Source organism: Paenibacillus amylolyticus, from assembly GCF_051136285.1.
GTDB lineage: Bacteria > Bacillota > Bacilli > Paenibacillales > Paenibacillaceae > Paenibacillus > Paenibacillus amylolyticus_F.
In genome coordinates this window covers 2766785-2824455 of record NZ_CP194938.1, presented here as the reverse complement: position 1 = coordinate 2824455, position 57671 = coordinate 2766785, and the positions used below count along the sequence as shown (strand labels likewise).

General features: G+C 46.8%; 45 protein-coding genes (2 of these 45 running past the window's edge). 34 read left to right on the top strand and 11 right to left on the bottom strand.

Annotation, left to right across the window (positions count from 1 at the left end; all coding sequences use genetic code 11):
- The 14 genes from ACR8BL_RS12400 to ACR8BL_RS12335 form a co-directional block, all read left to right on the top strand.
- Nucleotides 1-681 carry the 3' portion of a response regulator transcription factor gene (locus ACR8BL_RS12400; protein WP_434752887.1) on the top strand. 18 nt of this gene lie to the left of the window's left edge, so only the last 681 of its 699 coding nucleotides appear in the window; the start codon falls outside the window, past its left edge; its stop codon occupies nt 679-681.
- On the top strand, nt 674-2023 hold the full coding sequence (locus ACR8BL_RS12395; RefSeq protein ID WP_434752886.1) for a histidine kinase dimerization/phospho-acceptor domain-containing protein: 1350 nt from the start codon (nt 674-676) through the stop codon (nt 2021-2023). The genes ACR8BL_RS12400 and ACR8BL_RS12395 overlap by 8 nt, the downstream gene beginning before the upstream one ends.
- Before the next feature lie 141 nt (nt 2024-2164).
- On the top strand, nt 2165-5626 hold the full coding sequence (locus ACR8BL_RS12390) for a HEAT repeat domain-containing protein (RefSeq protein WP_434756690.1): 3462 nt from the start codon (nt 2165-2167) through the stop codon (nt 5624-5626).
- Nucleotides 5627-5878: 252 nt separating this feature from the next.
- The gene (locus ACR8BL_RS12385; RefSeq protein ID WP_434752884.1) at nt 5879-6952 is read left to right on the top strand and encodes a glycosyltransferase; all 1074 of its coding nucleotides are present in this window, start codon (nt 5879-5881) and stop codon (nt 6950-6952) included.
- A 576-nt stretch (nt 6953-7528) separates the two neighbouring features.
- Nucleotides 7529-8887, top strand: coding sequence for a radical SAM protein (locus tag ACR8BL_RS12380; RefSeq protein ID WP_434752883.1), 1359 nt, complete (start codon nt 7529-7531; stop codon nt 8885-8887).
- Complete coding sequence (locus ACR8BL_RS12375) at nt 8859-9155, top strand: PqqD family protein (protein WP_434752882.1); 297 nt, start codon at nt 8859-8861, stop codon at nt 9153-9155. The genes ACR8BL_RS12380 and ACR8BL_RS12375 overlap by 29 nt, the downstream gene beginning before the upstream one ends.
- On the top strand, nt 9125-9889 hold the full coding sequence (locus ACR8BL_RS12370) for a S24/S26 family peptidase (RefSeq protein WP_434752881.1): 765 nt from the start codon (nt 9125-9127) through the stop codon (nt 9887-9889). Before ACR8BL_RS12375 ends, ACR8BL_RS12370 begins: the two co-directional genes overlap by 31 nt.
- Entirely contained in the window at nt 9877-10119 is a 243-nt protein-coding gene (locus tag ACR8BL_RS12365) for a 4Fe-4S dicluster domain-containing protein (protein ID WP_434752880.1), read from the top strand. The genes ACR8BL_RS12370 and ACR8BL_RS12365 overlap by 13 nt, the downstream gene beginning before the upstream one ends.
- A 90-nt stretch (nt 10120-10209) precedes the next feature.
- Nucleotides 10210-11499, top strand: a complete 1290-nt coding sequence (locus tag ACR8BL_RS12360) for a hypothetical protein (RefSeq protein WP_434752879.1) — start codon at nt 10210-10212, stop codon at nt 11497-11499.
- A complete protein-coding gene (locus ACR8BL_RS12355; protein WP_434752878.1) occupies nt 11496-13262 on the top strand; it encodes an ATP-binding cassette domain-containing protein in 1767 nt (588 codons plus the stop codon). Before ACR8BL_RS12360 ends, ACR8BL_RS12355 begins: the two co-directional genes overlap by 4 nt.
- Nucleotides 13262-14971, top strand: a complete 1710-nt coding sequence (locus ACR8BL_RS12350) for an ATP-binding cassette domain-containing protein (protein ID WP_434752877.1) — start codon at nt 13262-13264, stop codon at nt 14969-14971. Before ACR8BL_RS12355 ends, ACR8BL_RS12350 begins: the two co-directional genes overlap by 1 nt.
- 31 nt (nt 14972-15002) lie before the next feature.
- The gene (locus ACR8BL_RS12345) at nt 15003-16010 is read left to right on the top strand and encodes a glycosyltransferase (RefSeq protein WP_434752876.1); all 1008 of its coding nucleotides are present in this window, start codon (nt 15003-15005) and stop codon (nt 16008-16010) included.
- Nucleotides 16011-16099: 89 nt separating this feature from the next.
- Entirely contained in the window at nt 16100-17452 is a 1353-nt protein-coding gene (locus ACR8BL_RS12340) for a glycosyltransferase (RefSeq protein WP_434752875.1), read from the top strand.
- Nucleotides 17453-17543: 91 nt separating this feature from the next.
- A complete protein-coding gene (locus tag ACR8BL_RS12335) occupies nt 17544-18122 on the top strand; it encodes a DUF4256 domain-containing protein (RefSeq protein WP_434752874.1) in 579 nt (192 codons plus the stop codon).
- 101 nt (nt 18123-18223) lie between these two features.
- Here ACR8BL_RS12335 and ACR8BL_RS12330 read toward each other — a convergent pair whose 3' ends face one another.
- A complete protein-coding gene (locus ACR8BL_RS12330; RefSeq protein WP_434752873.1) occupies nt 18224-19075 on the bottom strand; it encodes a MerR family transcriptional regulator in 852 nt (283 codons plus the stop codon).
- Nucleotides 19076-19206: 131 nt separating this feature from the next.
- Between ACR8BL_RS12330 and ACR8BL_RS12325 the strand changes: the two genes are divergently transcribed.
- On the top strand, nt 19207-20943 hold the full coding sequence (locus tag ACR8BL_RS12325; RefSeq protein WP_434752872.1) for an ABC transporter ATP-binding protein: 1737 nt from the start codon (nt 19207-19209) through the stop codon (nt 20941-20943).
- Nucleotides 20936-22753 carry an ABC transporter ATP-binding protein gene (locus ACR8BL_RS12320; RefSeq protein WP_434752871.1) on the top strand — a complete coding sequence of 606 codons (1818 nt, stop codon included), beginning with the start codon at nt 20936-20938 and terminating at the stop codon, nt 22751-22753. Before ACR8BL_RS12325 ends, ACR8BL_RS12320 begins: the two co-directional genes overlap by 8 nt.
- Nucleotides 22754-22944: 191 nt before the next feature.
- Here the strand turns inward: ACR8BL_RS12320 and ACR8BL_RS12315 are convergent, their stop codons facing one another.
- Nucleotides 22945-24480: a carboxylesterase/lipase family protein gene (locus ACR8BL_RS12315; protein ID WP_434752870.1), complete on the bottom strand. Its 1536-nt coding sequence runs from the start codon at nt 24478-24480 to the stop codon at nt 22945-22947.
- Nucleotides 24481-24680: 200 nt separating this feature from the next.
- Here ACR8BL_RS12315 and ACR8BL_RS12310 point away from each other — a divergent pair, with 200 nt between their 5' ends.
- Nucleotides 24681-25496, top strand: coding sequence for an AraC family transcriptional regulator (locus ACR8BL_RS12310; RefSeq protein ID WP_434752869.1), 816 nt, complete (start codon nt 24681-24683; stop codon nt 25494-25496).
- A gap of 340 nt (nt 25497-25836) precedes the next feature.
- On the opposite strand, the gene ACR8BL_RS12305 is transcribed toward ACR8BL_RS12310, so the two are convergent.
- A complete protein-coding gene (locus tag ACR8BL_RS12305) occupies nt 25837-27006 on the bottom strand; it encodes a glycoside hydrolase family 27 protein (protein ID WP_434752868.1) in 1170 nt (389 codons plus the stop codon).
- Between the two features lie 274 nt (nt 27007-27280).
- Between ACR8BL_RS12305 and ACR8BL_RS12300 the strand changes: the two genes are divergently transcribed.
- Entirely contained in the window at nt 27281-28453 is a 1173-nt protein-coding gene (locus ACR8BL_RS12300; protein ID WP_434752867.1) for a DUF4317 domain-containing protein, read from the top strand.
- A gap of 100 nt (nt 28454-28553) precedes the next feature.
- Here the strand turns inward: ACR8BL_RS12300 and ACR8BL_RS12295 are convergent, their stop codons facing one another.
- Nucleotides 28554-29528 (bottom strand): helix-turn-helix domain-containing protein, encoded by a 975-nt coding sequence (locus ACR8BL_RS12295; RefSeq protein ID WP_434752866.1) that lies wholly within the window; start codon nt 29526-29528, stop codon nt 28554-28556.
- Nucleotides 29529-29705: 177 nt separating this feature from the next.
- Between ACR8BL_RS12295 and ACR8BL_RS12290 the strand changes: the two genes are divergently transcribed.
- The 9 genes from ACR8BL_RS12290 (at nt 29706) to ACR8BL_RS12250 (ending at nt 42972) form a co-directional block, all read left to right on the top strand.
- Nucleotides 29706-30725 (top strand): glycoside hydrolase family 88/105 protein, encoded by a 1020-nt coding sequence (locus ACR8BL_RS12290; protein ID WP_434752865.1) that lies wholly within the window; start codon nt 29706-29708, stop codon nt 30723-30725.
- A 16-nt stretch (nt 30726-30741) separates the two neighbouring features.
- Nucleotides 30742-32916: a 1,3-beta-galactosyl-N-acetylhexosamine phosphorylase gene (gene gnpA / locus ACR8BL_RS12285; RefSeq protein ID WP_434752864.1), complete on the top strand. Its 2175-nt coding sequence runs from the start codon at nt 30742-30744 to the stop codon at nt 32914-32916.
- Between the two features lie 207 nt (nt 32917-33123).
- Nucleotides 33124-33831 (top strand): DNA alkylation repair protein, encoded by a 708-nt coding sequence (locus ACR8BL_RS12280; protein WP_434752863.1) that lies wholly within the window; start codon nt 33124-33126, stop codon nt 33829-33831.
- An 82-nt stretch (nt 33832-33913) separates the two neighbouring features.
- Nucleotides 33914-35716, top strand: a complete 1803-nt coding sequence (locus ACR8BL_RS12275; RefSeq protein WP_434752862.1) for a histidine kinase — start codon at nt 33914-33916, stop codon at nt 35714-35716.
- Between the two features lie 11 nt (nt 35717-35727).
- On the top strand, nt 35728-37329 hold the full coding sequence (locus tag ACR8BL_RS12270) for a response regulator transcription factor (protein ID WP_434752861.1): 1602 nt from the start codon (nt 35728-35730) through the stop codon (nt 37327-37329).
- A gap of 152 nt (nt 37330-37481) precedes the next feature.
- Nucleotides 37482-39155, top strand: coding sequence for an extracellular solute-binding protein (locus ACR8BL_RS12265; protein WP_434752860.1), 1674 nt, complete (start codon nt 37482-37484; stop codon nt 39153-39155).
- A gap of 353 nt (nt 39156-39508) precedes the next feature.
- A complete protein-coding gene (locus tag ACR8BL_RS12260; RefSeq protein ID WP_434752859.1) occupies nt 39509-40483 on the top strand; it encodes an ABC transporter permease in 975 nt (324 codons plus the stop codon).
- A gap of 15 nt (nt 40484-40498) precedes the next feature.
- Complete coding sequence (locus ACR8BL_RS12255) at nt 40499-41398, top strand: carbohydrate ABC transporter permease (RefSeq protein WP_434752858.1); 900 nt, start codon at nt 40499-40501, stop codon at nt 41396-41398.
- Nucleotides 41395-42972, top strand: coding sequence for a glycoside hydrolase family 43 protein (locus ACR8BL_RS12250; protein ID WP_434752857.1), 1578 nt, complete (start codon nt 41395-41397; stop codon nt 42970-42972). The genes ACR8BL_RS12255 and ACR8BL_RS12250 overlap by 4 nt, the downstream gene beginning before the upstream one ends.
- A 108-nt stretch (nt 42973-43080) precedes the next feature.
- Here ACR8BL_RS12250 and ACR8BL_RS12245 read toward each other — a convergent pair whose 3' ends face one another.
- On the bottom strand, nt 43081-43800 hold the full coding sequence (locus ACR8BL_RS12245; RefSeq protein WP_434752856.1) for a suppressor of fused domain protein: 720 nt from the start codon (nt 43798-43800) through the stop codon (nt 43081-43083).
- Nucleotides 43801-43931: 131 nt separating this feature from the next.
- On the opposite strand from ACR8BL_RS12245, the gene ACR8BL_RS12240 reads away from it, so the two are divergent.
- The 3 genes from ACR8BL_RS12240 (at nt 43932) to ACR8BL_RS12230 (ending at nt 47334) form a co-directional block, all read left to right on the top strand.
- Nucleotides 43932-44261, top strand: coding sequence for an ArsR/SmtB family transcription factor (locus ACR8BL_RS12240; protein WP_434753107.1), 330 nt, complete (start codon nt 43932-43934; stop codon nt 44259-44261).
- A 178-nt stretch (nt 44262-44439) separates the two neighbouring features.
- Nucleotides 44440-46212 (top strand): SulP family inorganic anion transporter, encoded by a 1773-nt coding sequence (locus tag ACR8BL_RS12235; RefSeq protein WP_434752855.1) that lies wholly within the window; start codon nt 44440-44442, stop codon nt 46210-46212.
- Nucleotides 46213-46287: 75 nt separating this feature from the next.
- Complete coding sequence (locus ACR8BL_RS12230; RefSeq protein ID WP_434752854.1) at nt 46288-47334, top strand: phosphotransferase; 1047 nt, start codon at nt 46288-46290, stop codon at nt 47332-47334.
- A gap of 145 nt (nt 47335-47479) precedes the next feature.
- Here ACR8BL_RS12230 and ACR8BL_RS12225 read toward each other — a convergent pair whose 3' ends face one another.
- Both ACR8BL_RS12225 and ACR8BL_RS12220 read right to left on the bottom strand, forming a co-directional pair.
- Complete coding sequence (locus ACR8BL_RS12225) at nt 47480-48475, bottom strand: DUF4003 family protein (RefSeq protein WP_434752853.1); 996 nt, start codon at nt 48473-48475, stop codon at nt 47480-47482.
- A 27-nt stretch (nt 48476-48502) separates the two neighbouring features.
- On the bottom strand, nt 48503-48871 hold the full coding sequence (locus ACR8BL_RS12220; RefSeq protein ID WP_434752852.1) for a DUF6713 family protein: 369 nt from the start codon (nt 48869-48871) through the stop codon (nt 48503-48505).
- Nucleotides 48872-49105: 234 nt separating this feature from the next.
- Between ACR8BL_RS12220 and ACR8BL_RS12215 the strand changes: the two genes are divergently transcribed.
- Both ACR8BL_RS12215 and ACR8BL_RS12210 read left to right on the top strand, forming a co-directional pair.
- Nucleotides 49106-50482 carry an amino acid permease gene (locus tag ACR8BL_RS12215; protein ID WP_434752851.1) on the top strand — a complete coding sequence of 459 codons (1377 nt, stop codon included), beginning with the start codon at nt 49106-49108 and terminating at the stop codon, nt 50480-50482.
- A 239-nt stretch (nt 50483-50721) separates the two neighbouring features.
- Nucleotides 50722-51624: an SDR family oxidoreductase gene (locus ACR8BL_RS12210; RefSeq protein WP_434752850.1), complete on the top strand. Its 903-nt coding sequence runs from the start codon at nt 50722-50724 to the stop codon at nt 51622-51624.
- 124 nt (nt 51625-51748) lie between these two features.
- On the opposite strand, the gene ACR8BL_RS12205 is transcribed toward ACR8BL_RS12210, so the two are convergent.
- Complete coding sequence (locus tag ACR8BL_RS12205; RefSeq protein ID WP_434752849.1) at nt 51749-52510, bottom strand: GNAT family N-acetyltransferase; 762 nt, start codon at nt 52508-52510, stop codon at nt 51749-51751.
- A gap of 243 nt (nt 52511-52753) precedes the next feature.
- Here ACR8BL_RS12205 and ACR8BL_RS12200 point away from each other — a divergent pair, with 243 nt between their 5' ends.
- Nucleotides 52754-53413 (top strand): M48 family metallopeptidase, encoded by a 660-nt coding sequence (locus ACR8BL_RS12200; protein WP_434753106.1) that lies wholly within the window; start codon nt 52754-52756, stop codon nt 53411-53413.
- A 1-nt stretch (nt 53414) separates the two neighbouring features.
- Here the strand turns inward: ACR8BL_RS12200 and ACR8BL_RS12195 are convergent, their stop codons facing one another.
- Nucleotides 53415-54497 carry a saccharopine dehydrogenase gene (locus tag ACR8BL_RS12195; RefSeq protein ID WP_434752848.1) on the bottom strand — a complete coding sequence of 361 codons (1083 nt, stop codon included), beginning with the start codon at nt 54495-54497 and terminating at the stop codon, nt 53415-53417.
- 202 nt (nt 54498-54699) lie between these two features.
- On the opposite strand from ACR8BL_RS12195, the gene ACR8BL_RS12190 reads away from it, so the two are divergent.
- Nucleotides 54700-55071: an iron chaperone gene (locus tag ACR8BL_RS12190; RefSeq protein WP_434752847.1), complete on the top strand. Its 372-nt coding sequence runs from the start codon at nt 54700-54702 to the stop codon at nt 55069-55071.
- 80 nt (nt 55072-55151) lie between these two features.
- Here the strand turns inward: ACR8BL_RS12190 and ACR8BL_RS12185 are convergent, their stop codons facing one another.
- A complete protein-coding gene (locus tag ACR8BL_RS12185; protein ID WP_434758355.1) occupies nt 55152-57383 on the bottom strand; it encodes an S-layer homology domain-containing protein in 2232 nt (743 codons plus the stop codon).
- 194 nt (nt 57384-57577) lie between these two features.
- A protein-coding gene (locus ACR8BL_RS12180; protein WP_434752845.1) for a hypothetical protein crosses the window boundary here: on the bottom strand, nt 57578-57671 show its 3' portion. Its footprint extends 509 nt past the window's final position; 94 of the gene's 603 nt are visible here — the last part of the coding sequence; its start codon lies off the right edge, out of view; it ends in the stop codon at nt 57578-57580.

Below are 57671 nucleotides of genomic sequence, written 5' to 3'. Positions count from 1 at the left end.
ATTTTGATTGCAGATGACAACAGTGAGATTCGTGAAATCGTCAAGATTTTATTAGAGAGTGAAAATTATGAAGTCATTGAAGCCGTAGACGGCCAAGATGCGATTGATAAAGTAACGGAAGAGACCGATCTTATTATTCTGGATATGATGATGCCTAACAAATCGGGACTCAAGGCATGTCTGGAGATTCGTGAAAAAACAAGTGCACCAATTCTGTTCCTTACAGCGAAAACACAGGATTCGGATAAACAACTAGCCTTCTCGTCAGGGAGCGATGACTTTTTGTCCAAACCGTTCTCCTACACCGAACTCGTGTCAAGGGTCAAAGCATTGCTTCGCCGATATTATGTGTACCGGGGCAAGGAGAAAATTGAGGAGTCCGAGCACATTGTGGTGAAGGATCTGACCATTCATCAGGATTCTAAATCCGTCTATATAGGTGAGAAGGAAATTTCTCTAACCGACATTGAGTATCAAATTTTGATGCTGTTGGCATCGAAACGCAGAAAGGTGTTCTCCGCCGAAAATATCTATGAGAGCGTGTGGCAGCAGCCTTATTTTTATACATGTAATAACACCGTAATGGTTCATATTCGTAATCTGAGGAACAAGCTGGAAGATGACCCGCAGCAACCTAAATATGTGAAGACGGTTTGGGGGAAGGGGTACAAAATTGAATAAACTGCTCATCGGAAAAAAACTGAAGCTCAAGCTGGTGCTTGCGATTATTCTCTCGCTGTTCGTTGCTGTAGGTACATTCATCGTTTTACAGGTTGTTGGTGAAACGGCACTGGACAGTTATCTCAGCAAATCGACGTTTATCGAAAACAGGCAACGGGATGCATTGGAACGATTCCAGACCATGGTAAGCAGCGAGCACTTATCTACACAGGATCATCAAAGGCTCTCGAAATGGATTCGTGGGGAGCGGTACTTGGAGCTATTCATATTTGAACAGGATAAGTTGATTTATGCCTCCAACACGGATGTGGATTCTGCGATAAATAAAGAGCTGTTAACTCAATTTTTACCATCCAGAACACCGATCACAACGGTTCAGTTTGCGGATCAGACGGCACAGATTTATCTGGTCGGTTTCTATGAATATCAATACTATAACCTGCTTCTGATCTTGACGGTATTCATCGCTTTGATTGCGTTCATTCTTGCTTTCCTGCTCATCATTAATCAGAAAATATCGTATATTGGCAAGCTGGAGCGAGAGATTAAAATACTCGAAGGCGGCAATCTGGATTACAGGATTACGGTATCTGGTAAAGATGAGTTATCATCCTTGGCATCTAGTATTGATGAGATGAGGAAATCTTTTGTGGAACGGCTTGGCAGCGAGGAGAGAGTGAGGACTGCGAATCGAGAGTTGATTACGGCGATATCTCATGATTTACGCACACCGCTGACGATTCTGCTTGGATATATGGACATTATTGAACTGGGCAAGTACAAGACACCAGAGGATTTGCACCAGTATATTCATAATAGCCGGGAGAAAGCCTATCAGATCAAAATTTTATCGGACAAACTGTTTGAGTACTTCACAGTATCTTCTGCATCAGAGGAAGAAGAGGTGGAATTCGAAATCTATGATGGGCGGGAGTTAATGGATCAGTTGCTGGATGAGCAGCTCGCCGTAATGGAAGATTTCGATGTTCATATCCAGCCGAAACATGCGGAGCAACCTTTTTTGCTAGAGATGAATCTCGTATCGATTCGGCGAGTGTTTGATAATATTTTCTCCAATATAAAGAAATATGCGGATACATCTCATCCAGTTGATATCGAGTTATCCATCAGGCAGCAAACCTTGATCATGACCGCTCGGAACCGGATCAGACCTGTCGACAAAACGAAGGACAGCAACGAGATCGGACTGGTCAGCTGCCAGAAAATTATTGAACAGCATGATGGAACATTGAAGATATCTCAGCAAGAGGACACCTTTACCTTACAGATTGAATTGCCTATTATTCTCGGTAAAGAAGATCAGAAGCAGAAGCAGAAGTAGAAGTAGAAGTAGAAGTAGAAGTATATATACGGGGAAACGGGGAGTATGGGCAGTTTAGGCAGAATTAATACATGTTCACTTATTCGATGAAACTTCCAGGTGTTAGGAGGGGTTATATAAGAGAGTTATAGAAAAGGTCACATGGAAGATTGGCAAAAAGAGAAAAGTGTAAGTGGAAATGCAAGTGCAAGTGCAAGTGACAACATGAGGGGAGAGGGCTTCATGAAGAACAATCACACTCCACTGAGTAAAAATCGGGTTTTACAGGAACTGGACTCACTCGGTTATTCGAACCGAATGAAAGAAATTGCACGGCTGGGACGGAAACATCTGGCCGTGGCCCCGAAAGATTACGCTGCGCTGCTGATTGAGCTGTTGGACAACGGGACAGCCCACGAGGCACATCTGGCGTTAACCGGAGCTGGTGCGGTTCAGGACGCGCAAGCTGTTATACATGCATTACATCATCCCAAGGCCGGGGTTAGGGTACGAGCTGCCTCCATGTTGGCAGCGGTGGTCATTGATCCGGGATACGGCATTGAAACTGAGGTCGTTTCCATGTCACACCATTGCCGTCAGCAACTGTTGCGAAGCATTGTGAAGTATACCCGACAAGATTGGGCAGAACGGCTGCTGCCAATCGTATTGGAACGGTGGGGAGCTGATGAAGCTGTTTTACTGTTATCCATGTGTGGTGAAGCAACGGTTCGCACACGATTGCCGCAGCTTGGATATGCAATGAAAAATTGGCGAACCATAACAACCCGCTACCCGGATCTGGTCGCTATTTACTTAAAGGAAGCGTTGAATCAGGTGTCAGAGAGCGGAAAGTCCGGTGTGTGGTATGAGATGAGCACAGCGGTAGAGAAGCTGAGTGTGTTCAGACCGTCCGCTGTATTGGACTACGCGCTACAGTATGGGCCCAAAGAGTTGATTCATCCTGTGATTAAAAATCAACTGGGCATTCTGATTCAGACTAGCCCTGAGCAAGTATTTGAACTGCTGACGAGGCAAGAGACAAGGGCATATCTGCTGAACAACGGGGTACCGGCGGGAGTGTTGAAAAAAAGAAAGTATTTCAACACAGCGCAATGGACGGCACTGGTGACCATGCTTGCGGAAGCACCTTTTCAAGTGGCGAAGGTACTGGATACGCTTGCGCCTTCAAGCCGTGAAGCGTTATTTCATGCAGCTTACCCGAAGCAGGAACGAACGAATCGAACGTTCCCTATGGCTTTGCTTGATGTACTGCCACATCAATTGCGTGACAAGGAAGCGGCTCGTATGCTTACCCTGCGAGAAATCCGGGAAGACCGGGGCAGGACGTTTGAAATGACGGCGCGTCGCCTGATTGAACAAGTTAGAGGAACGCTGGAGCAGTCTGTTCAGGTATCGAATGCGGACGAACGTGCTACGGCGTATTCCCGGCTGATACAAAGCACGGCTCTGTCCCGTAGTGGGGTGGAGGAAACGTTACGCTTCCTGACAAGGGTGAAAAACGATCAGGACCCGGTACGTTTCATCGTCATGTCCGAATTATCAAGCTGTCCGGTAACGATGTTTAAGGAAGAGCATGTGCAGCATCTGACGATCCTGGTCGACAGTGTCATTGAGGCCAGAGATACTTCGCATGGAACCAGAACCGGAGTTGAGCAGTTGGCTTTTGCCGTTCTACGGGAGCATGCAAGTGAACCGGAACGTCCCTTGTTCCAATTTGCGCTTAGAACGCTCAAGCGAATGGCTATGCGAGATGGGCAGTTTATGTTGTTTTCCAGAGATTGGGACAGCTTGCCTCAAGCCGCGCTTGAAACCTTATTTGACGAGATCTATGCCATAGGTATAGAAGCGAACAAGCGGGAGAGTGACTACGTCGTTCTGCAGATGGCTAGTGCATTTGGCAAAGCGATTGATCGACTACCCAAACTCCACGACTTGCTGGAAGAGTTAGTCAAGGGTAAAAAGTCAGCGGCTCAAGCCGTCCGATACTGGTTGGCACCCTACAAGACCAGGGATAAGCGGGTTAGGGAACTGCTGGATCATGATCCGACTTTCATCTCATTCTATGAAGTGTTCGAGCATTTACATTTGAAACGTCAGGAGTGGCTTGATCCGTTTATCTCTGGCAAAGTCCTCAAAGGTAAACATTTAACGGGGAAAACGATCTATCTTGTTCCAGCTTATGAGGGCTTTTACCGCTGGCTGCCTCGTCAGCAGCAGGCGCTGGCTTCGCTACTTGAACGGGTGGCACAAGACAACAAGCGAAGCTTCTATGAACGCGCCAATGCGATGCGGAGTTTGGCGGGTATGCCGGATTATCGCTCGAATGAGCTGTTAGAGAATCTGACAAATGATCCGGAAGTACATATTGTTGAGGCTGCGCTGCATGCTTTTTCATTAACAGAGGAACCGGAAGACGCCCTCCCTGTGTTGTTGAATAATTTGGATGGAGATCGTGCGCGAGTGGCGATGTACTCCATTCCGAGGTGTGCACGCAGGGTTAACCCGATGCTGCTCACGTCCATACTCTCGGAACTGCTGGATCGGGAGAAGCTTAAGATTACGGTGAGGAAAGAAGCAGTTCGGCTGCTGGGAGCTTATAAAAGTAGTGAGAGCGTGAGCTTACTCGTCCGTGAATTCGAGAAGCCGAAGAGGCACAGGGATGTCATTATTGCCATTGGTCATGCGGCCAGACAATGTCTGGATGACGAGCGAAGCTGGGCGATGATGAGTGTTATGGCAACCTCTTCGGATCGGGACATAGCGCGCAGTTTGCTGAATCAACGACCGGATGAACTTCCGGTGGAAGCGCGACTGCGATATTTACAGTGGATTACCGAAATTGCGGGCCATGATGACCCGATTGTATCGATGGAAGCTTTTCATGCGATGTCACGCTGGGGACATGTGGGTGCAAAGGTCATTTCACAATGTGCTGGCAAAGCACTAATCGATCTGCAGGATGGTACGCGCTGGAAAGCCGCGATTCATACCTTGGTCACGGTTAGCAGAGACGGGAAAGTGAATGATGAGGTCGTGCAAGTCATCCGGCAGTTGGCTGAAACGGAAATGAAGGACAACTGGAACGCGGGTAGTGAACGAGATTTGCCGCATCGTCAACGTTTGCTGGAGTTGATTGATCAGCTTGTTTCGGTATCTCCATCGGTGAAAAGGCAGCTTGCACCGTTATATGCAGCAATCATCGAGGCGTTTCATCCTCATGAAACACTGAAGCTCATTACGATCCGTCTACACTTGGCTGCCATGGACTGGAGCCAGCCGGATCAGGTGCTACTCCGTTTGGACCCTGTTATTGATATCGCTAATGCACATCCGTATATATTGCAATCGGTTAATCGGCAGGTTACACAAACGGTGCTTGCCAGCAAAGGATATTGGAAACCAGAGCAACTGCTTCACACCACAGATACGTTGAATGTTCGGACGGATATGGCGTCTTCCTGGTTAGGGTTGTCGTTGCTAAAGATTGCTGGTGAGGAGTTACTATGGAATCAGGATTGTCGCAATCGCCTGAGAGCTTACCGGCAGCATGAGCATGAAGCCGTCCGGTGGCAGGCACTGGACACTTGGACAATCCTCGAATAACAATGTGCGTATCGCGGTACAGAGACAATCTCTGTACCGTTTTTTCTGTTATGAGAAAATATACTGTTGATACGGATGAGTGGCGGTCGAGTCCTCCACAGTTTTATAGATGGCTGCTTTTCATGCCCCAGTACACGGTTTAAAAATTCAATTTACTTTAAAGCGGAGAAGTGTTAGTATTTGGTGGAAAATGTTAGAAAACTGGCATGGATTTTGCTTCTAAATGATCTGCACTGAAGGAGGCATCATGTATTGAACATCGTATTTGTCGTGGATATTGTGCTCAGTGGCCGAGGTGGAATGGAAACAGCCCTTGCGTTAATCTATCATGAGCTCAAACAGAGGCATAATATCACTGTGATTTTAAGAGGGAAATCGAAAGATGATACCTGGGAAGAGAGGATCAATACGATCACTTTGTCTGCCAAAATAAATGATTTTATCCCGCGGCATATTCTCTTTAACATGTATTCTGCTGCTTTGGCGAACGTCTTTAAAGACCTCTCGGCAGATATCATCGTATCGACAGGTGCGATTGGTGTGAAAGCTTCAGCGATGGCAATGAAACGGTTAAATATGCAAGTGCCAGTGGTTAGCTGGCTTCACTTTAATTTGGCTTTTTACTATCAATTCTTCGAAGATTTACGGGCTGCAGATGGCCATCTCTCCATAAGCGAAGGAAATTTAAGAGATTTGCATTGTGTTTTTCCGGAAAAACAAAACAAGCTGGTCTATAATCCCGTGAAATTTGATAACATTCCATATGTGAACAGAGCACCTCATCCCGTATTTCTGGTTGTTGGAAGACTGGCCAAGGTGAAAAATGTGGATCAAATATTACGGGCTTTTTCTCCTTTGCAAAAGGAATGCTTTGAATTACACATCATTGGTGACGGTGATCAATATGAATCTTTAGTAGAACTGTCTCAACAATTGGGGCTACAAGATCACATTGTGTGGCATGGATGGCAGCAACAGCCGTGGGATATGGTGCACAGTGCCACTTCATTAGTGTTGGCATCGGAGACAGAACCGTTTGGGCTGGTTCTGATTGAAGCCCTCTCCAGGGGGATTCCGGTGATCTCAAGTAACTGTAAGTATGGACCAGGAGAGATTGTAAATGCCAGCAACGGCTGGCTGTATGAGCCTGAGAATCTGGGGCAATTGACGTCTATTTTGGGTAGCATTTTGCGAGGAGAAAGGCCGCTTCCTGCACCTGAAGTATGCAGAGAATCGGTGAGAAGTTATGCGGTTCAAAGCATCGCTGTACGTTTTGAACAGGCGCTCCAGGACATTGCAACACATCGAGCCGTGCAACAGGAATGAATCGTTCGCAAAATATTCAAAAAAACAGTTGACACAACAAAAAAATGGCAGTATTCTAGAAAAAAATTCAATAAAATGAAATTATATACATCGATTCGATGGAATATAAACATGTATTCTACAGCATACCCGATTTTGAAATCCAATGTGAATGAACTTGATATTCATGTTCACTTCCTAGAATGACCTCTTGATCTCCTCCTTTCTTTTTAAACTAGACTTGGATGTACAATCTTTGTGCTAGACAAGCCATTACCTCATGCTTTCAACGATTGATTAGTTTAGCCTTTTTTTCTCTCTCTCAGCTTTCTCTTTCAGTAATCTTTTTTCGCTTATAATGCAAGCGCTTACTTTACGTTGTTATATGAGAGGAGGTGAGAGTATATGACGAATTACAAAAAACCAACTTTCCGTAAATTGGAATCTGCGGCGATTGCTGTTGCAGCAGGCTGCGGTTGTGGCTGTGCATTTTCAGTGGGCGGCGGTTATGGAGGATCTTGCTAATCATTTATTGTTCATGAACACAAAAAGAGGCCTGTTTATCGGCCTCTTATCTTGATTACTGGAGGCTTGTTCATGCAAATAGACGAACGATTGCATATTCCGGATGTCGCAGTGTACTACGAGGATGGAAATTATGTCGTACATAACGTTCAACTCAATTGTTGGGTTGTGTACTCACCAAGCGAGTATGAAATTGCATCGGAATTGATATACGACGGAAAATCGGCAGCAGAATTGATTGATTCAGGCTTAGACCCTCAGCAGGTGAAGCAGATTGCACGAAAGATGTTGATGTATCGTGTGGCCTATCAAGGAGAAAGACCTGCCGAGTATCATATGCTGGATGTGATGCAGAAGCAGGGATTGGGTAAGGTTCCGCCTAGCGCTGTATATTTTGTAACTACCTACAAATGTAATCTGAACTGTATCTATTGTTACGCGGACAGCAGCCCGGAGCGCTCGATGAACGGGGATATGAATACTGAAGAGGCCAAAGACATGATCAGGCAGATCAAGGAACTAGGAAGCAGTACCATCGTGTTTACGGGCGGTGAGGCGTTTATCCGTAAGGATATTATGGAGCTCATGGCCTACAGTAAGGAGATCGGATTGCGAGTCAACGTAATCAGCAACGGAACGTTGATTAACAGTCGTGAAAAGGTCAACGAAATTGCCAAACTGGTAGATTTGTTTACGATCAGTATTGACTCACTGATTAAAGAGGAGCATGAGGCCAACCGCGGTGTAAATACGTGGGATCGGACGCGCAAAGCTATCGATCTGATTCTGGAAGCCGGAATTAAATTAAAAATTAACCAAACGGTGACCAAGCATAACCGGGATTCAGTGGATTCGATGCTGAAATTTGCCACGGAGCGCTCGGTACGCTTGAATATTGTACCTCTTGCGACACTCGGACGCGGGGATGACCACATGCAAGGGCTGAGCTTTGGCGAACGCCGCCGCATTGCGGATCGGATGCAGGATATCGAGATGGGAGATGCCCATGAAGACTGTCAAGCCTTGAACGTGAAGCAGTATGAACGAAGACGGCATTGCGGTCACGGTACGAGTGAATTTTCAATTGATGCGAAGGGCAACGTGTTTCCTTGCAAGCTGATGCATTCCCCGATGTTCCACGCCGGATCGATTCGAGAGAAGTCACTCCGGGAAATATGGGAGACTTCCGAGGTGTTTGAACGTTCGCGGAACAGAACCGTCCACACATTGCCAGAGTGTATGAAGTGTACGTTCAGAGAATCCTGCGGCGGGGGCTGCCGTGCATTCCATTGGGGAGCCACAGGCGACATCGATGGAACTTTCCCTCAGGATTGCTCAGGCATTAGGCGTGGTATCCGTAGAAAAATGGTCGCTTATTTCAAAATGGCAGGAGGTAAAACCAATGAGCCAGTGGTTTCAAATAGCCGATGATGTCTTTTTTGATGAAAATGTAGAAGGAATATTCATTCTTTCTGAGTCTGGTGAGGTATTTGTCTTGGAGGATGATGTCAGTAAAGCGGTGTGGAACATGCTTGCAGATTCTGCGCAATCTCTAGATGAGATGTGTCAGCAGATCAAACTGAAATTCAATATCGGTGATGAAGATCATGTCGAGGATGACATTCGGGATTTTGTAACGGCACTATCCAAAATAGGAGTTCTGAGAGAATGCTTAGTACCCGCAGACAGGATTTCCTGATTCGTGCATTGCAACAAGGAAGATCAATCCCAATCGTGATTGAGGGAAACTGCATGCATCCTCTTCTAGTTCAAGGGCAACGCATTTCTGTACATCCTTTGCTGGATGAGATCAAAGAGGGCGATGTTGTGCTGGTTCGTGACCAGATGAACGGTTTTCTGGCTCATCGAATTATCAGCCTTGGACATGACTACGTTGTTACTGCGGGTGACCGCAATCATATGTCTGATCCTCCTGTACGGCGGGATGATATTTTGGGACGGCTGTATATTCCAGAGGATCAGATGCTGCATCAAAATCCCGATCAACATCAATCGACCTTAATTGATTCACACGGGTTGTCATCTGAAATGAAGGTTGTTGTTCATCCTGATGCCATCGGTGATTCATATGGTGAAGTGTTGTCTCATGCCTTTGGTGTAGAGACCATCATTGCGGAAAATCCGCTCAGTCAGCTAATGAGTATGCGGGAGAAGGGATGGACTTCCATTGTCATTCATCAAGGTGCAAGGCAACATCTATCTCAGCTGCCGCATGCTGCCAGCAGGGTTGTGGTCTTTGCCGGTTATGATGTGGCGAGAGAAACCGATGAATCTGCAGGCATTATTGGCATGAGTGATGTGGACTTTGTGGCTCGCACAGCAGTTGAGTATTGGAATAACCTGCATGCAGAACTGAGCATTGCAGCGATTATAGGTTTTCATATGAGGGGGACAAGCGTATGTCATGGGTAATTACCGCCACATGCGAAGGAGAGCTTTTGGCTAAATGTATCGTGGCTTGCCCCGAAGAAGCCATTCAGACATCTCCGGATGCCAAGCAATATTATATTAATCCATCGGTATGTACCGATTGTGGCCTATGTGATCTGGCCTGTCCTGTGGCAGCTATCTTTCCGGAAAGCGCCGTACCGAAGCAATGGAGAAAAAGCATTGAAGAAAATCGTTTATTTTTTCTCACGTAGTCACGCCATCATAATCTGCATATGTCAACGCAAGGCAGAAGCGGCTTGCGTTGACATATAGTACCAGGCAAGAAGGGGAGCCGGAATGCGATGCCGACACTTCGTGTACGAGTTGGGCAATATCCGCTGTTATTGGAGCTATGCAGAGCCATTAACGAGTTAAGACAAGATAAGTTATGGACGGTCCCTCAGGAACGAAACTATCCACCTGCCTTGCTGAATCTTATTCGTAATCGTGGTCTTCGTTCTAATGTCTATCGATATTGGGGCAGTTTGCTTCTGAAAGACATGCTGGCTGTCCAGAGTGGACCGGAAGTGAAGTTGGTCAAACGTATATTAAGTGCGTCTGCAGATACGAAAGCAGAAGATATGATGGCTGAATATGAAAATCATTTGGCTTCACAGTGTGCAGCCATAAGGGAATATATTGCACCACTAGTACAGGATTTTGACATTGCTGAGGTAGTTGAGTTGAAGCTTTACCCGTTATCCACTATGCCTCCTCCACAGATTGGAAGATTTGGAGCCAGTCTGAGCAAAGCGACGTCTACATCGGTACACTTAGCCTTTGGTGCACCTCCGCTTCATCTATGGGATGATTTTAACCTGACCGTCTCTTTCTTCGCGCGAGGTGGCATTCATTATCTCGTTAAAGAATGGCTGCTTGCTCACAAAGGCGAATATGGAGAAGTGAAGGAGGGCTTGAAACCGTATCTGATTAATCTGGTTTCGGCGATCATTTTGATTGAAGTGGATCATTTTTTCAGTACGGATATTGATCTGGTTTTCCATGAAGAGGACAAATTAGTCTATCAGTGGGCACTCTCGCAATATGATGGTAAGACGGGGTTCGGGAATCATCTGATTCAATATGTTCGCAGTCTAAATGATCACTGGCCTCCTCCGCATTTGGAAGAGGTTCGTCTTGGCATCCCTATGACGGTCGTACATACGATCCAGAAGAAGGTTCGTGTCTCCGTACACGACCAGTACAACCTGTTGGGCAATACCAGATGGATTGCTGATTATTATGATATTACCGAGTCAGAGGATGCAGGCGGATTGGACAGGGCATATCCGTTTCTGGTTTTACCATGGAATTCAGAAGGTGCTGCAGAGATCTGCTCCAGGCATCATATAGAGCACAGTCATCATGAAGCCGCTGTGACTTATGAGCATATGACGGGACAGAAGCAATTCGATACCGCGGATACGCTCTGTCTGCTCATTGACCATGATTCTGAGGCATCCTGGAAGTTTGTTTTATTGTGTCCTTCTGTTCGTACCGAGTCAGGTTATTACATCGAGACTTCCGTATTATCACAGATTCATACACCGATCGCTTTCGTGGATTCTGCTTCGGGAAGGAGAATATTATGAGCCGTATACATGCCGGGTTTGCCCAGATGTGGATCATTGTCCGGGCAGGGGATCGGGCTATCTGGGTATTATTAGCGCTTATTTTAGCACTCGGTGTATGGCCTGGCTTCATGGTATGGGCGATCAAGCATTCAGTGAATCAACTGGCTAACGGCGACCGTAATTCTTCGTTAGCTTACATAGGCATTATTGCTGGGGCTGGCACGATTGCGATTTTGCTTAACGTGATACAGCCCTATTTTCTTAGAAAGGTGAAGGATCACGTCTATCACAATCTGTCTATCCGTCTGTTTGATAACGTGAATCGCAGAACAGAGAATGAGCTGCTCCGGGCGGCAACGCGAAACCGAATCTCTAGCACTTCGGAATCAGTCAGCTCGATCTACCATGGCGGACTGGACGGGCTATCGGCATTGCTTCAGGTTATTATAACCGGGTTCTCCTTAACATGGATTCTGTTGGTGGTGGCATGGTGGGCGCCTCTGTTGATTCTGGCTGGAACACTGCTCAATGTATGGCTCATGAAAAAGGCAGCAGCGATTGAATCGAACTTCCTGCAAAGCATCTCGGAAACAACGAGGCTGGAAGGAACGTTTCTGAACATGCTGACTACATTGAAGTCTGCTAAAGAAATGCGTGTTTTTGGCATATCCGGGTGGGTGAAAGGGAAATGGCAGACAGAACAGATTCAAATCGCGCGGTCAACGATAAGTCAAATGGTCAAGACGGGATTTTACAGGCTGGCAGGTCAACTTGGCAGTGGGGTTGTGACAACCGTTGTATTGATGGTGGGATTATGGAAACTGTGGCAAGGTACCTTGCATCCGGGAGAAGTCGCCGCTCTACTTATTGGAGGTCTGCATCTGGAGCAGTTGCTGGGTCTGGTTCTTAGCCAAGGCAAACACTGGCTGGGGCGGAAAATGTTTTTGGCAGAGCTGATTCAGCAGCCTGCAGAGGAACAGTCAAACAGAGCGGCAAGCCCGGCTGACTGCAAAAACAATGATATCCATTCTACCTGTGCAATTTCCGTTCGCCAATTAACGTTCAGTTATGATGGGGATCATGAAGTGCTGAAAAACATCAACTTTGATGTTGAACGCGGAGCCAAGGTGGCCATCGTTGGCGCCAATGGCTCGGGCAAAACTACCCTGATGCTTATGCTCGCGGGGCTGTTGAAGCCGGATCAGGGTTCCGTAACGTCGGAGGAGGTAGGTGGCTTCTGCCTGCAAGACTATGGACGTTATAAGTTATCTGCTGCCGAGAACGTGTATCTGGGTGATATCACTCGTAAGGAGCACACGGATGACATGATGGAGGCGTTGAAACTGACCAATGCCCAATTTGTAAACGCGCTGCCTCAAGGGCAACAAACGGAACTGTGGCCGGAAGTCGGGGGCTCGGATCTGTCGGAGGGCCAGTGGCAGAGGTTAGCTTTAGCCAGAAGTATGTTTCGGGCTATCTATCGGACAGGCTCTGTCATTATTATGGATGAACCAACGTCCAAACTTGACCCAAGCAACGAATTGAACATTCTGGAATCCATTATTAACCGATTGGAGGGGTACACGGTATTGTTCGTTGTTCACCGTTTGGTGGGTTGTGCTTTTGCCGATACAGTTCTCCTGATGGATCAGGGGGAAATCCGGGACTATGGAACACATGATGGATTGCTTCAGACAAGCGAAACTTATCAAGCGATGTGGAAAGCCTCTTCTTCTTTTATGGAGACGCTAAAGGAAGGGGAAGGAGGGGACGTGGCCTAATGTGGTTGACCAAGGTAAAGAACAAACGAAAGTTGTTACCGTGGATTACATTTGCTCTGTCTGTGACCCTGTTCAAAGGGATACTGCCCGCCGTTCGCATTTTTCTATTCGGATATGCCGTTCAGCAGGTGATGACCGGGGTAGATCTCGACCGCATGATTCTGCTGATGGCCTGGTTCGCAGCGGCTACCATCGGAGAAAAAGTGATGGATTCGTTATACGGCATTGCGCTGGAGGGACTACGTATTCACTTGGGGCGAGCCGCGAAAGAGTTGTATATCGATCAATACAATAAAGTGCCCTACCAGAAGCTTCTCGATGCCTCATTCTCTGAATCAGCGGAGAAGGCAGCGAACAGTCTGGATCGTGGACATCGTGTTCTCACACTTGCGCTGGATGTTCTGAGCGCCGCAGTAACCCTGATCAGCTTGGGTACGGCGTTATGGTTTGTCACGAAAATCGGGTGTCTGGTGATGATATTAACCTTTGCTTTTGTTGTATTCAAACAATACAAGCTGGGTCGTCAGATGTTTAATGTGGAGAATCAGCTATCAGGTCAGCGTATCCGTGAAAATTATTACCGTAGCACCGTCATGGATTTTCAATTGGGCAAGGAACGCAAGCTGTTTGGATACTCCCCTTATATCGTGAGTCTGTGGAAGAATACATTTGCAGACATCAGCAAGACCAATCAATCCTTTCTTCTTACGTCTCAAAAGACATCAGGACTGATGCAGATCGGCCAGCTTCTTCTCATCTCTGCGGCCTATATGGTATCGATTCTGACAGCCAGTTCTTCCATCGGCGGTTTGATCATCGCCTTTCAACTGATTGATGAATTGCTTGGTAAAGCTAATGCATTTGTACTGGAGCTCCGTCTGTTTACCAGTGAATTACTCGCTGCATCCAATCTTTCTCGTTTTCTGGCTACAGATACGCCAGACCAAGTAGAGACCTCAGCCAAGGAAGCGGACCAAGAAATTGAACTGAATGGTGTTGGGTTCTCCTATCCGAATAACAGCAAACCTGTGCTGAGGGATGTGACCATGCACTTTCGCACTGGAGAGCTTGTCGGACTGGTAGGGGAGAACGGGGCTGGTAAAACAACGCTGTGCAATCTGATCTGTGGTTTGCTTGAACCTGCCGAAGGTGAGATTTGGGTGGACGGGAAACCGAGCTTACATACCGACAGGCTGCGCGCAGTCTCCGTTGCTTATGCTGACTTTGCCCGATTCCCGCTAAGTGTACAGCAGAATGTTGGACTTCATCGGGAGTGGAGTGAGGCTGCACGGAAGCTTGTACAGGATATCACCGAGCGGAGTGGAGACAAACGACTGGGTGCAGGATATACAGACGGAACGGAGCTATCGGGTGGACAATGGCAGCGTGTGGCGGTTGCGCGGGCGATGGCTAACACCCGGACAATGCTGATCCTGGATGAACCTACGGCTGCAATGGACCCGGTAATGGAGGAAAGTGTCGTTCGGAGTGTCAAACAATTTGCAACTCAGGGTAAAGCGGCGCTGCTGATCGCACATCGGGTCAGCACGGTTATGCATTGTGACAGAGTTTATGTGATGTCGGAGGGCCAGATTGTTCAGGAAGGTGCCCCCTTGCAGTTGCTGGAGGAAGAAGGCGTATTTCGTGACATGTACGGTGCGCAAGTTGCTTTGCTGAGGAAGCAGGGGATGGCCGCATCTGTCGGGTGACATTTGCAAGCCTTGGAAAGGGGAAATATCGATGAAGGTACTCGTTGTCTCACGTGGAAACGGGTTTGGACATGCAAAGCGTGATCTGCTTGTGGCGAAACGGCTTATGCAGTTAAATCATGAGGTTATTATTGCGTCTTATTCCTCCGGATTTCAATATTTACAGAGGGTATACTCAGGTCATCTGATCAATCTGGAACTGCCTTCCGCTGGTAGTAGTGCTGAGCGAACCTGGAAGTTGCTGGACTTAATTCATCAGACACAACCTGATGGCATTGTGGTAGATGAAGAGCTTCTTTTATTACCACTCGCCAAAAGTCTGGGTATTCCCACCTGCTTCATCACCAATTGGTTAGAGGATGAACAGGAGATGCTCGGTTATCTGCAAATGGCGGATCAAATTGCGATTGTGGATCAGCAGGAGCACTGGATGTTTCCGACAGCGGACTCGATTCGGGAGAAGTTGCATTTTGTTGGCCCGGTGGTTGAAGTGCCTGAACGGACAGCGGCGAAGGTGAAAAAGATTGTCATCACGTCAGGCTCAGCGACGATTGTGGACGTCCCTTTTTTCAAAAAAGCGATAGCGGATCTGAAGAATGAAACGGATTATATCAAGCTGGTGTACAGCGGCACATTGACAAAATCATTGCAGCGACTCGGGGATGAAACGACACAGTTTATTGCCGACCCGGGATCTTTTATGGACGAAGTGAGAGACAGCTCGCTGGTGGTGTGCAGGGGTGGTCATACTACTTTGTGGGAATTGGCTTCACTAGGAATACCTGCTATTGCGGTTCCCCGCCGGGAAGAAGTGAATCCCAGCAATATTGTGTATGCTCGGCAGATGGGAGAGAGGGGTTATATCCGGTGGCTGGAGGAGTCCGAGATGGATCAGGGGCGGATTGCTGCGTATGCGAGTGAGATTTTGCGGGGGCAGTCACAGCTTCAAACGTATGCATACGATGGTACAGCACTGGATCATCTGACCTCTTGTATTTTGGAAAGTTTTTCACTTCAGCTTGTGGAGAAGCCATTATGAACGTGGCGGTCATCATCCCGGTGTACGGCAAACCGGATGTGTTGCACCAGACCAGGGGATCGTTCAAGTTCAGGAAGGAGGCATATTAGATGACCAAGGGAGTCACCGTCATCATTCCTACATATAATCACTCCGATTTGTTAGAGCGCACGCTTGTATGCCTGAAGCATCAGGAAGCGGACACATCATTATTTGAGGTCATTGTATGTGATGACGGGTCAAGTGATCATACGAAGGATGTCGCCTGTTCCTTTGAAGACGATCTGGATCTGAGATACTGTTACCAGAAGGATTTGGGGTTTCGGGCAGGGACAGCACGGAACATGGGGCTGCATCTGGCTAAACATGAGATATGTGTATACCTGGATACCGGCGTACTGATCGGTGCGGATCTGATCCTTAATGTCATTCAATTTCATCAATGTCACGAACATACGGTTGGACTCGGCACGGTTCATGGCATGAATCAAAAGGATCACGAGCAACCGCTCGCCAAATACTTGCAATCCATTGCTTCCTCGGAGCATCCTGAAGCCTGTTTGCGGAATCCGATGCTGAAGGCTTATCCTGACTCCAGACAATTGCGGTTTGATTTTTATGAAAATGATCTGGATCGCAGTTCTGCCCCGTGGACGATGTTTTGGACAAGCATGGTTTCGGCGGAGACCCATCTGCTGAGACAAGTGGGCGGATTCGATGAGTCGTTCCACGGCTGGGGGCACGAGGATCTGGAGCTAGGTTACCGTCTCTGGAGGGCAGGATTTCATTTTCGGGCAGACCCTTCACTCCGTGCCTTACATTTGCCACATGAGCAGTTTAATCCGGTAGAGATGACTAGCCGAAAGAATCATCTGCACTTTGTGAAGTTGCATCAGGAACTTCCGGTGGAGCTGTCCTATGTGAATCAAAACTTTATTTATGATATGGTGCTTGCACAGTTTAATGTTGCGGATCAACACCTGCCGCAAGATTACGATGATCTTGATCGGGCCCTGCTTGGTTTGCAAGAAGAAGGCAGACATTTGGCAGTCGGGTATATCACTCCAGCGTTTGCAGACAGGTTGAATATCACCGATGTATTTGCATGTAATCAGAAGAATACCGAGATTATGCGCACACAGAGACCAGACGTTCATACGGCCTACAAAGCAGGGTTTGTCAATTTTTGTGAGGAAGATACGTACGAAACGGCAATCGTTACGGATATCTGGAAAGTCATTCCGCTTACACTGTTAATCGTGTTTCTGGATGAGATGCTGCGGATTGCCAAACGAGTGTATCTGCTGGATACAGCGGGTGTACAGCTCGAAAATCTACCTATTGTAGGGGAGCAGCTACCAACTGGATTTCATGCTGAGTCTCTTGGGGGCACGAGCAAGACAGCGGTGTTTGGCATAACCCGGCTGGCTCAGAAGCTGGATGCCGAGGTAAACAACCTGTGAACGGGACAGGTTGTTTTTCATTTTTATTTTCAATACAATCAGTAGGATCAGTGTAATACAAATTCCGATGATGAACCGGGGGAGAATGAGGATGACAACGAACTCCATTGAAAATGAAAAAGAACTGTCACCGGAACAACGTGATGAATTGTTCAAGGCATTAAAGACCCGTTTTGAAAAGAATATGAGTCGTCATCCCGATCTGGAATGGGCTAACGTAGAGGCTAAACTGGAAGCGCACCCGGACAAACTATGGTCACTGCACGAGATGGAGAAAACCGGCGGCGAACCGGATGTTGTGGAGTTTGATAATGAGACAGGTGAATATATCTTTGTAGACTGCTCAGCAGAGAGCCCGAAGGGCCGTCGCAGTGTCTGTTATGATCAGGCCGCACTGGATGCTCGCAAAGAGAATAAACCCAAGCACAGCGCGGTTCAGATGTGCATCGAGATGGGCATTGAGCTTTTGAATGAAACCCAGTATCGGGAGTTACAGCAGCTAGGAAATTTTGATCTGAAAACTTCCAGCTGGGTGGTGACACCTGAGAATATTAGACAGCGCGGTGGAGCTATTTTTTGCGACCGCCGTTATGATACCGTGTTTATGTACCATAATGGTGCAGAGTCTTATTACGCTGCAAGAGGTTTTCGCGGTTTGTTAAGGGTATAAATGAAATCCAGATTGAAGTAGGTCAGACGAAATAGAACAGTCCCAACAGTAAAAAAAGGAACGATTCGGCAGGCTGCGAATGGTTCCTTCTTTGATTTGAATTAAGCTAAGTTAAGTCGGGTTATATCTTCATTGTTGCTGGGCTCCTCAATATGCACCATAACCCGAACCAGATAATCCTCTGCGTGCTGCAAAACAATCTCATCCTGCATGTAATCCTCGTAAGCATCGCCTTTAATGACATACTGTTTCTTTTCTATATAATCAAAGATTTTTGGGAAAAACTTCTCGGTATCTCCATAGTCGGCTCTGGCATAAGACACCAGATAAAATCCCTCCGGCATATACGCCTGTTCATGATGCTCTGTGGTCATATAGCTGTACATATGAGAGATCATATCGCCATCCTTGCGCAGTAGATCCGCTTTGGGAATGATGACGCCGCCGGGATAACCGAGTGGTGCATGTTCCTTGTTCAAACGCACTCGAAAATCCTCCCATAGTTCCTCAGGAAACTCCTTTTTGGATGAGTAGATGCGGCGGCTCAGCAGCAAGGGGGCTTTAGGTTGCCAGATGACATGCATTTGGCTGGTGTCCAGGTGCATGGATTGCTCTATATTTTCCGCACGCTGAATAATCATTTGTTTCGCCTGAGTCAGTTTGGCAATCTGCAGCTGCAGATTTTCCTCCTGTTTACGCAACAGTTGAAGGGTGGTTTCCGGAGAACGCTCACCGAGATGCTGTTGAATTTCCTCCAGGGACATGCCCAGCTCTTTGAAAATATGAATAACACCGATCGTTTCAAACTGGCTGTGGCTGTAATAGCGATAACCGTTATCCGCCACATAAGCAGGTTTGAACAGACCAATGCGGTCGTAGTAAATGAGGGTTTTGCGCGAAATCTCGGACAGCTTGGAAAAAGCGCTAATGGACAACATTTCATTGGGATGCATACGTACCTCCAGGTCCAAAAAAGGTGATTGACTGTATAGTTACTATACAGTTTATAATACATCTGTTCTGATCGACGGTCTACTTTTTAGATCACAGATCAGGGCGTTTATTTTAGATGAGGAGAATGCTTATGGTCAGGAAATTACTGCAAAGTGTACGCGAATATAAAAAGGATACGTGGCTGACGCCCTTGTTTTTGCTAGGTGAAGTGGCCATGGAAGTCATAATTCCGCTGTTTATGGCTGAACTGATCGACCAGGGGATTACGGGGGGCCAGATGAATCAGGTGACCAAGTACGGCTTGATTCTGGTGTTGTTTGCCCTGGTGTCTCTGGTCTTTGGAGCGCTGGCAGGTAAGCATTCTGCGATTGCGATGTCGGGGTTCGGAAAAAACTTGCGTTACGACCTGTTCCGTCATGTGCAGCAGCTGTCGTATTCCAATATGGATAAATTCTCAACCTCAGGGATCGTCACCAGGCTGACTACGGATATTACGCATGTGCAAAATGCATTTCTGATGATTATCCGGATTGCCTTCCGCAGCCCGGTGATGATGATCTTTGCAACGATTATGACGTATCGCATCAGCCCGGCTATCGCAACGTGGTTCATGATTGTTATACCCGTGCTGGCGATTGGCATGATGCTCATCATGAAGTATTCTTTTCCGATATTTGAGCGTGCCTTTGGCAGTTATGATGATCTGAATAAAGTTGTGCAGGAAAATGTACGCGGCATTCGGGTCGTGAAATCGTATGTGCGTGAAGAGCGAGAGGTATCCAAGTTTCAGGCCGTATCCCTGCGGATATTTGCACAGATGGCTAAGGCAGAACGCATTCTGTCGTATGAACTTCCACTGATGCAAATTGTGCTGTATGCCGTGATGCTGATGATCTCATGGATTGGCGCCAAACTGGTTGTGGGTGGAAACATGACTACCGGGGAGCTTACGAGTGTATTCGCGTATTCCATGCAAATTCTAATGAGTTTGATGACCCTGGGCATTGTTGTCATTATGGTTGCCATTGCTCGCGCTTCGGCGGGACGGATTAATGAACTGTTAAGTGAACAGCCCGATATCACCAGCCCCGAATCGCCAGTTACAGAGCTGCACAGTGGAGAGATTGAATTCCGCAATGTGTCCTTCCGTTACTCAGGCAAAGCCGAGAATTATGCCCTGTCTGGCATCAATCTGCGAATGGCTTCGGGACAGACGATTGGTATTATTGGAGCTGCGGGCAGTGCAAAATCCACCTTGGTGCAACTGATTCCACGTCTGTATGATGCCAGTGAGGGTGAAGTCCTTGTCAGTGGAGTCAATGTGAAGGAATACGATCTAAGTTTGCTTCGCAGCCAGGTCGCGATGGTATTGCAAAAAAACGTCCTGTTTGAAGGCACGATTAAGGAGAACCTGCGTTGGGGCAACGAATATGCGACCGATGAAGAATTGATTGAAGCGTGCAAAGCGGCGCAGGCACATGAGTTTATTTCCACCTTTCCGGATGGATATGATACGCATTTGGCGCAAGGCGGTACGAACGTTTCGGGAGGTCAGAAGCAGAGATTATGTATTGCCAGAGCTTTGCTCAAAAAACCGAAGATTCTGATTCTGGACGATTCCACCAGCGCTGTAGATACACGGACCGACGCGTTAATCCGCTACGTTTTCAAGGAAAGCATACCGGATACAACCAAAATTATTATTGCCCAGCGTATTGCATCTGTTGAAGATGCAGATCGGATTCTTGTGCTGGATGAAGGCAAGATGGTAGATATCGGAACCCATCAGGAACTGCTGGGCCGAAATACAATTTATCAAGAAGCTTATTATACACAGACGAAAGGCGGTGAAGCACTGGATGGATAACATGAATTATGGTCAGACGATAAAACGTCTGTTAGCCTACTTTAAATATTACAAATTCAGAACCGCATTGGCGCTGATCCTGGTTCTGGTTAGTTCCGCTGTCTCTGTCGCTTCAGCTGCCTTTCTGCGAGTGCTGATTGACGACTTTATTACACCGTTGCTCGGGAATCAGAATCCAGTGTTTGACGCCTTGTTACAGGCATTAATCATTCTGGCTGTAATCTACGCTGCTGGAGTCATCAGTACATTTGTCTCGAAACGGCTGATGATTACCGTCTCACAGCAGATTATGAAAAGGATTCGTGACCGCTTATTCGAACATATGCAGAAGTTACCGATTAAATATTTTGACCGTAAAGCCCACGGGGATATTATGAGTCATTACACAAACGACGTGGATACGCTGAATATGATGTTGACGGATGGATTGCCACAGCTGTTGTCCACTGCCGTGACGGTTGTGGTCGTTCTCGGTACGATGTTGTATCTGGATGTGCCATTAACCATCGTGGTTGTGCTAGGTGCACTTGCCATGCTCTGGATTACCAAAGTCGTGGGTACTAAGGCAACCGAGCACTTCTTCAAGCAGCAGGAATCAATCGGTGTGGTGGATGGATATATCGAGGAGATTATTCATGGGCAGAAAGTGGTGCAGGTATTCGGTCGCGAGCAAAAAGCGATGGAACAATTTGCCCGCCTGAATGATGGATTATTTGACGACTCAGCGACAGCTAACAAATATTCGAATATCCTTATGCCAATCAATGCAAATCTGGCTACATTAATCTACGTGCTTGTGGCCATTGCAGGCGGAGCTATGTCAATCTCGGGTTGGAACACCGGTCTGAGTCTGGGAATTATTGCAGCTTTTCTGAGTTTATCCCGTAATTTCACAATGCCCATTGCCGAAATTTCCTCGCAGGTCAGCATGTTTGTCGTAGCTCTTGCAGGGGCTCAGCGGATATTTAACATGATGGATGAACAGCCTGAAGCAGATAAAGGCCGTGTGACCTTGGAGAAAAATCAGGATCAGGCCGGATGGGTCTGGAAACTGGAGGACGGAACAAGTGTTGTTCTGAAAGGCAAAGTGGAGTTTAAAGACGTCAGTTTTACGTACGACGGAAAGAAACAAGTGCTTCAGAATATTGCGTTATATGCCATGCCCGGACAGAAACTCGCGTTCGTAGGTGCAACGGGTGCGGGCAAGACAACCGTAGCCAACCTGCTCAATCGTTTCTACGATATTACAGAAGGTGAGATCATCTATGATGGCATTAACATTCAGCGTATTCGAAAAGCAGATTTGCGGCGTTCTCTGGGAATTGTCCTGCAAGATACCCATCTGTTCTCGGGTACGGTAGCTGAGAATATTCGATACGGAAGGCTGGAGGCCAGTGACGATGAGGTGATGCAGGCTGCGAAACTGTCGTATGCGGCGAGTTTTATTGAACGTTTGCCTGACGGGTATGAGACCCGGCTGGATGGCAACGGCAATGGACTGTCACAGGGGCAGAGTCAACTGCTGGCGATTGCCAGAGCAGCGATTGCCAATCCGCCGGTCATGATTCTGGATGAAGCTACTTCATCCATCGATACACGTACCGAAGCGCTGGTTCAGAAGGGCATGGATAATCTGATGCAGGGCAGAACGGTATTTGTCATTGCACACCGTTTATCCACCGTGCGGAATTCTGATGCCATTATGGTCATGGAACATGGGCACATCAAGGAACGTGGGGACCACAAACAGCTGCTAGCGGCGAAAGGTACGTATTATCAATTGTATACTGGAGCTTTTGAGTGGGATTGATGGGACTGATTTAGAGAGTAATCGCAAAACAGCAAAATAGTAAAATAGAAATAGACAAGACCAAAAGAGCCGTGCATATTGCATGGCTCTTTTTTGTAGGATAGATACTTGCTGAAGGAAGAAGCAGATATACGTTTAAGACGGATGCTCTGATGTTTGTTCAAGAACCGATGTGGTGTACATCGTCTGCATCAAACGACAGGTTCATTCTGCTTTTTAAAATACTGCTCAATGATCAATTCAAGCACAGGTTCCGGTACTGCACGCTGCAGCTGGGCCAGATCACCAAATTCCATGCGATACGGTTGCTCGGTACTGCTCGGAATCCAGTAGGGTAGAGGTTTACCGGTGGAATCCAAGCCATTAGGATCACCTGTCGCAATGAAATTCGATAGATAATTACACATCTGGCGTGCCAGATCATAATGTTTACCCGTGAAAGGGCGCCAGCATTTAGCAAGCGTTTCGAAAAAGAACCACAGATCGACGGAATGGAACGTGCCTGGCTGATCCCAGCCTGGAATCTCTGCGTCAAAATTATAATAATAGAGCGGTGTCTCTGACGGATGATTACTATTCGAGCGGATCACAAGCTGAATCGCATGCTCAATCATACGCACAGAAGCTCGCTGCAAGGCATGATCCAGATCGCCAGTATCGGCTTCACATCGCTGCAAAAAGGCAGGGGCCTCCTCGCCAAACAGTTCAATCGCCATCTGTTTCAGTTCCTCCACACTGCTTACCGCAGGTTTGGTCCAGAACTCGGAGGACGTGTGTCCAAGCATGACGGGAACGAGTTCACGTTTATGCTGCATGAAGCGGGTGAATGGATCACCTACGCAGAACTGTTCATCAATGACCGTTCCCCAGAAGCTTCGATATTCCAGGATTTTATCCCGTAAAGTGACGGCATCCAGCTGCCTTGCTTCATCCAGTGAAGATACGCCTAGAAAACGGAAAAATTCAACGCCTTTCTGCTCGGCATCCCGCAGTGTGCTGCGAACAGCGGGTACAGGTACATTTGGATATAACTCTGTTGCCATACCGCTCATGATGACAGCTCGCTGAAATAGGCCTTTGTTTTGTGGAGAGGTCATTTGACTAAGAACACTGCCACCGCCAGCAGACTGTCCCCCAATTGTAATTTGATCTGGGTCACCGCCGAACGCAGCAATATTACGCTTCACCCACGCTGTTCCTGCCTGCTGATCCAGATGTCCAAAGTTTGCCGGTGCATGTGGTGACTCCGCACTGATCTCTGGATGGCACAGGAAACCAAATGCATTCAAGCGGTAATTGATGGTCACGACCACAATGCCTCTGCGTGCAATACGCTCACCGTCAAATTCCATCTCCGCGGTGTGACCGACTTGGAGTCCACCACCGAAATACCAGACAAAGACAGGCAGCTTCTCATCCGTTCGTTTGGCAGGTGTCCATACATTTAAATACAGACAATCTTCATTCATCGGCAGGTCGGGATCAACAGCCCATTCCCTTGTATAGATGTTATTATCGTCGATCACGGTTGGCGCTTGCAGGGAGATTGGCGCAAAATCAAAGGCTTGCAGGACGCCTTCCCAATCGAATGCGGGCTGCGGCGCACGCCAGCGGTTTTGACCTACCGGGGGAGCAGCGAACGGGATACCTTTGAAGCTTGTAATACGAGGGTCTGCGGCAGGCAGTCCCTGAACTTGACCATTTTCGACCGTAACAGTTCTAAGCAACACAACATTCTCCTCTCTGAATTGAACATCGTTAATGTATGTCGATCCATGATGTTTGGTTGCGCTTACATATCTGCTGGGTGATGTGCCCTCTGTCTCTATCATAAGCAACTTGGATCGTTGTTTCCAGCATCGAAATTAAACCAATAACCCCTCATAATGATATATAATGACTGTTATCACAAATGGAGGTGCTGGATGTGAACTCGTTATGGCGAGACGGAAGCAGGGCGAGCCAGGTTTATTTTATCAGCGGCGGACATAAACCGGTCAATCTTCACCAATGGGGCCCAGGCGTGCGTGACGTCTATGCACTGCATTTTATCATTCGAGGGCAGGGCACACTGGAAACCGGAGGCAAGCATTATCAGCTGGGTGCCGGAGAGAGTTTTATCATTTTTCCGCAAAAAGAAATCTATTACTACCCTGACCCATCTGACCCGTGGGAGTATGTATGGATCGAGTTCAACGGACGAGACGCAGGGCGAATCGTAGATTTGACACAACTATCGGTTCAGCATCCTGTACTGCGAGTTGCACCAGAAACGATGGCACCATGGTTTCATCTGGGCTGGAATGCAGGCGCATCAACAAGTGAAGTATTAAGAGCCGATGCACGTTTGCAGCTGTTATTGTCCTATTACATGGAATTTTTCCCGAGCGAGAAGCAGACAGAAACCAGAGATGAGGTATGGATGGCGAAAACCTATATTGAGCAAAATTACTGGAAATCGTCCTTAACGGTTGCAGAGATTGTGCAGGCCGTAAATCTGGAGCGAAGTTACCTGTTCCGCAAGTTCAAGGAGGCCACGGGTGAATCGGTATCAACGTACATAACGGCATGCCGCATCCGGCGCGCCCGCGAGCTGCTGAAGTCATCCCAATTGTCCATTCAATCGGTAGCGTATTCGGTGGGATATAATGATCCGTTGTATTTTTCCAGAGTATTCAAAAAGGCAACATCACATACGCCATCAGCCTACATGATGTTGCACCAGAAACAAGCAAAACATTAGGATAAGATAGCTTCGTATCAGTACGCGAGTGAGTCGCTACGACGCTAACAGCGTTTGAAAGGTTATTCTGTCATCGGAGTGGACTGTGTAAAATCTTTCGTTCAGCTTATATAGTAAGACAGATTACAGATCGGGTTTAGCGAAAAAGAGCGCAGTTCCCCGACTCGCGGAAGTACCGAATCAGCTTTTCAATCGGCTCCCGCCCGCAATTCAGCTTCACCCCAAGACAATCAATGCAGACATATTGCTGGGCTGTTCGCGAGACTAATTTCAGATAGATGCCGACATCGTCGGAAGTGAGCGGAACCTGACAGGTTGTGCACAGCCGGCTTTGCGCCATTTATTTCACCAGCTTGGCCCGTACAATCAGACAATCATGAGCCGCCACTACGGGCGCATAACGTTCGCGGAATACACCCAGTTCTTTATGCTCCCAGCAGTCATAGAGGGACAGAGAGTAACCTGATGCGTAAGGCAGCCCCATATCCCAGAATTGCAGGGACAGTTCGCGCTGGCTGTCGCTCAGATTGAAGAAACCAATCGCCAGATCACCGTCCGTAAGCACCTTCACCAGCATGAATACATCATCAGTATGGAACCATTGCGGCTCGGGTTTGATGCGGTAAGCTCCGCGTGCCTCTGCATCCTGATTGATGGCAAGCAGATCCGGGTTCAGCAAAATGTCCTTGGTGACCTGATTGGCTTTGCGCACATCACATCCGATCATGAGGGGGGAACCCATCATCGACCAGAGGGAGAAATGGGTTTTGTATTCAATATCGTTGCAGCCGCCGATACTGCCGATAAAGTCATTGTTACTGCCGCCGTACATACCGACAATGAGCATATCCATGTCGTTGTGGCAGAAGGAACCCGTATAGCTTTGTTTTCCGAGCTGTGAAAGGGCCAGTTCTTTGACCGAATCCCAGTTGTCGCGGATATCTCCGGTGGAACGGTACATATGTGCACCTGATTCACGAATCCATTCATAGACATTGTCCTCTCCCCAGTTGCAGGCGGAGAAAAGAATATCACGGCCGCAGTTTTTGAGCGCAAGACTCATGCGTTTGTAGAGCAGCTCACCAGAGATATGACGTGGCTTGAAGCAGTAGTCATATTTTAAATAATCCACGCCCCACTCGGCGAATAATGCTGCATCCTGAAATTCATGCTCGAAGCTGCCCGGATAACCGGCACAAGTATGGGTACCCACACAAGAGTACATGCCAAACTTCAGACCTTTGTCGTGGATATAATCTGCAAGCGCCTTCATTCCACTCGGGAATTTGGCAGGGTCTACGACAAGATTGCCACCCGCATCCCGTTCCTTCAGGCTCCAGCAATCATCAATAACAATATACTCATATCCCGCATCCCGATATCCCTCCGTTACAAAGACATCGGCGACATCCCGAATCAGCTGTTCATTGATATCCCATGTAAACGTATTCCATGAATTCCAGCCCAACGCAGGGGCAAATCCCATTAATGCATTTGTGTTAGCGCTCATGATTTGGCTCGCTTCCTTCCTCGTCCTGTTTTTTTGAAAATAACGTAATGCCATCTTTTCCATGCTTTAAATAGGGGATTAATTATCATAAATAACTATCATGAACTTACCGTATTAAGGGCGTTTCAACCATAGCCTCACGTTGCTTGGACATGGACAGATGTTGTTTAGTGAGTCGCACAAAATCGTCAATAACAAACCTCCTTCTGGCGAAGCTTTTTTTTATCGTTTATACTTGTAAAGCCAATTTACTTGAGGAGTTGTCTAACGAATCATGAATAAAAAAGAAGTCGCGCACATTCGCAAACAATTCAAGCTGGATCACGACCTGCTGAATATTTACGACATCCTGAATGTCTATATTACGAAAGAAACCAATGAAGTTTATCACTGGGAACGCCACCCGTTTGAACTGGTGGATCGGGAGAAACAAGAGTTATACATGGGCAATTTCAAAAAACTGCTTACAGGTGAACTCGATCAGAAACTGTTCGAACTGAAATTCCAGGAAGAAGCGGAGGAGCCGGCACAGGTCATGCTTCACCAAGCGCTGGTTACGGGTGACCCGGATGAGTGGCAGGATCTTATGCTCACACTCGTGGAGCGTATGTTGGCCGATGCAAAATATGAACGGGATATGGTCGTTACGTTTATCAAAGGGCAGTATTATCTGCCAACCCAAGCGAGAAATGAAGCAACGGAGGAAAGCGAGAAAAATGAGGTATTTGCTCATCCCTTCATCCTGTGCAGCATGAATTCCACGGAGAAACAGCGGAAGACGATGCTGTTTGATTATGTGGAAAGGGAATTCAAATACAACATTATCGTTGATCCGATCATCAAATTGAGTACGCCTGAGCAGGGATTCCTGTATCCAAGCGTGACGGACAACTATTCGGATGTAAACCGTGTGCTGTACTGCACCGGTAAATCCAATTTCCCTGATCCTCATTTTGTAGAAAATGTGCTCAATGGTGAGCGTTCCGTAACGGCACTGGAGGAGCGGGCGATATTTGAAGATATCGTCAAAGAGATAACGGGTGAGCAGATGGATGCCACCACGCTGGCCCATGTGTATGAAGAGATTAACCGGGTCATTGAAGTGAACGAGGAATCACATGAGGAAGAGCCACCTAAACTGGATTATAAAGATGTGGAACGTCTGCTTACGGCCAGCGGCGTAGAAGAACTGACCACCGAGAAGGTGGAGCGTGCTTTTGAGACGATCGTAGACAATAAAAACTATGAGCTTAAGGCAAACAGTGTGATGCCAAAGTACACTTCCAAGTCCATCAAAATTGATACCAAGGTGGCTACCATCTCGATCAGTCCACAAGATCTCAAATATGTGAGACAAGTCAACTATCAGGGAAGACGCTGTATTATGATTGAAGTGGATGAAGATGCGGTGATTGAAGGATTCACGCTGGCTACGGAGAATCTGTAAAAATCATTTGAATTATACGGAGCAGAGGATTAAATGAAACAAAAATAAACGTTCAAAAAGCCCGGAAGTCATTAATGACTTTCGGGCTTTTTAATGCACATTAGACCCAGCCTGTAAATGCCAGAATGGATGCTTTGGCAGATTGGGCTTCCATATGAGCCCCTGTCCGCCATGCCTTCGGTGACTGGCCTATTAATCTGGCGAAACAGCGGTTGAAGCTGGAGATGGACCTGAAACCGACCTGCTCGGAGATCGAGAGCACGGAGGCATCGGTACTTTTTAACCGTTTGCAGGCCTCTTCTACACGTGTGCTGTTCAGGAAATCAAGCGGTGTCGTGCCCATAATCTCTTGAAATTTACGGCGAAAATGGGTGGTGCTCAGATGACATAACTCTGCAAGCTCGTCAATCGTCACCGGCATCATATAACTTCTCGTGATAAACTCCAGGGCCGGAGATATAACGAGATCATGCTGACGACTCTGAAGCTCCGTTTCTTGTGGCTGTTCCAGCTCCTGATTTAGATTTCGGCTATGGCTGTTCTCATCGCTCGATTGAATACGCAGCAATTCGATATACAACGACATTAACAACCCGTATGCACTTTCCCGGTAGAAAGGGGACTGCTGCTGGATTTCTTCCACAATCGATGTTGCCAGCGTATATACCTTAGGATATTGATCTTTATGTAACACACAACGGCTTGCTTGAATTGCGCGCAGATTCAGTTCCATGGTGGTCTGCGGCGTTTTTAATGAATGTTGAAACAACTTTTCTGGTGAAAAAAAGAGATAAGCCCACCTGCTTGCCGTATTAGGTGAACTGTAGGTGGTATGGGGCAGATAACGAGGAAGAAATGTAACGTCTCCGGCTCGGAAAGGAACACGTTCTCCTTTAATCTCCATCACACCTCCATCCGAATAACAGATGCCGATCTCCATATGGTTATGGAAATGCAGATGTTTACTCTTGATATCAGAGATTTTCCAGCGCTCCCCGCTGAGCAGTAGAACGGGAAAATCAATGGGCAAGCTATAGTGACGGTATTCAATGACAGGTTTCTTCGGTTTGGGCATGTTCGGCTGCTCCCATTCGTCGGATTATAAATGATTGAAATTGCGCAGTTTTGTTGCGAATATGCTTAGATGCAAACTATTTTACTGCGTACAATGAAATAAGTAAAGCGTTTACATCACAGGGCGGTCACTTCTTGTACTCAATCGGAGAAGTGTGCGTATGAGAGGGGAATATCAATGCTGCAAGTGAAGTACGACCGTGAACATATTTTAAAAGTGATTCAGAACGTAACGAGCAAAACACTGGATATGGATCTGACCTGGGATTGGCCGTGCGGTGTAGCCTATTACGGGGTATCGAGAGCCTATCAAACGACAGGGGATCAGGAGATCCTGGATAGGTTGGTGAAGTGGACGGATGAATATATGGAGCTGGGTTTGCCTAGCTGGACGGTGAATACCTGTGCGATGGGGCATGTGCTGATCACGTTATACGAAGAGACCGAGGAGCAGAAGTATTGGGATATCGTCATGAGCAAAGTGGATTATCTGCAAAATCATGCACTCCGCTTTGGCGACCGCGTGTTGCAGCACACGGTGTCGACATCGAATGATTTTCCCGAACAGGCTTGGGCCGATACGCTGTTTATGGCTGCCTTTTTCCTGCTCCGGGTGGGCAGCAAGCTGAAAGATGAAGCGATGATTCAAGATGCCCTGAATCAGTATTACTGGCATATCAAATACCTCCAAGATCCCGGCACAGGCTTGTGGTACCACGGTTATAACAACCTAAACAAGGACCACATGTCCGGATTTTACTGGGGACGGGCGAATACGTGGGGCGCTTACACGATGTCACAAGTGAAACCGCAGCTTAAAGAGTGGTACTTGTATCCACAATGTATGGACGTAGAGTGTTCCTTGCGTGATCAGCTTGCGGCGCTCAAGTTGCTGCAGACGGAGAACGGCTTGTGGCGTACCGTGCTGGATGATCCAGAATCGTATGAGGAAGTTTCCGCGTCGTGCGGTATTGCCGCAGCTATGATCAATAACGGCAACCCGTTGCATACGAAATATGTGCAAAAGGCTCTGCAAGGTGTTTTGAGCCATATCAGTGAAGACGGGCGTGTGTTAGGAGTATCCGGTGGAACGGCTGTGATGAAGGATCGGGATGGGTACCGTAACATTCCGAAGGATTGGAGCCAAGGTTGGGGGCAAGGACTGGCACTCGCATTTCTGTCAGACATGTTGAGATAAGGGGGAGGGAACTGAATTGCCGAAAACAACCAAAGGCTCTTTCACTTTACCGGGAGAATCGGGTTACGAAGCGTTAACGCTGGAACTGGCCGAACGGTGGGGAGCGGATGTCATCCGTGACAGTGACGGGACAAAGTTGTCAGATGAGATCATTCAGGCAGGTTACGGCATTTATTCGACCATCTGTATCATCAGGGATCATAATGAGTGGGCATCGAGGAATTCCGATAAGCTGCAGCAATGTTTTTTGGTTACCCAGCCAAAGATAGCTGTGCAGGATTATATCTCCATCTATCTGATGGAGGACTTTTTTACCGAGCAGTTCAGAGTGAACGATTCGAAGGAAGCGCTGAAGTATTGGCAGGTGTACGATCGAACGACGGGGCAGGAAGTGCCGAGAAACCAGTGGAACTACGAAAGGGAATCCGGGAACGTGGTCCTTACCGGCATTACGCCTTGGCATAAATACACGGTAAGTTTCATGGTTTATCGCATCTGGGAAGAGATCTCCATGTATAACCATACGACCAACCACTGGGACAAAGAGCACCTGATGCAGATCGACCCGATCTATGCGGACACGCAGGCCTACCTGCTGGATTGGATGGAAAAGTGGTGTGTCGCTCACCCGGAAACAACGGTTGTTCGATTTACATCGCTTTTCTATAATTTTGCCTGGATCTGGGGCAGTGATGAGCGGAACCGCCATCTGTTCTCGGACTGGGGTTCATATGATTTCACAGTGAGTTCAAGAGGGCTCGATTTATTTGCTGAAAAATATGGCTATGTACTCACAGCAGAGGATTTTGTGAATGGCGGGAAATACCAGGTCAGCCATATGCCTGCGGGGCAGCGTAAGCTGGATTGGATGGCGTTTATCAATGATTTTGTCATTGATTTTGGCCAAAAACTGATCGATATCGTGCATCAACATGGCAAGCTGGCCTATGTATTTTACGATGATAGCTGGGTGGGCATGGAGCCGTACAATGATCGCTTTGAAGAGTTTGGCTTCGATGGCATGATCAAATGTGTCTTCTCCGGATATGAGGCAAGAATGTGCTCAGGCATCAAAGTGGATACACATGAGATTCGTCTTCACCCGTATCTGTTTCCTGTTGGTCTCGGCGGATTGCCAACGTTTAAGGAAGGCGGAAATCCAACGCTGGATGCCAAAAACTACTGGATTAACATCCGGCGAGCGTTGCTGCGTGAGAAAATCGACCGGATTGGCCTGGGTGGATACCTGCATTTGGTAGAGCCTTATCCTGATTTTGTGGAATATATCGAGAAGGTCGCGGATGAGTTCAGGGAGATCAAAGAGCTGCATCAGGCCGGTAAGCCGGTTCAGCTTCAGACCCGGGTAGCGGTGCTCCATAGCTGGGGCGGATTGAGATCGTGGACGTTGTCGGGACATTTCCATGAGACGTATATGCATGATTTGATTCATGTGAATGAGGCGTTATCCGGGCTGCCGGTAGACGTACGGTTCATTGATTTTGAAGATATTTGCCAGGGTGTGCTGAACGAGGTGGATGTGGTCATTAACGCCGGAATAGCTGGGTCGGCATGGAGCGGCGGCGAGCATTGGCACGACACGGCATGTGTGGATCTGCTTACTCGTTGGGTACACGAAGGTGGCACGTTCATCGGCATTAACCAGCCGTCGGCGGTGGAAGGCTATGATACTTTTTTTCGGATGGCTCATGTGCTTGGGGTTGATGAGGACATAGGTGCGCGCGTGGTGCATGGAAAATGGGCCTATGATGTGCAGGATCGGCATGATCTTATGCCGGAAGGTGCGGTATTGGCAGGCAAGCCGCAACTCTATCTGACGGATGGAGCGGCTGAGGTGGTGCAGGAGACAGAAGGCAACATTGCGTTGTCTGTACATGCTTTTGGCAAAGGAAAGGGAATCTATATGTCTTCGTTCGAATTCAACTGGGCGAATGCAAGACTGTTGCTGAATCTGATCCGCTTTGCGGGTAATGAGCAGCACAACGCCAAGTATATTACGGATAATGTGTATACGGAGTGTGCGTATTATCCCGAGAGGGGCAAGCTGGTTGTCATCAATAATAGTGATCAGGCACAGATGACAACGATTGACACGGAGCATGGGATGCAGACGCTGCATATCGCTCCATTTGATACGGTCATCACTCGAATCGGGGCGCAGGCATCGGTGTAACATCAGCTACTTTCCAGGTTGTTCTGTTATCGAAGTGTCTGTGAAAATGATTAGTTTAACACAAGAAAGCTCAAAGCACGCAGCACATACGCTGCAAGCTTTGAGCTTTTTGTTGTGCTAACACATTTTACGTTGAGTACCATACGTTGCATGTATGGACATACCGTCTCATGTGCTAGACTGATAAAAAGCAAAGGAGCTGCTCACATGAATATAAACGAGGTTATGCAAGAACTTGAGGCTTTGGGCAAGGAACGCACAAAAAAGATTTATCTGTCCAACGGTGCGCGTGAACCCTTGTTTGGTGTTGCTACAGGAGCCATGAAGCCGATGGCGAAGCTTATTAAGAAAAATCAGCCGCTTGCTGAGCAGCTATACGCAACAGGAAACTATGATGCGATGTATTTTGCAGGCGTTATCGCTGAACCGAAAGTGATGACTCATGCCGATTTTGATCGCTGGATGGATACGGCGTATTTCTACATGGTGTCCGATTATGTCGTTGCTGTGACGTTGGCGGAGACGGATATTGCCCAGGACGTTGCGGACACCTGGATTGCCAGCGGGGAAGAGCTGAGAATGTCCGGCGGATGGAGTTGTTACTGCTGGCTTTTGGGCAGTCGCAAGGATACCGAGTTTGAGGAAGATAAACTTAGACAGATGCTTGAGCAGGTGGAACAAACGATTCACACCGCTCCCGAACGAGCCCAAATAGCCATGAATCTTTTCATCTACACGGTAGCTATGTCTTATGTTCCGCTGCATGAGCTGGCCGTAGAAACCGCTAAAAGAGTTGGTCCACTTGAAGTAGGCAAAGACAAGCCGAAAAGCAAGCTACTGAGTGCCTCCGACAATATTCAGAAGGCGCTGGATCGCAATCAGCTTGGTTTTAAACGCAAATATGTAAGATGTTAACCCGAAACGTGTATTCCATTATCACCATGGCTCGTTATAATGGTGATAATGGAATACACGGGTGGGGGAGACAACAGCGGACATGAAACGCAAATTGAACTGTAAGCGTATTCAGTTACTGGATGATTGGAGTCTTAGAACGAAGTTATACATATTGTTTATTTTTTGTGTACTGGTTCCCGTACTGGCAACCAATGCAGTGTTTTACCAAAGCATCAAGGGACAGATCGAAGCCAAAGAGCAGAGCCGGATCAATGAAATGCAACAGCGGATTCGCTTTAATCTGCGGAACAGCCTGGACAACAGCTTGTATGTATCCAATTTTTTATACACGGACGCCACGCTGAACCGGTTTATGGAGTCCAAATACCGCAATCAGGAAGATTATTATTTTGCATACTATGATATGCTGAGCGGCAACAACCTGGTTCGATATTATTACAGTTACCAGCAAGTGAATCAGGTGACGTTTTATGTGGACAACGATACGTTCGTGAATGGTGGCAATTTCATCAAGCTGAACGATGACATCCGCAAGAGTGAATGGTATCAGGCACTAATGAATACGGATGATCAGATGATGATCTATTCCTATTTTGACAAGCAGCAGGCAGAGATGTCGCAGAGTCAAGGTGGTCGTAAGGTTAGCATTATTCGTAAGCTTAATTATTTTGGGAAACAGCAAGTAGAGAAAGTGTTGAAGGTAGACCTCGACTACGCCTTTATTAACAAGTCATTCAAAAATGAGGGAGCTGGCGGGAAAATATATATCGTTTCGAATGACCGGATTATTTTCTCCAATGATGCACAGATGAATCAGGCGCGAAAGCCGTTTCACCTGATGTCGAGTATGGTGAAGGATGCTGGGCAATCCGCAGAATTGATCCCGGTAGTATCGGAAAATTGGCAAATTATCGTGCGTGGAGAGAAGCTTGATTTTCTCACAGAGATCGTTGATTCCAGATTTAATCTGATGCTGCTGATTATTCTTAATCTGCTGGTGCCGACACTGCTCATCTGGCTGATCTCCAGATCCCTCGTTCACAGAGTAGGCCGGATTGCCAAACATCTGGATCAGGTTAAACAGGAGCAATTCGAGGTCATTGCGGAACCCGCTGGCAAGGATGAGATTGGTAGTCTGACCCATAGCTACAACATGATGGTCATTAAGATCAAAAACCTGATCGAGATTGTCTTTAAAGGGCAGGTGGAACGGCAGGCGTTAGAGCTTTCGAAGAAACAAGCTGAATTAAAGGCGCTCCAGAGCCAGGTCAATCCACATTTTATGTTTAACACCCTTGAAACGATCCGCATGCGCAGTCTGATCAAGGATGAACATGAAACCTCTGACATTATTCAGAAGCTGGCACTGTTGTTACGGCAAACGATTAATTGGGGCAACGATCTCGTTACCATTCAGGATGAGATTCGTTTTGTTGAGAGTTATCTGGTGATTCAGCAATACCGCTTTGGAGAGAAGCTTCAATTCGTTATTAACGTTGAGGATGCAAAGATTTGGGAAATCAAGATTCCGAAGCTGACCGTACTAACATTTGTAGAGAATGCTTGTATTCATGGTATTGAGGGCAGTTTGAATGATGGTGTGGTGGAAGTAGAGTTCCAGAAGAAGAACGATCAATTGTACATCCTCATCCAAGATACCGGGGTCGGCATGGAGCATGATAAGCTGACTATGCTTCGCAGTATGCTGCTTGATCCGAGTATGGAACGGCTTAGCGAGCTGAGCAGTATTGGGGTGATGAATGCTTATATCCGGCTCCGAATGTATTTTGATGAAACTGTGCAGGTGGACATTGACAGTGAAAGGTACAAGGGGACTACGATTCGAATACAGATCCCGCTTGTACAAGCATCTCAGGGATAAGGAGCGAGGATATGATCAACGTGATGATTGTGGACGATGAGCCATTTATTCGCCAAGGACTTCTATTGTTGATCGATTGGAACGCGCTTGGATTTCAAATTTGTGGTCAGGCTTCAAACGGGGTGCAGGCGCTCGATTGTATCCGTACAATGAAGCCTGATCTTGTCATATCCGACATTAAAATGCCGGAAATGGATGGTATGCAGCTGGCCAAGATTGTATATGAAGAGTACGGCGACGAGATAAAAATGGTACTGCTCAGCGGGTTCTATGAGTTTGAATACGCCAAACAAGCGATCAAGTATCAGGTGAACGATTATATACTTAAACCGATTGTCAAAGACGAGTTGTTGCAAGTACTGGAGGCATTCAGAGACTCCTTTTTGGAGAGAACGGAAGAGAAGCGGCATCAGGAAAAACAGGAACAGATCGTACTCACTCAGCATGTGCAATCCATTTTGCTTGGAACGGCGGATCAAGAGACCCTTGACCATGTGCGGGTTCATTACGGGGATGCAACGAAATTACGATGTTTGATGATTGAAACGGAGTCGGAGCGCGAACAGCAGCAAGCCGATTGGTGTCTGCAGGTGGAAGTTAGCGTAAATCGGAATCACGCAGGACATGTCCTGAAATCCTTCACAGGGGAGAAAAACAGGGTGCTGCATATTGTAACCGACCTGTTGCTGAAGCGTGAGGCATTATCCCTCGAACAATATGTCACGCGGCTTTATAACGAGTTAGGCCGAATACAGAGTGCAGCGATTGCGATCTATGCGGGTAAAGAAGTTAGCAGATTGGACGAACTCCATGAGTCCTACTACTCCTGCGGAAAGATCAAAAGTTTTCGTTTCTTTAGCGCATACGGGCCAATCTACTATTTTGAGCATATGGACACAAGTGTGTTTATCAATCAGCCCGCCGGGCGGGAAAAACAACTTTTCGACGGACTGATTCAAGCCATAGAGGAGCAACGAATTGAGGATGTGCGTGGTCATGCGCAGGCCATCTTTCAATTTTTTCTGGAGCAGCGCATCGAGCCGAGCATCGTAGGCATTCATCTTCATTATTTGGCTTACACGTTGCTTGGGCTGGTGAACAGGGACAATTCGGATCTGAATTCAGATGAGCAATGGATGCAGTCGACGTTTCTTCAGGAGAACTATGCCATGCTGTCTATGGAGGAGAATATTGAGAATCTGTGCGAGTTTTCATATACATGTGCGGAGAAGTTGAAGGAGCGGCAGAAGTGGAACGCGATGGGGGTATTGGCCCGAGTCGAGGCGTATATTCATGAGCACTATATGGAAAATATCAGCCTGAAGCTTCTCGGAGAGCATTTTTTCATGAACAGTGCGTATCTGGGTCAGATATTCAAAAAGCATTACGGTGTGAGTTTCAGTGATTACCTGAATCAGATTCGGATCGAAGAGGCCACCCGGCTGCTACGCAGAACGGATTACAGAGTGTATGAGATTGCAGCGATGGTGGGATATCGGGATTCGGATTATTTTATTAACCGGTTCGAAAAAATCAGAGGTGAGACCCCAGCCCAATATCGAAAAAGGGCCCAAGCGATGCATACTTCGGATTCTTCATCCTGCACTCCTTGAGGGGGAGCAGGATTTTTTGCATATCTGGAATTATTGGGATGGGGCCTATAGTTTGTCCCGTTGAGGAGAGCAGGCAACAATGATAATTTTAAATCAACCTTTGGAAAGCGCTTTCTAAAGAGTGTCTCTCAACATACTTCGCTGGAGGGGTCATGATGAAAAAGGATGTCAGAAAAAGATTCAGGCAGCTCGTTTTACTGACGTTGATGCTTACGGTTGTGCTCGCTGGATGTACGCCGGGATCATCCAAAACGGAAGAGAAGACAGCAGACGGCAAGGAACTGAAGCAGTTTTCCGCATTTTTTGCTGTACCTGGCAAGCTTGCGCCTGATGATAACCGCGTGATGAAGGCTATTGAGGAAAAAACGGGAGTTCGGGTCACGATGGACTGGCTCACTGGCCAGACTGCCAAAGAACGCATCGGTGTCATGATTGCAGGCGGGGAATACCCAGACTTTATTGATGGCAGTGATGGTACACAGCAGCTGGTGTCTGCCGGCGCACTTGTGCCGATTGAGGACTATATCGACAAATATCCAAATATCAAAAACTATCTCGGTGACAATTGGAAGAAGATGAAAAATTCAACGGATGGTCATATCTACTTCATTCCGCAATTCGGTAATTTACAGGGTGAGTCTATGAAGGTATCTCATGATGGGGAAGCGTTCTGGATTCAAAAAGCGGTGCTGGAATGGGCGAACTACCCAACGATCAAAACGCTGGATCAGTATTTCGACTTGATCGAAAAGTACAAAGCAGCGAATCCAACGATTAACGGTCAGCCAACGATTGGTTTTGAGATCATCTCTTACGACTGGCGTTACTTCGCACTGGAGAATCCGCCGCTATTCCTGGCAGGCTACCCGAACGAAGGTGCCGCTATTATCGACAAGGCTACATTAACAGCGAAAAACTACAATACGATTCCAGAAGCCAAGGCTTATTTTAAAAAGATCAATGAAGTCTATAACAAAGGACTCGTCGACAACGAAACATTCACAGCCAATTACGATCAGTACATTTCCAAAATTTCGACTGGACGCGTACTGGGCATGGTCGATCAGGGATGGCAGTTCCTTGACGCAGAGGCTTCTCTTGTTAAACAAAAGCTGTATGAAAGAACCTATGTACCACTGTCCATTACGTTGTCTGAAGATGTAAAAGGACGTTATCAGCATAAGCCGATCCTGAACGTCAACGGCGGACTTGCGATTACGAAGAGCTGTAAAGATGTTGAAGGAGCGCTTCAATACATTAACGATCTGCTTGATCCGGAGACGGAAGTGCTGAGAACGTGGGGACAAAAAGATGTGGACTATCAGGTGGATGACAAAGGTGTATTCTCTCGTAACGAGGAGCAACGCGCCCATTCGAAAGATCCGGACTGGGTACTCGCAAACACAGGAAGTCCGCTGGTATACTTCCCTCACCATGAAGGTATGACAGCAGACGGTAAAAATGCGATGGACCCGAAAGAACAGCCTGAAGAGTACCTTGCGACACTGAATGACATTGATAAAAAAGTCCTCAAGGCTTACGGATACACCAAATTTACGGATTTCCTGGAGCCTGCAGAAGAGAACGAACCATGGTTCCCGATCTATACATTCAATTTTGAACCGAATAAACCCGAAACCATTGCCAGACAAAAGATGGACGATGTGAAACGCAAATGGTTGCCTAAAGTGATCATGACCTCACCAGCTGAGTTCGAACAGGCATGGGAGGAGTATCAATCAACACTCAAAGAAAGTGCAGATATCAAAGCGTATGAGGATGCACTGACCGAAGAGGTTCGCAGACGTGTAGAGCTGTGGGGTTAAGCAGGTTAAATAGGTGCAAGTAGTAAGCAATGCAATAAGCGGTACGAAAAGAACTACGATAAGAAATGTGAGGAACAAAGTGTTAAGCGATACGGAGTAATTCAACTAGTAATACCGAGCAATACCAAGCAAAGCCAAGAGCAGTATAACAAGTAGCGTGATAAGTAGTATGAAGAGTAATACGAGACGCGGTATCAGTAGGTAATAGCTAGGCTTAAGGCAGAGAGGCTATGGGACATCCTATAGCCTTTCTTAATCCACACATAAACATGTACCCATTGGACAGGAATGGATTCGAAATCATCCGCTTCGGATGATATAGATAAAACTCGTAATCAAGGAGAGAGAAAAGCATGGCTAAAAAGGAGTTGCAGCCTTCGGTAAATACCAGTCATATCCCTTCGGGGAAAAGCTGGCTCGGGTATAACTTGTCCAGAATGAAAAGTCAGCGCCAATTGATGTGGATGTCATTCCCCTTCATTGCGTTTATTGCTATTTTTGCATATGGGCCTTTATGGGGCTGGCTTATGGCTTTTCAGAACTACAGACCGGGCATTGGTTTTATGGAGCAGGATTGGGCAGGACTGGATCATTTTCGAACGTTATTTACGGACCCGACCTTCTTACGTGTCATTCGCAATACACTGGCGATGAGTCTGATCAGTCTGTTTCTGGGATTTGTGGGTTCAATCGGTCTGGCGCTCTTGCTCAACGAACTGCGGCTGGTTTTATTTAAACGTGTCGTGCAGACCGTTTCTTACCTTCCGCACTTTCTATCGTGGATCATTGTGACAGGCATCGTTGCGAATGTGTTATCTACGGAAAACGGGATTGTAAATGTGCTGATGACCAAGCTGGGGCTGATCGATGCACCGATCAATTTTTTTGCCGAACCCAAATATTTTTGGGGTATCGTAGGTCTGTCCAGCATGTGGAAGGAGATCGGGTGGGGTACGATTATTTATCTGGCTTCCATGGCTTCGATTAATCCTAGTTTGTACGAGGCAGCGTCCATCGATGGAGCAGGCCGTTTCCGCAAAATGTGGAATGTCACACTGCCGAGTATCAAACCAACCATCATTATCCTGCTGATTATCAACGTGGGTAACGTACTGAATGCCGGTTTTGAGATTCAATATTTGCTGGGGAACGGACTGGTGCAGGATGTATCCGAGACGATTGATATTTTTGTCCTGAAATACGGGATTAATCTCGGAAACTACTCACTTGCCACCGCGGCAGGCATCTTCAAAAGTGTGGTCAGTCTGGTGCTCATCTTTATCGCCAACGGGATTGCCAAATCTCTTGGTGAAGAGCGGTTGATATGATAAGGGGGCAGCGCTGTGAATCGAATTAGTGGAAAACGAAGCCTGGGTGACTCTATCTTTTCCATCACCAATGGCATATTTATGTTGCTTGTTATGGTTGTTACGTTATATCCTTTTTTAAACACCATTGCCGTATCTTTCAATAACGGTCTCGATACGATTCGCGGGGGAATCTATCTTTGGCCGAGGGAGTGGACGCTGCAAAACTATGTTTCCGTGTTCCAAAATCCACATCTGACCCAAGCGGCATTTATTTCAGTTGCCAGAACGGTCATTGGAACCGTTGTACAGCTCTTCTGTACAGCGATGCTGGCTTATGTACTGAGCCGTAAGGAATACATGTTTAACAAGTTTGTCACTACACTCTTTGTAATCACGATGTATTTCAGCGGCGGCTTGATTCCTGGATACATGCTGATTAAACAAGTGGGACTGCTGAACAGTTTCTGGGTGTATATTATTCCCGGACTGATCGGGGTATTCAACATGATTGTCATCCGTACCTACATTCAGGGGTTATCCGAGGGACTGATTGAATCGGCAAAAATGGATGGTGCAGGAGATTTCCGCATCTTTATGCGTATTGTGCTTCCGCTGTCCAAGCCGGTGCTGGCTACGGTTGCACTCTTTATCGCTGTAGGTCAGTGGAACTCCTGGTTTGACTCCATGCTCTATACGGCAGGCAACCGCAATTTGACCACCCTGCAATATGAACTGATGAAGCTGTTATCTTCGGCGACGTCACAAGGGGGAACGGTCAATGTGGATCAATACAAAAATGTGACCAATATGGTCACCCCCGTATCTATTCGGGCGGCCATCACCATCGTGACTGCGATGCCCATCGTTATACTTTATCCATTCTTGCAAAAATACTTTGTCACTGGACTCACCATTGGAGGGGTAAAAGAATGAACAATGCTAATCAAGGCGAGCAATGCACGTTTAACAATCCGATCATGTCTGGATTTTATCCAGACCCGTCTGTTTGCCGGGTAGGGGAAGATTTTTATCTGGTCACATCCACGTTTGCCTATTTTCCTGGCGTTCCGATCTTTCACAGCCGTGATCTGGTTCATTGGAAGCAGATTGGCAATGTGCTGGATCGTGCTTCTCAGCTTAATCTGGAGGGCGCAGGACATTCGCAGGGGATTTTTGCACCGACGCTTCGGCATCATGATGGGCTCTTTTATATGATCACAACGAATGTAACGCATGGCGGGAACTTTGTTGTGACAGCTACTAACCCGGCTGGGCCATGGTCTGATCCTTATTTTATTGAAGGTGCGGAAGGCATTGATCCAACGATTTTCTTTGATGAAGACGGGAAGGCGTATTACTTGGGAACACGTCCTTGTTCTGAAGGTGTGCGTTACAACGGAAACTGGGAAGTGTGGCTTCGTGAACTGGATTTGGGCAGCATGAAGTTGGTCGGAGACAGCTATGTTCTGTGGCGTGGGGCGATGGTAGATGTGATTTGGCCAGAAGGACCGCATTTGTATAAAATCGGCGAGTATTATTACCTGATGATTGCAGAAGGTGGAACAGGTCTGAACCATGCGGTTACGATTGCACGCAGCAGCAGTTTGACTGGCGGTTATGTCGGTAATCCGAATAATCCGATTATTACCCATCGTCATATGGGCAAGCATTATCCAGTAATCAATGTAGGACATGCGGATTTGGTACAAGCTCCTAATGGTGAATGGTTCATGGTGATGCTGGCTTCAAGACCCTATGGCGGGGCTTTCAGTAATCTTGGTCGTGAGACATTTATTGCTTCAGTGGAATGGGAAGATGGCTGGCCAGTCGTCAATCGGGGGCTGGGTAAGCTGGAGGAGCAAGGTGTGTTGAATCTGCCAGCAGCGCCAGTGGCACCGGATTTGCGCTGTGAAAACTTTGATACCGATCATCTGGGCTTGCAATGGATGTTCATGCGCAATCCGCAGGAAGATTTGTACTCCTTGACTGAACGTAAAGGTTATCTGCGTTTGAAGCTGAAACCGCAAACATTGAAGGAACTCGAAAACTCCAGCTTTGTCTGTGTACGTCAGAGACATATGAATTATGTAGCAGCAGCGGCGATGGAATTTGTGCCCAAGCATGAGCATGAAACGGCAGGTCTGGTGGTTATACAGAATGACCAGTATCATGTGCGAATTGAACGTGCACTTGAAGGAGAACAACAGCTACTGCGTGTCATGACATGGTTTGGTGGTGAGGAGTCACGGGTTGCTCAAGTTAAGTTGGATGGGGATATTCCGCGTGTGTACATCAAGATGGCTGCACTTGGACAGCAGCTTGGCTTTTATTACAGTACTGATGGCAGTGAGTATCATCTGGTTGCAGACCGAGTGGATACGACCAGCTTGAGCACGGAAGTAGCTGATGGTTTTGTTGGTTGCTGTATCGGCATGTTTAGCAGCGGTAATGGCAATTCGTCCGATCAGGTAGCCGACTTTGACTGGTTCGAATATGGCTCGTACTAATGTGTGAGGATTAACAAAATATCAACACAAGAAAGCTCAATCCAGCAGCAGATGCGCAAAGGATTGAGCTTTTTATGTTCGTTATGAAGATCATACGAATGATGAATATCAGGCATCCTCGCAGGTATTGACCCGATTTACGTCCAAAATTTCGTTCACATGATGTTCTTCAAATCGGTCTAGCAGGGCGTCCAAACCACACTCTAGCTTATGTTCAAGCTCCTCTAGATAAATGGGAAGGATCGCATAGAAATGTACAGTCTGTCCATTTTCCATGTCGAGTGTCAGGAAATCCTCATCGACCTCAAGCGGAGGCAGCACTATAAAGGCACACATGTCTGTATTATTGGAAAGTGGCTTTGCCGGATCACCATTCGGCACCGTATGCCCCCAGCTTAACCAAGTATCGTAGTCATGCGGCAGGCGAGCCATCGTTTTCAACCAACGGATCGGCCAGTAGTTGTCCGATTCTTTCAGTTCATCCTCTAATAGAGGCCAATCCGGTGGCAAACAAATCATCAGTTCTGCATACTCATATTCCTGTGCATCTTCAGGGGTGTTCATAGGCAAGGCGCTCATGCCTGTGGTGTACAACGTATAATAATTACGCTCTGGTGTTGGACGAATGATATGGACATCGATATGAACTTTGTCTGACACCAGCTCGTGGAACACAGAGTCGGCTTCGCCGAGATATGTATCCGCGTGTTTCTCAATTCGCTGCAGCCATTCGGATTCTACATAAGATGTAGATTGCCACTCACGCTCCATATCTTTATGACGAAGAATAGGAACGCCAGAAGGCGAATATTCGGATGATTCAGACATGCTTATCGCTCCCTTGAACAGTATAATGTACTTGCTTTTACATCTTATCATATCATGTGAATTGAAGTCTGAACCTCGTTCTATGGTATGATATGAGCATGTTGATGAGTTCGATTGAAGGAGCAAAGGGTATGAATCAGAGCGTGCAGCAGTTCAAGGCCGATTTCTTCAAAGCGCTGGCACATCCGATGCGAATCCGCATTCTGGAACTGCTGAGTGAAGGAGACAAAAGCGTCAATGAGCTACAGAGTATTCTTGGATCGGAAGGTTCTGCGGTATCCCAGCAGCTGGCTGTGCTACGCAGCAAAAATGTGGTACAGGGAATTAAAGAAGGTACAACCGTCACCTACTCACTGCGTGACCCGCTGATTAAAGATCTACTGGGGGTTACCAAACAAATTTTTGACAACCATCTGGTCGATGCGATTTCTATGCTGGAGGATATACGCAAAGACAGCTGACACAGGAAACGAGAGCAACCGCACGTTTGTACGGGGCTCTTGTTTTTTTGGGTTTCATTTTATACGAGTACAATTCTACAGAATTGTGATATTTACGATTGACACGGCATATATCAGGGAGTAGTGTTTACTTTATATTCAAATATTCAAATATATGAAGAAAAGAAGGTTATAGAGCATGAAAGGCATCGGGAGATATGCGGGTTATCGAATGGCTGATTTTCGCAAGGATCTGGTATCGGGGCTGATTGTAGGTATTATAGCGATTCCGCTTGGTATGGCTTTTGCCATCGCTTCAGGCGTTAAGCCGGAATATGGATTGTATACAACCATCATTGCGGGGATCTTGATTTCACTGTTAGGCGGTTCCAAATTTCAGATTGGTGGGCCGACGGGTGCATTTATCCCAATCCTTTTTGCCATTGTCATGCAGTATGGTTACGAAAATTTGCTGATTGCTGGCATGATGGCCGGACTGATGCTCATTGTGATGGGTGTGTTCAAGCTGGGGGCATTAATTAAATTTATTCCAAGACCCGTGACGATTGGCTTTACGGCAGGTATCGCCGTGCTGATCTTTAGTGGACAGATCGTGAATGTGCTGGGACTTACGGGCGTCACAAAACACGAGGATTTTTACTCCAATATGAAAGAGATCGGGATGCACATCAGTACGATTAATATATACAGTTTGCTGACAGCGGGGGTGTGCCTGGCTGTTCTTCTGCTTGTGCCGAAATTTGCACCCAAAGTGCCTGCTTCGCTGCTGGGTCTGATATGTTCGACTGTTATCGCGGCTATCTTTTTTAAAGATCAGGTAGCTACGATAGGCTCATCCTTTGGGGAAATTCCGGGGAATTTACCTGGGTTCCACCTGCCGGAGATTACTTGGGAGCGAATTTTGAATTTGCTACAGCCTGCTTTTGTCATTGCTATGCTGGGTGGTATTGAATCGCTGTTGTCCGCCGTTGTCGCCGATGGCATGACGGGCAGTCGCCATAACAGCAACCGGGAACTGATCGGGCAAGGGGTTGCCAACCTTGTTACACCACTCTTCGGTGGTATTCCTGCCACAGGAGCGATTGCTCGTACAGCAACAAATATTAAATCTGGCGCAGTATCTCCATTGTCGGGTGTCATTCATGGTGTTGTCGTTCTGCTTGTCCTGATTCTGTTCGCACCCTACGCATCCCATATCCCGCTTGCCAGCATGGCGCCGGTTCTGATGTTGGTGGCCTGGAATATGAGTGAGCGGAAATCCTTTGTCCATGTATTGCGAACCAGATCAGGGGATTCGCTTGTGTTACTGCTGACCTTTCTTCTTACTGTATTCGCGAGCCTGACAACTGCGGTGGAGGTGGGTTTGATTCTGGCGGTCATTCTGTTTGTGAAACGAATGAGCGAGATGTTGAAAGTGGCCAAAGTACTGCCCGATCCGGATCATAAACATGAGAAGGTCATGGCTCACATGGTACGGGAGGGGCATGATTGCCCACAGATCAGCTTGTATACGATCGAAGGGCCGTTATTTTTTGGTGCAGCGGATATGTTTGAAAAATCGGTTATGGATTCACTTCCGGAGCGCCCAGGCATGTTATTGCTGCGTATGGGGAAAGTTCCTTTTATAGATACAACAGGTGAGGCTAACCTGGCGAGTGTAATCAAGCATTTTGAACGTTCGGGCGGGATCGTACTGTTGTCGGGTATCCAGGAGCAGCCGCTCGAAATGCTGAAACGAACAGGTTTGCTGGAACGGTTAGATCCGGCACATCGGTTTGAACATACGGGAGAAGCTATTAATTATGCATTAAGGCATCTGAACGAAGAGAAGTGTAAGGGATGCAAACATTTTGCGTTTCGGGAGTGCGCGGCTTTGTCTGGTTGTGGGTTGGAGTCTGAGCCTGAGCAGCAGCAAAAGTGGAAAGTTGTGACCGCTAAAACAGCTCCTTAATAACCGTTCCAATAAATTCCTGCATGGTATATATTAAGTATATTCATTACATATCAGACAGGAAGGAACTTGATTATGTTTAATCATCCAACGGCTTTACGCTCGGTGCTCAGCCCGGCATATCTGGAGTGGGCATTACAAGCACATTATGATATCGGAACGTGGGAAGAATGCAGGTTTTGGCTGCGAGGTTTGAATGATACTTACCGGGTACGCACAAGCACAGGAACTTATATATTACGTATATATCGTACCGAGGTTGTGGAAGCGGATGTTCGTTATGAACTGAGTGTGCTGACTGCGCTGAAAGAAGGTCTCGGTTCGAGTGCGCATACAGAGGTTGGAGACTTTATCTCAACGAAAGATCAGACCGGGTATACGATGCTGGATGCGGCTGAAGGAAAGCGGGCAGCTGTGCTCTTTCACTATATTGATGGAACAGAAAATAATCTGGAGGATGAGGATTCCTGCTATGCCTTTGGTCGGTCTGCTGCTGAACTGCACCAGGCTATGGATCACATTAAGTTGGAACAGGAGCGAGAACTGGCGTCAGAGTTGGAAACGATGTCGAAGCCGGAACGGAGTAACGAAAGGTTTGAGCTGGATATTAAATTTCTCATCGATGAGCCTCTTGAACGAATTCTGCGTTACATCGGAGAGGATTGTGAGGAAGCAGCATTTCTGCAAACGTTTGCTAACGTATTAAAAGAAAAGATTCTTACTGTCTCCAGTACCGGGCTGGATTATGGGTTGTGTCATGGCGATATGCATGGAAACAACAATGTGTTTCAACAGCAAGAACGGTTTATTCATTATGACTTCGAATGGGCCGCTCCGGGATGGCGTGCGTATGATCTGGCTCAAGTGAAAATTCGGAAACGGCAGTCGGGTCATTCGGAGCAGAAGCAGCAGTTATGGAATGCGCTGATGAAAGGCTATCGCTCGGTTCGACGCTTTGCAGATGCAGATGAACAGGCGGTCGACCTGTTTATTATCGCTCGCAGGTTCTGGGTGATGGGTCTGGATGTGGCTTTTATTGATAGTGATATGGGCGCGCTGGATTACGGCGAGGATTGGCTTAATGATTTTATTGAGGAATTTCGTGAGACGGGCATTGTGTAGTGAACTAATTCATATGAAATAAAAAGTAACTGTTGTTAAAAAACGATTATGCGGGTTTACTCGCATAATCGTTTTTTATTTACCTGCTGGTGCTTGATATGATCAATCATTATAGCACTATTCAATTTTGCACTCTCGATATCAACTATGATTGCGTGGAAGAGGCAGCGGTCGCGGCTGCCGCTCCAGCAACTGCTGCCGCCATGGCAGCTTGCTGGGCGATGATAATATTAGTGATCGTTGTGGACATGGAAGTTGTGAGGATATCATTCTGTAAACTTTCTACATGTTGAATCGCAGTCAATGCAGATGAGAATAACAGCAATTCCTGTTTGTGTATTGACCAGGCCCCAAAACCTTTTTGGGTTCGTAACCAGTCGTAGGTCTCCACTACCTGATCTGCCAGCAAATCTATCTCCGAAGGCAATAATGCAAAGAGCGCGAGTGAAGGCAAGGTGTTTGTTTTGTCCATCCGATGATCCCTTGCGCGGAAAGCTTCACTTAAAGCCAGTAGACGTTCACTGACCTCAGCGCGGCCATCTCCTATAACGAGGATCTGTGATAGTGTTTGTACACTATTTTTCGCAGAGAACATTGGTTTTAACTCCCGGTAAAGCTGTTCCATGCGCTCCACAGCCGTGTCCACTTCCAGATTAGAGAGGGCTAACATTGCTGTGAAAATATAGTCGTCATGTCCTGTGAGGAAGGGATGCTCTTTTTTCATACGGTCATAGAATGATTTGGCACGTCCCACGGTATGCTGAAATTGATCGGGCGACACCTGGGCAGCGATCTGATAGGCAGCCATCACCAGGTAATCCGAGTTGCGGAACTTGATCTCTTTCATCAAGTCGTGGACTTGAATCGTATGTTGTAGTCTTGTAAGTTGATCTGTTGTCAGAGAAAGCATAGCTGCAATATTAAAGGAGGAAGGGCCTCTAAATGCAGAGAAACGTTTAGTATGCTGCTTCATCAAGTCATTGCTTTGCTGAATGGTTTCTGGATCTATACTTTTATTCTCCACCACATAGAGCAAGGCTGCCAGACGACGCATGATCGGGTGCTGCCATTTGAATGGTTTCTTGAGAATCAGGGTGTTAGAAACAAATAATTCGGCTTTTTCCATCTGTTCTGGTTGCATGTGTAACCCTCCTAATGATTAGTATGGTTATTTCAACATAAGGAATATTAAATGAATCAGCGCAATGCATCCCATTGGATAGATCAATGATCTGGAGAACCTATTTTTAAATTCGTTCTGAGGATGCTTTTCGAAAAAGAAGTGTAACACGGTATGTATGATAAAAAATACATCTAGTACCCAGAATGTTATGGTCTGATAGGAACTGAAAAGAAGTGAGAAGATGATGGTATACAGTGGAAGATGAATCCAGGTGAAATATGTATATGCTTTTTCTTCTTCCATATCTTTTAACACGATAAACAATTTCCATTCGGACCGTCGGATAGCATCCATTTCATGCAGTAGAAATAGGGAAAGGTTAAACAGAAATAAGATCAATAACAAGTTTGGCATCTTTATCCTCCTATTTTAATTTTCATGGATCAGCTGGTAAAGGGCATTAAAAATCATACGTGACTCCCATTGGAAAGGTTCCAGTAACATAGCTGTTCTTTACTTCCTCATAATCCATATTGTATTTCTGCTTCACATCTCGTACAATTTTATGAAGTAATTCTGCATTGCGTTAATGTGAATAGATTGATGGGATGACAATTGGAAGCTGATTTAAGAAAAGGGGAGAATCACTTGGAATCAAAAGGACTATCGAGAGGGCTTAAACCGCGCCATGTTGAACTTATTGCGCTCGGCGGTACGATTGGCGTCGGGTTGTTCATGGGATCGGCAAGCACGATCAAATGGGCTGGGCCATCTGTACTGCTGGCCTATTTACTGGCCGGGATCATTATCTTTTTTGTCATGCGTATTATGGGGGAGATGTTGATCCAGGAGCCGGTGACCGGTTCATTTGCGACATTTGCTCACAAATATATCAGCCCACTTGCGGGATTCCTCACGGCCTGGAGTTACTGGTTCTTGTGGATTACGGTGGGCATGGCCGAAGTTACGGCAATCGGGATTTATGTAGGGTATTGGTTCCCGGATATTCCGCAGTGGATTCCTGCGCTGGTCGGGGTATTCATTATTGCGGCAGCCAATCTGGCAGCGGTCAAGTTCTATGGAGAATTTGAATTTTGGTTTGCGATGATTAAGGTGACCGCGATTGTGGCTATGATTATCATCGGAACAGGTCTTATTTTCTTCGGATGGGGTAATGGAGGGCAGCCGATCGGTTTGTCTAATCTGATTAGTCATGGGGGCTTCTTCCCTGGAGGCATTAAGGGATTCCTCTTTGCGCTATGCATCGTAACGGCGGCCTATCAGGGCGTAGAAATGGTCGGGATTACGGCTGGCGAAGCCGAAAATCCGAAACATACGCTGCGCAAAGCGATCAAAAACATTGTGTGGCGGATTCTCATTTTCTACGTAGGTGCGATATTTGTGATCGTGACGCTGTATCCGTGGAATGAGGTAGGCGAGACGGGAAGTCCATTCGTGCTTACCTTTGCCAAAGTCGGCATTGTTGCAGCTGCGGGTATTATTAACTTCGTGGTGCTGACAGCGGCGATGTCAGGATGTAACAGTGGGATCTACAGCGCAGGACGCATGTTATACACGCTTGCTGAGAATGGGCAGGCACCTGCGTTTTTCAAAAAGTTATCCAAAGGCGGGGTTCCCCGCAACAGTATCGTGGTGACCATTTCCCTGCTTCTGATTGGAGTTGTGCTCAACTATCTGATGCCGGATTCGAAGCTGTTCCTGTACATCTACAGTGCAAGTGTACTCCCAGGAATGGTGCCTTGGTTCGCGTTGGCCTTCAGTCAATTCAGATTCAGAAAGCGCTGGGGAAATGATTTGGCGGAGCATAATTTCAAGTCCAAATGGTTCCCGATCAGCAATTACATCATCATCGTGTATCTGATTCTGGTCATTATCGGTATGGCCTTCAATCCGGATACACGTCTGCCGCTGATTGTGGGGGCGACGTTTATGGCGATTGTGGTGGTAGGTTATTATGTATTTGGCATAGGTAGCCGGCAATCCAAAGTAAATGATCCCAAATAAACAATAATTACATCTGTAGTGTAATCCGTTATTACGTTTAACCAAATGATACAGTCGCATGTGTGGCGACTATAAAGCACTCCTTGAACATATTGGGTGACCTGTGAAGAGTCCAATATGTGCGTGGAGTGTTTTTTTTGCAGTTTAAATGACAGGCATCTCGGTTACAAAGGAAAGAGTGAACCTTTACACAAACGAAAATTCACAACACATAAATACCAACCGAGGAGGAATGAATTATGGCGACGCAAGATCAGCATTCGATTCAAGATCCAAAGACACAATATCCGAAGGCAACTCCGGAGTGGAAACAACAGCAGGTTGAGCCAGGATTGCAGCGTGTGATGACTCCGGTTCCGGATTGTGGTGAAAAAAGTTATAAAGGCAGCGGCCGACTTACGGGACGTAAAGCGGTCGTTACCGGTGCGGATAGCGGAATAGGCCGTGCGGCGGCAATAGCATATGCACGTGAAGGGGCAGACGTTGTACTCTCCTATCTACCAGAGGAAGAAGCGGATGCGAAGGAAGTTGTGCAGTTAATCGAGGAAGCAGGACGGAAAGCCATAGCTGTTCCCGGAGATCTAAGAGACGAGAAATACTGTGAACAGTTAATCGAAACTGCGGTCAAAGAACTCGGCGGCATCGATATTTTAGCTAATGTAGCCGGGAAACAGCAGTTTGTCGAGCAGATTGAAGATCTAACGACAGAACAGTTCGATGCCACATTCAAAACAAATGTCTATTCCATGTTCTGGCTCAACAAAGCAGCAGTCAAACATATGAAAGCAGGCGGTTCGATCATCAATACTTCGTCGATTCAGGCGTATAAACCGTCCCCGATTTTGCTGGATTATGCAACGACAAAAGCTTCGATTAACACCTTCAGTAAAGCGCTCGCCCAACAGGTTGGCAGCAAAGGCATCCGTGTGAACGTTGTCGCGCCAGGGCCAGTCTGGACACCGCTGCAGATTGTTGGTGGGCAGCCCGTTGAGAAGTTGGCCGAATTCGGCAGCAATACACCGCTTGGACGTGCAGGACAACCTGCCGAGATGGCTCCGGCTTACGTATTTCTGGCGAGCCAGGAATCCAGCTATGTGAGCGGAGAGACGTTGAATGCTAATGGTGGTACGGTTAGTCCATAATCCGGAGATCCACTTTTGGCGAACGTATCGTTATGGTTTTGTAACCTTCCATCAGGTTCAACAAAAAAAAGGGGACGAAGCAGTGCGCTTTTGCTTTGCCCCTTTTTTATATGGCGTTGAAACATTACCGGATATATTCTTTTACACGGTACCAGTACGAGTAGGCATCGGTAAAACCTAACTTTGCATATAGCCGCCGTGCGGGTGCATTGTTTTCGACCACTTGCAGATAACTTGAAACAGCACCATGGCGTTTTCCCCAGTGCAGCAGATGCAGGATCATCTGTTCTGCCAGACCGCGATTACGATAGGATGGATCTGTAATGATGTCATGCAGTCCAATGCATCCCCGCTCAACTACACCAAGCCCGCAGGCTGCCACAAGGCCATCGACAGACAGCGTAATGAATCCCGTTTTGGCACGAACATTGAAGAGCATCTGTGTCATCGTATCTTGAGAATCTTCGTTGACCGCATTCAAACGGCAGAAATGTTTCAACCATTCGTCTGTTAGCTGCTCATTGATGTGGACCGCCAAATGCTCAGGAGCTTTCAGATCCTCTAAATTGCGAAGCTGTACGAGGGTTCGATCCACGACGACATAACCTTTATCCTGCAAAAGCTGATCCAACTCTGCTGGCTGAACGAACGGTGTAATTTTGAAAATCGTATTTAACTGGTTGGACGTATAGATTCGCTCACATTCCATGATCTTTTCATGCACATCCAGAGTACAAGGATAGATCGCTTGAACGGAGTTGGCACGTTTCGTGTATCCATTGGCAAAACGCAGCACCCAGCCGTCATATAGAGAGGTGGATAAAGGCTGCCAGTGGTTGAGTGTCAGTTCTTCAATGTGACGATGGTTATCCTGTATTGCATTCATTCTGCTCATCCTCCCGGTAAGATACGTAAACGATGTAATGATTGGATTAAATAATAATACATATAAATGAATAAAAAATTCAATTGGGGTTGTTCCGATGTCAAACATCTGAATATTGGTATACAATCTCTAAGACAACGTGAAACAAAATAACACTTCATCATAGATGAACAAGAACAATCACAGCTGTAAACAAGCATCGACAAACAGCTCAATTTACAGAAATGGAGTACCACAAACATGATTACCATCGAAATCCAGGGGCAAATTGTTACATGTCATATTGAATTTGGCAAACGAAAAAAAGCTTCCATCACTATGGATCTGCCCTATATGGTCACCATTAAGGCGCCGAACGGCACGAGTGAGGAAGTGATCCAGCAACTGGTTATGCAGCACGGAGCTGAGATTCTACAAAAGTCAGCCCGGATGCAGCAGGTAATGGACGGTCCCCAGGCCAAGGAATACGAAAAAGAGGGCAAGGGATCATTTTTACTCTTCGGTAAGGCTTATGCCCTGCAAGATTTAATCCCGGTAGAGGGATTTACCGAAGATGAGCTGCGTGCGAATCTAAAAAAGTTTTACTTTGCCGAATGCAAACGTATGATAGGTCAGCGAATTACACGTTATCAGCAGGAGCTGAAGGTGAAGCCAAAGTCGATCGACATCGTAGACTCACCGACGAAATGGGGGAGCTGCAGCTGGGATAAAAAGCTGACGTTTAATTACCGCCTTGCCATGGCGCCACTAGAGGTCATTGATTACGTCATTATCCATGAGCTATGCCATATTCATCATATGAATCATGACCGCTCGTTTTGGAGACGGTTAGGTAGCATTATGCCGGATTACAAGGAAAAAGAAGATTATCTGATGCGCAATGGAAGGGCTATGACGCTTTAGATTAAGCCAGTTGGACTCCATGTTCTGTGTAAAATTGTACCGCAGCATCCCGATCCATTTGGTGATCCAGCCAATGCTCAGGATAATAAATTCCTGCAGCCATCGGCTGGTCTGCAGGCAATCGAAGCAGCTTGTCAGCTTGAACAGCAGCACCGAGTGCTGTGAGATGGGATTGCCCCAGGGGGTCGGAGACGGTTAATCTACGCTTCACCTGTTTGCCCGAGTGATCGACACCATTCAGTTCAATGACGAGATGATGAGCCCCACCATTTCCCGGGTTATATAGCAACTTACGTCTGATGGGCGTAAACCGCTCACCACTAATCATTTTCCAGATTCCGGTTTTGACCATGCCTGCAAGTGCGTAGGTGGATAGTTTATGATCAAAGGCAATGCGGAAGCTGGAAGCATCGATGTGGCTCTGCTGCGGGAGCGTAACGTGATCGGGTGTATCCAGTCTGTAACATTGCGTTCTGTATCCTCCAGGAAAAGTGACATGAAGCGGATCAGTCATTGGATAGACCTCACGCTGAGTATTCAATTCGGTGATCTGAAAAGGAATGCTCATCCGATCCATAAAAGTAACGGAATCAGGCCCTGCTTTGTCCCGGAGCGAATATAAGGCACTGATATTCATCTCCACATGATCCAGGTTCTCTGCGAGCATCATCGCAAACAAGGAAGCTGTTCCGCCCATCCAGCCAGAAGATAAAATAACAGGGGAGCGTAGTTCTTCTTGTTTTGCCGAACGATGTGCCTGATGAAATACTTCTGTCCAGCGTGTCACGTCAATGAGCGGGATGCCTCTCCGAATGGCAGATATGAGCAATCGATCCTGCAAATCATTCACAGCATTAATAATTAGAAACAGGTTCTCCTGAACGTGGATCAGAGGGTCAGGTGCAGCAGTATCCACAATGACCGTTCGAACGCGGTCTGAAGCGAAAGGAGTGGCTTTGCCAGATGAACGACCTCCGAGTAACAGTTCCAGATCGGGATGCCTGTCATGCAAAATGCGGGCAATCTGTGCACCAACTGCGCCGTAACCGCCCGCGATAAGAATCGTCCTGCTTGTGTTTGTCATTAATGTAAGCCTCCATTAAATGTTTAAATGTTTAAATGTTCGAACGTTTAAACGTATTGTATGGTAATCTCTCCACAAAATCAAATATATTCTTTTTCTCAAAGGAAAACAGTTGTTGTTCTTCCATGAATATGAAGTACAATAGAGCCAATATTACTCGCAGCGAACCGCACTAAAACATACGTGGTGGAAGGAGTGCAAGATGGATCAAAATAGACAGTATTCGGTGCTGGTGGATGAATATATTGATGCATTTCCAACGGATGTACAATTGAAGTTACAGATGTTAAGGCAGATCATCCGTGATGCGGCTCCGCTCGCAGAAGAAAAGATCAGTTACAAAATGCCTACATATGCGCAGCATGGGAATCTGGTTCATTTTGCCGCATACACGAAACACATCGGCTTGTATCCTGCACCTAGTGGTATACTGGCGTTCAAGGAACAACTCTCCAGATATAAAGGAGCGAAGGGCTCGGTTCAGTTTCCACTGGATGAGCCGTTACCAGAGTCACTGATACGTGAGATTGTTGAATTCAGAGTGAAGGAGAATGTAGAGAGGGGTCAAAAATGAATACGGCCATATAAAAGGAAAATAGCCAGGTGAATAATCACCCGGCTATTTTTGGTACCCTTTACATACCAACGTTAATTTCAATTCTCTGTGTATTCGTTAACTGCCATTTTTCCTTCCTCTACACGAATAAAGTAGGAGTAATCTTCTTTTACATTCAAGTAAAGGTTGAGGTGTTTGGTGTTTTGTTCATTTATCTTGACCGTCAGTTTGAAGCTTCCGTCTGCATCCAGCGTTACGTTTTCGGTCTGAATAGGCAGTACTTCTGGCGAAGGACCGTTGATTCCAATTGGAATGGTGTGACCGGCATAGGCTTTAAACGTACCTCGCAAAGTCAAGGTGTGATCGACAGTATACTCGGCCTGAACCGTACCATCCGGGAGGTTACCCTGCTTTTCATTATTGTCTACTTCAGTGACTTGTTCGGGTCTGCCCCAAGGTTCGAATCCTCTGCCCTTTAAATTCCTCAGAAACACAACGGCTTCTGCCCGGGTGAATAATTCCTTGCCAGCATAACCTTCGACTGTAGCTGATGTTTTGCCAGAGGAGTAGCCCATATTCAGCAAATATTGAATGGCATCTTCATCTTTAACATAATTTCTGCCGCCAAGGCTGGCGACAATAACAGCAACCTCTGCCCGATTGAGTGCATGCTTACGCAGCTTGGGATTCTGAATACTGGCCTCCAGAGGCAGATTGAGTCTCGATGCATACGTATAGTAACGATCACTCCAGTTCGCACCTGAAGCATCGGTCTTATCCATATACCCCAGGTAATTGGAATTGGCATACATATTAAACAGCATGGCAAGAAACTCGGCTTCGCTTACCTGAGCATTGGGTCTGAAGGTGTCATTTTCATACCCGGTAACCATATTTTGCTGAATAGCCCACAGAATATCATCTTTAGCCCAGTGAGTCTGAATATCTGTATAATGGAGCATTTTTTTGACTATGACAGGGACAACCGTTTCTTTTCCCGCAAAACGGATACGTAACTCGGTTTTACCGACCTGTGTCCCGACAATCTGACCATTCCGGATCGCGATCTTATCCGAAGATGCCGTGTAAGTCAGGTTGGAAAACGGAGTGTATGACTTTCCATCCCCAAGAATCGCTGTTACGGAGGGGATGTCTACAGTGTCTCCTACCCGCAAAGTCAGACTTGATTTTGCAGGTGTAATCTTGGTTAAAGTCGGATCCTGCCCGCCGTCTACATGGAAGAAACGTGTCGTATAGGAGATTTCAGCGGGAGAGCCGTCTTTCTTTTGCAGACCTATGATATGTACTTGGAAGGTATCACCGTTTTTTAACAACTGCACATCATCAGGACGAAAAATAATAGCGCTGTTATCGCCGAAGTTGGATGTCTCGACATTAAAATAGGCTTGCTCAAACCAGCGTTTGTTTGAGGGGTCTACATTGTAATAATCCAAAGGGAATTCCGTATTCTCTTGTTGTTTAAATGTCCATTTCCGCTGATCAGAGACTCGGATCATTTCAACTTGAATCTTTTCCAATTCAGGTTCTGCGAACACGTCCTTGTTTAATTGAACGGACCAGGCCTGCAGGGCACCGAAGGCTTCGATCGGGAAGGCACCTTGATTGGGGAAAAGACTGTAGTTATAAGGTGTAACCTGAGTTCTGCTTTGGTCAAAAACCTGCATATTACTATAATAACGAGTTCGGTCTTCCTCTTGATGAGTAGCTAGTCCGAATCCGATTCGCTTCAGCTTCGGACTTAATACCCAGCGGCGATGTCCTACTTGATCAATATTGGACGCACCCGAATCATTCATGTAGCCCATGATGCTTCCAGCGAGAACATTCCATTTAGCATTGGTGGTGACATGCAGGTTAGATGAAGAGGCGGAGGTGTATCCTTTATCAAAAAAATCCTTCGGCATATCTGCCGGCTGTTCAGGGTAGTGGCTAAGCTGCCCACCGGTGGAGACAACAACAGACCCATGCTGAGCTTGCATATTTAATGCTGGGTCGAGTACAAGATCACCGGACATACCGGCAATATATCGATAGAAGTTGGCAGCATTCAAACCCTGCTCAAGATATCTCTCATTAAGCGAGCCAGCAGAATAAGGGAAAACGGTGGAAGGTGTTTCGGTAAACATAGGTGTCGTTGGATCAACCATCATCCATTGATTCCACTTTTGCTCGATTTCTTGCTGACTTCGCTCGGGGAGCAAGCTGTCGACCTGTTCTGCATGAGCGGTTTGTGTTCCGCCCAGGAGCAATAATAGGCCGGCGAGTAGCAGTGTAAGCAGCGAACTGATTTTCATTTTTGTACCCATCATAATTCTTGTAAAGCCCCTCTCATCTTCGGTACACACCTGAAATATATGGTAATGTAACTTTATATATATCATCGTCTGTTTCGGTGATTTTGCTTAAGGTGAAATTTAGAGCGGCACGAAAAAAAAGGACAAAGGCTACCCTTAGACACAGGATAACGTATGTTCCTCTTGTATAACTTTCATCTTCAATTAGTTCAGTCCAGATTCAGATCGAAATCCGGCTGGCGCATATAATCAATCGGGTACAGGTCATCCCGAGCCGAGATTAGCGCACGAAAGTGAAGATAC

What these genes read in the sequence shown, in the direction of transcription:
- ACR8BL_RS12195 (WP_434752848.1), bottom strand. Translation starts at nt 54,497, where the DNA reads ATGACAAACACAAGCAGGACGATTCTTATCGCGGGCGGTTACGGCGCA.
- ACR8BL_RS12235 (WP_434752855.1), top strand. Translation starts at nt 44,440, where the DNA reads ATGAAAGGCATCGGGAGATATGCGGGTTATCGAATGGCTGATTTTCGC.
- ACR8BL_RS12290 (WP_434752865.1), top strand. Translation starts at nt 29,706, where the DNA reads ATGCTGCAAGTGAAGTACGACCGTGAACATATTTTAAAAGTGATTCAG.
- ACR8BL_RS12185 (WP_434758355.1), bottom strand. Translation starts at nt 57,383, where the DNA reads ATGATGGGTACAAAAATGAAAATCAGTTCGCTGCTTACACTGCTACTC.
- ACR8BL_RS12220 (WP_434752852.1), bottom strand. Translation starts at nt 48,871, where the DNA reads ATGCCAAACTTGTTATTGATCTTATTTCTGTTTAACCTTTCCCTATTT.
- ACR8BL_RS12260 (WP_434752859.1), top strand. Translation starts at nt 39,509, where the DNA reads ATGGCTAAAAAGGAGTTGCAGCCTTCGGTAAATACCAGTCATATCCCT.
- ACR8BL_RS12360 (WP_434752879.1), top strand. Translation starts at nt 10,210, where the DNA reads ATGCCGACACTTCGTGTACGAGTTGGGCAATATCCGCTGTTATTGGAG.
- ACR8BL_RS12240 (WP_434753107.1), top strand. Translation starts at nt 43,932, where the DNA reads ATGAATCAGAGCGTGCAGCAGTTCAAGGCCGATTTCTTCAAAGCGCTG.
- ACR8BL_RS12325 (WP_434752872.1), top strand. Translation starts at nt 19,207, where the DNA reads ATGGTCAGGAAATTACTGCAAAGTGTACGCGAATATAAAAAGGATACG.
- ACR8BL_RS12295 (WP_434752866.1), bottom strand. Translation starts at nt 29,528, where the DNA reads ATGCCCAAACCGAAGAAACCTGTCATTGAATACCGTCACTATAGCTTG.
- ACR8BL_RS12380 (WP_434752883.1), top strand. Translation starts at nt 7,529, where the DNA reads ATGCAAATAGACGAACGATTGCATATTCCGGATGTCGCAGTGTACTAC.
- ACR8BL_RS12205 (WP_434752849.1), bottom strand. Translation starts at nt 52,510, where the DNA reads ATGAATGCAATACAGGATAACCATCGTCACATTGAAGAACTGACACTC.
- ACR8BL_RS12355 (WP_434752878.1), top strand. Translation starts at nt 11,496, where the DNA reads ATGAGCCGTATACATGCCGGGTTTGCCCAGATGTGGATCATTGTCCGG.
- ACR8BL_RS12345 (WP_434752876.1), top strand. Translation starts at nt 15,003, where the DNA reads ATGAAGGTACTCGTTGTCTCACGTGGAAACGGGTTTGGACATGCAAAG.
- ACR8BL_RS12335 (WP_434752874.1), top strand. Translation starts at nt 17,544, where the DNA reads ATGACAACGAACTCCATTGAAAATGAAAAAGAACTGTCACCGGAACAA.
- ACR8BL_RS12350 (WP_434752877.1), top strand. Translation starts at nt 13,262, where the DNA reads ATGTGGTTGACCAAGGTAAAGAACAAACGAAAGTTGTTACCGTGGATT.
- ACR8BL_RS12365 (WP_434752880.1), top strand. Translation starts at nt 9,877, where the DNA reads ATGTCATGGGTAATTACCGCCACATGCGAAGGAGAGCTTTTGGCTAAA.
- ACR8BL_RS12305 (WP_434752868.1), bottom strand. Translation starts at nt 27,006, where the DNA reads ATGAGCGCTAACACAAATGCATTAATGGGATTTGCCCCTGCGTTGGGC.
- ACR8BL_RS12375 (WP_434752882.1), top strand. Translation starts at nt 8,859, where the DNA reads ATGAGCCAGTGGTTTCAAATAGCCGATGATGTCTTTTTTGATGAAAAT.
- ACR8BL_RS12225 (WP_434752853.1), bottom strand. Translation starts at nt 48,475, where the DNA reads ATGCAACCAGAACAGATGGAAAAAGCCGAATTATTTGTTTCTAACACC.
- ACR8BL_RS12265 (WP_434752860.1), top strand. Translation starts at nt 37,482, where the DNA reads ATGATGAAAAAGGATGTCAGAAAAAGATTCAGGCAGCTCGTTTTACTG.
- ACR8BL_RS12210 (WP_434752850.1), top strand. Translation starts at nt 50,722, where the DNA reads ATGGCGACGCAAGATCAGCATTCGATTCAAGATCCAAAGACACAATAT.
- ACR8BL_RS12390 (WP_434756690.1), top strand. Translation starts at nt 2,165, where the DNA reads ATGGAAGATTGGCAAAAAGAGAAAAGTGTAAGTGGAAATGCAAGTGCA.
- ACR8BL_RS12300 (WP_434752867.1), top strand. Translation starts at nt 27,281, where the DNA reads ATGAATAAAAAAGAAGTCGCGCACATTCGCAAACAATTCAAGCTGGAT.
- ACR8BL_RS12320 (WP_434752871.1), top strand. Translation starts at nt 20,936, where the DNA reads ATGGATAACATGAATTATGGTCAGACGATAAAACGTCTGTTAGCCTAC.
- ACR8BL_RS12230 (WP_434752854.1), top strand. Translation starts at nt 46,288, where the DNA reads ATGTTTAATCATCCAACGGCTTTACGCTCGGTGCTCAGCCCGGCATAT.
- ACR8BL_RS12250 (WP_434752857.1), top strand. Translation starts at nt 41,395, where the DNA reads ATGAACAATGCTAATCAAGGCGAGCAATGCACGTTTAACAATCCGATC.
- ACR8BL_RS12280 (WP_434752863.1), top strand. Translation starts at nt 33,124, where the DNA reads ATGAATATAAACGAGGTTATGCAAGAACTTGAGGCTTTGGGCAAGGAA.
- ACR8BL_RS12190 (WP_434752847.1), top strand. Translation starts at nt 54,700, where the DNA reads ATGGATCAAAATAGACAGTATTCGGTGCTGGTGGATGAATATATTGAT.
- ACR8BL_RS12270 (WP_434752861.1), top strand. Translation starts at nt 35,728, where the DNA reads ATGATCAACGTGATGATTGTGGACGATGAGCCATTTATTCGCCAAGGA.
- ACR8BL_RS12275 (WP_434752862.1), top strand. Translation starts at nt 33,914, where the DNA reads ATGAAACGCAAATTGAACTGTAAGCGTATTCAGTTACTGGATGATTGG.
- ACR8BL_RS12370 (WP_434752881.1), top strand. Translation starts at nt 9,125, where the DNA reads ATGCTTAGTACCCGCAGACAGGATTTCCTGATTCGTGCATTGCAACAA.
- ACR8BL_RS12245 (WP_434752856.1), bottom strand. Translation starts at nt 43,800, where the DNA reads ATGTCTGAATCATCCGAATATTCGCCTTCTGGCGTTCCTATTCTTCGT.
- ACR8BL_RS12340 (WP_434752875.1), top strand. Translation starts at nt 16,100, where the DNA reads ATGACCAAGGGAGTCACCGTCATCATTCCTACATATAATCACTCCGAT.
- ACR8BL_RS12330 (WP_434752873.1), bottom strand. Translation starts at nt 19,075, where the DNA reads ATGCATCCCAATGAAATGTTGTCCATTAGCGCTTTTTCCAAGCTGTCC.